Consider the following 57,671-nt stretch of genomic DNA (forward strand, 5'->3'; position numbering starts at 1 on the left):
AGCAGCGTTTCGCTGCCGAGCTCCAACTCCTGAACCGTCATCCGTACTGCTCATACATCCAATACAGTTTTGCAAAACTGTACCGCATTGTCTCTGGCAGAGCCAGTCCGTTCGACGGATACAGACGAAAAAGGAGAATGCTATGGACAAGACGGCAGACGGTTGGATGAGCGGTTTTCTCGGGGTGCTGATCTTCAGCGGATCATTGCCAGCGACCCGCGTCGCAGTGATGGACTTTGATCCGGTGTTTCTGACAGTCGCGCGCGCGGCGATCGCCGGCCTGCTCGGCCTCTTGCTGCTTCTCATCTTCCGCCAGCCGCGACCGGCGAAGGCCGATCTCGTTTCGCTGGCAATCGTCGCCTTCGGCGTCGTGCTCGGCTTTCCGCTGCTAACCGCGCTGGCCTTGCAGCACGTCACCTCGGCGCATCTGATCGTCTTCGTCGGACTTCTGCCATTGGCAACCGCGATCTTCGGCGTGCTTCGTGCCGGCGAGCGGCCGCGCCCAGCCTTCTGGTTCTTTTCCTCGCTCGGCAGCGCCGCGGTCGTCGGTTTCGCGCTGGTGCAGGGCTTTGCCGCATCGCCCGTCGGCGACCTCCTGATGCTCGGCGCCATCATTGTCTGCGGCCTCGGCTATGCCGAAGGCGCCAGCCTTTCGCGCAAGCTTGGCGGCTGGCAGGTGATCTGCTGGGCGCTGGTCCTGTCCTTGCCGATCATGCTGGCGCTGACGCTCTTCACGCTGCCGGCCTCCTTCGCAGCCGTCACCAACGGCGCCTGGGCGGGCCTTGCCTATGTCTCGCTCTTCAGCATGCTCGTCGGCTTTGTCTTCTGGTATCGCGGCCTTGCGCTCGGCGGCGTCGCCGGCGTCGGACAGTTGCAGTTGCTGCAGCCCTTCTTCGGCCTGGCACTCGCTGCAACACTTCTCGGCGAGCCGGTCAGCTGGAGCATGCTGGCCGCGACCGGCGCGATCGTGCTCTGCGTTGCCGGCGCCAAGAAATTCGCGAAATAGGCGGCTTTTCACGGGGCGGCGCAGCCCAAGCCCTTCAGAGGCGGTCGAGCTTCAACCGCGCGCCGAGCAGATCGAGAAAGCGGCGGATCTTTGCAGATGGGGTCCGCCCTTCCAACCACAGCGCATGGATCGGCACCGGGGCCGGCTCGAAGTCTTCAAGCACGGTTTCGACCTTGTCGGCATCGATCAGATGTTTGATCTGCCAGAGCGGCGAAAAGCCAAGGCCGAGGCCCTGCTCCACCGCCGCATAGATCGCATTCATCGAGTTGGTGCGAAACCCGCCGCTCACCTTGACGGCGCGAGCCCGCCCGTCGATGCTGAACATCCAGACGCCGGGTCGCTCGTCGCCCGTGCGCGTGACGCAACGATGCGCAGCGAGTTCCTGCGGATGAGACGGCCGGCCGAAGCTCGCAAAATAGGCGGGCGAGCCGAAGACGACGCGGCGAAGCGCGCCCAGGCGCTTGCCGGTCAGGCCAGAATCCTGCAGATCGCCGATCCGCAAGACCAGATCGAGTCCGCTCGCTGCCAGATCGACGAAGGCATCGGAGAGGTCGAGATCGACCTCGACTTCCGGATATTTCGCCATGTACTCGGCGATCACAGGTATCAGGAACCGCGGCGCAAACAGATTGGGCGCCCCAAGGCGCAGCACGCCTGACGGCTCGGAGCGCCGCTGTGCGGCCTCCTCGCGCGCGTCGTGTATCTCCTCCACCGCAGGCTTGATGCGCAGATAAAAGCTCTCGCCCGCCTCGCTCGGCATTGAGCGGCGGGTCGTGCGATGCACCAGCTCGACACCGACATCGGCTTCGAGCATGGCGAGCGACCGGCTGATGGTCTGGAGCGGTCTGCCCAGGCGTTTCGCCGCGGCCGTCAGGCTCCCCTGCTCGACGATGGCCAGAAAGGCCTCCAGATCTTCGATGCGGCTCATTCGATAATCCCGTTTTGCTGGAGAATAAATCACATTTTGCGTCGATTGTCCGCATTGTTGTGCAGCACTAGCTTGAGATCGTCACATCACGACGGCTCGAAAGGCAGACCCCATGAACCAGCGCTCCAACACGATCCTTGTCGTCGGTGCCACCGGCCGCTTCGCCGGCCTTGTCCTTCCCGAACTGGCGCGGCGCGGCGCCAGGGTCCGTGCCCTCATCCGCGACGAAGCGCAGGGCACGATTGCGAAATCGCTCGGTGCATCGGAGATCGCGATCGGCGATCTGCGCGAGCGCACCAGCCTTGACCGGGCACTTGAGGGCGCTGACGGCGTCTTCCACATCGGCCCGGCCTTTGCGCCGGACGAGGCGGCGATGGGAGTATCGATGGTCGAAGCCGCCGTTCGCGCCAGCGTCCGGAAGTTCGTTTTCTCCTCGGTCATCCAGCCAACCCATGTGCGGCTGAAGAACCATGCAGCCAAGATCCCGGTGGAGGACGCGCTCTATTCCTCGCCGCTCGAATACACCATTTTGCATCCGGCAAACTTCATGCAGAACCTGCGGTCGGCCTGGGCGAGCGTGCTTGCCACCGGCAGCTTCGCCGAGCCGTTTCCGACAGCAACGCGCATCGCCCGTGTCGACTACCGTGATGTCGCCGAAGTCGCGGCCATTGCCCTCACGGAGGACCGGCTCGCCTATGCGACGCTGGAACTTAGCGCCGAGGGCCGGCACAACCGCGAGGAAATCGCCCGAATGATGAGCGCCGCGCTCGGTCGGCCGATCGTTGCGGCAACCATCGGCTTTCACGAATGGGCAAAACCGATCGCCGCGAAATACACCGACCACCAGCTGGAGCTGCTGTCCAAGGTTCACGCCCACTATGCCGAAGTCGGACTTGGCGGAAACAGCCTGACGCTGCGCGCCGCTCTTCAGCGCGAACCGCGCAATCTCGAGAGTTTCATTCGCGAGCTGGCGCAGGCCTAACGGTCGGCGGCCACACCTATTCCCTTACCCCCCGGAGTTCACCTCATGTCAAAAAAGCTTCCGCATCGATACCAGGCCATCGTCATGCCGCTTGTTCTTTCCGTCCTGATGTCGGGCATCGTCTCCTTCGTCTCGACGGCCATCGGCAACGGCATCCATCCCGATATTCTCGCACTATGGATCAAGGCCTGGGCTTTCTCCTGGCTGGTCGCCTTTCCGAGCCTGCTCGTGGTTCTTCCGCTCGTGCGCCGCATCGTGGCGGCGACCGTCGAACAGCCGCGCAGCAACTGACCGATCTCGCGCTATTCACCCCGAGCCGACCTTTCGGGCGCAACCGATATTTTTAGGATATCTAAAAACGATTGACAGGAAATCGGGCCGCGCCCTAGCTTGAGGAGAGACGAGAAGGGGACAGACAGTGACGACGGACCATGCCAGCGGCGCTTCGACCGGCGAGGCAGAAACGCCGCCGCTCGGCGATCGCCTGCGCCAACGGCGAAAGGCCCTGAAGATGACGCTTCAAGAGGTCGCCGACGAGGCCGGTTTTTCCGTCGGCTTCATCTCGCAGATCGAGCGCGGCATCACCGTCCCGTCGCTGACCTCGCTGATCGCTGTCTGCCGGACCTTGAAAGTCGAGGCCGGCAGCTTCCTCAATCCGCCGAAGGTGGCGACGCCATTTACCCGGCGCGAACACCGTCCGGTCTATGGGCTCGGCGGAGAAAGCGGCAAGGCCGTCTCCTATGAGCGGCTCTCCGCCTCCTTTCCCGGCAACGTGCTCAGAAGCACTATTATCCGCGAGCCGCCCGGCCATCGCAGCGAGCCAATGTCGCATGAGGGAGAGGAAATCTTCTTCATCCTGAAGGGAGCGTTGACGCTGGAGGTGGACGGCGAAGCGATGGTTCTCGAAGCGGGCGATTCCGCTCATTTCCCGTCGCTGCGCACCCATACGATGTGGAACCACACCAGTGAGCCGACCACGATCCTGCACACCTGCACCATGGACGTCTTCGGCGACGGAGCGCCCTCAGGAAGCCCCACCGACGGCCTCGCCGTGACCCGGGCCGAGAACCGGCTCGAGGGGATCGCCGAAGGCAAGTGACGGGCGCCACAGCCAGCGCCGCCACGAGTTCTTAGAACATATCGCCCCATCGCTGGCCTTACGGCAGGAGCACCAAGGCGCCTGTCGTCTGGCGTCCTTCGAGCCGGCGATGCGCCTCGGCTGCCTCGGCCAATGGCAGACTCGCGTGCACGCGGATATTGACCGCGCCGCGCGCGACAACGTCGAAGAGATCCTTGCTCATCGCCAGCACGTCCTCGCGTCGCGATAGATGCGCCGGTAACAGCGGCCAGGTGGCATAAAGCGATCCCTTCTGCGCCAGCGTCGTGATGTCGAAGGGAGGGATCGAGCCGGAAGCGGCGCCGAAACTGACGAAATGACCGAAGGGGCGCAGGCTGTCGAGCGAACCTTCGAACGTCGCCTTGCCGATGCTGTCGTAGACGACGTCGACCCCCTCGCCTTCGGTGATTTCGAGCACGCGCGTTGCAAAGTTCTCCTTGCCGTAGTCGATCACGTAGTCCGCACCATTGGCCCGCGCCAGTTCGGCCTTCTCCGGCGAACCGACGGTGCCAATGACCTTTGCCCCAAGATGTTTCGCCCATTGCGTCAGGATCAGGCCGACACCGCCCGCGGCCGCATGAACGAGGAGGGTGTGGCCGGCCTCGACCCGGAAGGTGCGACGCAACAGATATTGCGCCGTCAGCCCTTTCAGCATCATCGCCGCACCCGTCTCGAAGTCGATATCCTCAGGCAGATGCACGAGGACACGGGCCGGCACATTGTGTTCCTCGGCATAGGCTCCGAGCGCCTCGGCATAGGCAACGCGGTCACCCGGCTTGAAGCCCTCGACATCGGGCCCGACAGAGACCACCTCTCCGGCTCCCTCCTTACCTGGGATGAATGGAAGCTGCGGCGGCGGGTAGGCGCCGCTGCGCAAATAGATGTCGACGAAGTTGACGCCGATCGCCCGGTTGCGCACGCGCACTTCCCCCGGGCCGGGTTCGCCGAGTTCGAAATTTTCGTAGGCGAGCATATCGGGCCCGCCGTGCTGATGCACGCGGATAGCTTTCATGGATCTGGTCCTCTGGTTGAGTTGGCTGGTCCTGGCAGCCTCCAGGCGGCGGCCGATGCCGATCTGCCTGATGCTGCCTCGCCTTCCTCGCTGATCACATCTGACAGATAGCCATGCGTGAGTTGCCCGTGTAGACTGATATCAATGACAACAGAGTTCAAACTTCATGATATCTGACCAGATTGGCATCGACCTCCTTCGCAGCTTCGTCGCGGTCTGCCGGCAGGGTAGCCTGAACCGCGTCGCCACCCAGACCGGCCGCACGCAATCGGCGCTGAGCATGCAGATGCGCCGGCTCGAAGATCTGCTCGGCCGACAACTCTTCACCCGCACCGGTCGCGGCGTCGTGCCGACACCCGAAGGCGAATTGTTCCTCGGATACGCCACGCGCATGCTGGCGCTTGGCGACGAAGCGGCGGCGCGGCTGCGGCAGGCTGACCTGAGCGGTGGCGTGCGGGTCGGGCTGGCCGAGGAAGTGGCAACGACGGCGCTGCCCGAAGCGCTCGGTCGACTGCGGCGCGGCTACCAGGAGATCCGGCTCGACGTGGTGGTCGAGCAATGCGTGGCGCTTGGAAAGACCTGGCCTGAAGGCGACCTCGATATCATGGTCGTGCCGACCTCCGTGATCACAGCCGACGCCCTCACCACCTGGAATGTGGAGCTGCAATGGGTCTGCGCGACGGACTACGCCTTCGACGAGACCCGACCGATCGACCTTGTTGCCTTCGCCGCACCCTGCCTCTGGCGCCGACGCATGATCGAGACCTTGGCCGACCAGGGCCGGGAACACCGGATCACTTTTACCAGCCAGAGCATCACGGCGCTGCAGGCCGCGATCGAGAACGGGCTCGGCATTGGTTTGCTTCCGCCGGACGCGATACGCGCGGGCACGATGCGGGCGCTGCCCGCCTCGTCAGCCGTACCGAAGCCGTTTGCCGTCCAGTATGGGCTTTTTGCCAGGGATCGGCGATCGGCCGTCGTCGATTGCGCGATCAGCGTGCTGCTCGAAGGCTTGCCGATCGCTTCAAGGACCTAACGTCCTTCGCGGCTGAGCGCGGCGCTCACCCGCCCCAGGTTGTCTCCAGCACGCGGATCCAGTTGCCGTGGCAGATCTTTACGAGTGCCGCATCGTCATAGCCGCGGGTGCGCAGCAGGTCGACGAGCAGCGGCAGATCGGCCGCGCTGCGCATCGCAGCAGGGATGGCCGTACCGTCGAAGTCAGAGCCGAGCGCCACATGATCGATACCGATACGCTCGACGATATAGTCGATGTGGTCGACAAGGAGCGAGAGCGGCGTATCCGTGTTCCTGGTCCCGTCCGCGCGCAGGAAAAGGACGCCGAAGTTGATGCCGGCCAAACCGCCGGTGTCCCTGATCGCGTCGAGCTGACGGTCCGTCAGGTTGCGGCTATGCGGGCAGAGCGCGTGCACGTTGGAATGGGAGGCGACGAGCGGCGCCTGCGACAGCGCGGCGATGTCCCAGAAGCCCTGCTCGTTCATGTGCGAGAGATCAAGCATGATCTTCAGCTCGTTGCAGGCGCGCACGAGATCCTTGCCGGCCTCGCTGAGGCCTGGACCGATATCGGGTGAAGAGGGAAAGCGGAAGGGAACGCCATAGGCAAAGAGGTTCGGCCGGCTCCAGACGGGGCCGAGCGTGCGCAGACCCGCGGCGTGAAGCACATAGAGCGCGTCGAGATCGGCGCCGACCGCCTCGATACCCTCGATGTGCAGCACCGAGGCAAAGGCACCCTCGTCCATGGCGGCGCGGATATCGGCAGCACTGCGGCAAATCTTCAGCCGGCCCTCCGACTGGCGTTCGATCCGCATCAGCAGGCTCGTCATGCCGAGCGTGGCTTCGAGTGCGCTTTGTTGATCGGGCGTTGCAAACTCGCCGCTGCCATCCTTGGCAAGGCCGGGCGAGGCGACGTAGACGGCGCAGAGGCCGCCGGCAAGGCCACCCGCCGCGGCCTTGTCGAGATCGATATGCCCGGTATCGACGCCATCGAGGAAGCGGCGCTCGGCAGCGCCGCCCGGCGAACGCCAGAGCCGCGACAGCACGTCGTTATGTCCGTCAAAGACCGGGATTTTCGCTTGCGTCGCCAATTCTGGATCGCCTTCTCAACCTGTTGTCCTCAAGTGCGACTCATGGATAGTCGCCGACGGACCATAGACATTGGGTGCGGGAACCGCACCCTTTTTCCCCGCCGGCCTAACGCAATGCAGGCGGGCCGGGCAAATGCAAACCGTGCATAGGCCCTGCCGGAATCGGAATTGGCGGCACGAGGTTCTGTCGTGCTTAGTCGGAGATACGCGTGGGAAACCACTGCGACCAGAATTGGAGAATGGACATGACGAAGCCGGCATCGCTGGATTGGCAAGCCGCCGAAGCGGCTGCGAGGCGCCTGACCGCACAATGGGTGGCAGACGAACCGGGCGGCGCGGTCATCGGCTTCGATGCATCCGGACCGCGCTTCTCGCATGCGGCCGGCGTCGAGAGCCTCGCGACATCCGCCCCGTTCACGCTCGACAGCGTCGTGCGCTATGCGTCCCTCACCAAGCACGTCTTCTCAGCGATGGTGCTCGCCCACGCCGACCTTATCGGTCTCGACGATCCGCTCGGCCAGCATCTTCCGGAACTGCGGTCGCCACTTGCGCGCGTGACGGTCGGGCAGGCGCTCGACATGAGTGGCGGCCTGCCGGATACCCGCGAATGCCTGTCGTTGCTCGGCCTTTCCGTCTACACGGAGACCAGGGCCGGACCGCTGCTGGAGTACCTCTCACGCCTGGAGCGGCTGAACTTTGACGCCGGCACCGAGGTCTCATACTCCAACACCGGCTATCGCCTCATCGAAGCGGCTTTGGAGCGCAAGGGCTTCCGCTTCAACGATTTCGTCCAACGGGAAATCGCGGCCCCGCTTGGCATCGCGCTGAAGGCGCCGGATGTCTGGAACGATCCGGTGAGGGACCTCGTTCCCGGCTACTGGCACTCGGGCGAAACCTGGCAGCTATCTGCCGCTGGCCTGCACATTTCCGCATCGGGCAGCCTCACCGGCAGCGCCGGGGCGCTTGCCACCTGGCTGCAGGCGCTGCTCGGTGGCGAAGGCCGCTTCGCCGGTCTTCTGCAGAAGTTGCAGGCGCCCCGATATCTCGCCGACGGGCGACCAACAGGATACGGGCTCGGCCTGCGCAACTCGTCGCTCGGCGGCCGCGAATTCGTTGGCCATGGCGGTTCACATCCCGGCTACAAGACCTATTTCCTCCTCGATCCCGAAACGGGCGCCGGCTTCGTCGTCGTCTCCAACCGCGAGGACACCAACGGTTACAAGATCGCGCTCGAAAGCATGGCAGCGCTCACCGGCATTCCTCTGCCGACCCCGGCAGCCGATCTCGGCGACGGTCTCTACGTGACGGAGGCCGGTCCCTGGTGGGTCGAGGTCAAGGGCAGCACCTGCACCTATCTCGATGCGGATGAGACGCTCTATGACGACGGCGACGGCTGGGCCTCGTCGCGCTCGGCCTCATCCCCTGTCCGGCTGCGCCGCGACGGCTCCGCCCTTGTCGGCGAGGTCGGCCATGCGGCACAGTGCTTCCTTCCAGCGGCGACGCATGAGCCGCTGCCGGCGTCGCTCTCCGGGGTCTGGCGCTCCGACGAAAGGGCGGAATTCACGGTCGAGAACGGCGCGGTCCTGATGGGCGTCGGCCCCGTTCGTCAGACGATGGCGCTCACTCCGCTCGGCAATGGTCGCTTCCTGTTCACGCTGAGCGATGGCCCCTGGGTCAAGCGCATCTGCCTGCATCTCCTCGGGCCCGATCACCTCGAACTGGTGACGAGCCGAGCCCGGATGATCGAATATCGCCGACGCGCCTGATTTTTCTTGATGACGCGCGGGCGCTGCCACAAAAGAAGCCCGGTCGCCGGCGAATGACGGACCGGACTTCAGGAGTGCATGCCCGTGGAAATCAAATGGCTTGAGGACTTTCTGGCGCTCGCCAGTACGCTGAACTTCTCAAAGGCGGCGGACGAGCGCCATGTCACCCAATCCGCCTTCAGCCGCCGCATCCGGCAGTTGGAGGCCTGGCTCGGCGCCACGCTCGTCGACCGCGCGACCTATCCTTCGCGCCTGACGGAGGCGGGGTCGAAATTCGTGCCGGTGGCGCAGGAGACTCTGAAACAGCTCTACCAGGCAAGGCGCAATCTGCAGCAGGAGGAAGGCTCCGACGCCCGCACCATCAAGCTGACAGCGCTGCACACGCTCTCCTTCACCTTCTTTCCCGCATGGATGACACGGGTCAACGCCCGGAGCGGGCCGCTCTTCTCCCGACTTCGCCCCGATTCCGGCAGCATGGAGGAAAACCTCAATTCGCTTGTCGACGGCGAATGCGACTTCCTGCTGACCTACGCCCATACCCAGGTCCCGCACCTGCTCGACCCGCAGGCCTTCGAACATCGCGTGCTCGGCCACGAACGCATCATCCCCGTTTCGGCGGCGAATGAAGCGGGGGAGCCCCTGCACCGGCTGGAAGGCGGCACGAAACCGTTCCCGCATTTGAGCTACGAAAAATCGTCGTTCTTCGGCCAGCTTCTGGATGATCTGATCGGGCGCGAGCTGCCGCCGGCGCAAAGGGTGCACGAAGGCAGCATGTCGGTGGGGCTGAAAGCCATGGCCGAATCCGGATGGGGCATCGCCTGGGTGCCCGAAAGCCTGATGACGGATGAGCTGGCGAACGGCTCGCTGGTCAGGGCCGCCGACCCACGCTGGGACGTCAGTGTCGAGATCCGGCTCTATCGCGCCAAGGAAAACCGCCGCCCGATCGTCGGCCGCGTCTGGCAGAGCCTGGAAGCTGTCGCCTAAGCGACAGCCCTGGCCCGCACGGGCGAGCTAGATCGCCGTCTGCCGTGCACGTTCCAGATAGAGTTCGCGCAGGCGCTTGACCACCGGGCCCGGTTCACCGCTACCGACAGGCTTGCCGTCGATGCGGGTGATCGGCGCAACGAAGTTCGAAGCGCTGGTGAGGCACGCTTCGCGGGCGTTGAGCGCCTCTTCGAGCGTGAAGGGGCGTTCTTCCAGCGTCATTCCCTGTTCGGCGGCGAGCGCGAGAGCGGCGAGCCGGGTGCAGCCGGGCAGCGTCTTGTGGCTGTTGCCGCGCGTGACGATGCGGTTGTCCGCCGTGACGATGTAGGCGGTGGAGGAAGCACCTTCCGTCACGAACCCGTCCTCGATCATCCACGCCTCATCGCAGCCTTCAGCCTTGGCGATGCGCTTCGCGATCACCTGCGGCAGCAGGCACACGCTCTTGATGTCGCGGCGCGCCCAGCGCTGGTCGGGCACGGTCTTGACCGACAGCCCCTTGGTGGTGGCCGTCACCAGCGTCTTTGCCTGGGTGAAGAGCACCAGCGTCGGCTTGATATCCTCGGAGAACAGAAAGTTCCGGTCCTCGGCGCCCCGGGTGAGCTGCAGATAGACCATGCCTTCGACAAGGCCGTTCTCTTCGATCAGCCGCTTTTCGATCGCGACGATCTCGTCGGTCGATACCGGCAAAGGCACATCGATTTCACGCGCGCAGCGCTCCAGGCGCGCCATATGCGATGCGCTGTCGATCAGCCTGCCCTCAAGCACGGCGGTGACCTCGTAGATGCCATCACCGAAGAGGAAGCCGCGATCGAAGATCGAGAGGCGCGCCTCGTTCTCGGGCAAAAACTCGCCGTTGAGATAGACGGTGCGGATGGACGGCTGGGACATGTAGGCTCCGTAAAAATTGGTTTGGCAGAGGCGCATGGACCGCAACACCGAACGCGATCCAGGGGCACAAATCAGTGTTCGCTGAGCGCGCGAAGCCGTTCGAGCGAGATCGCCTCGACCGTGCTCGGCTTGCCGTTCGCGGCATTGAAACCATGCGTCGTGCGGGCCATGGTCAGCGAATTGAGGATGGCCTCCTCCGTCGCCTCGATGGCCGCTTCGAAGAGCGGCGATATTAGGTCGTTTGGAAGATCGGGATAGTCGGCAATCGCGGCCCGGCGCGCCTTGGTGCGACGAACGGCGGCAGCCGTCGAGAAGGCGAGCGCATAATCGCCGGAACCATTGCTGAGCGCGGCGCCGGTGCGGGCCAGGCCGCCGAAGGCGCGTTCGGCCAGACGCTTGAGGTTGCGGGAAGAGAGCGGCGCATCGGTCGCGATCACGATGACGATCGAACCGTCGCGGTCGTGTGCCGCCGGCGCCTCATAGGCACGACCGCAGACGGTGAGCCGGCCGCCATAATTGGATTGGACGAGCACGCCGAGCGTAAAGACCTCGCCTGCCGCCTTCACAAGTCGCGAGCTCGTACCGATGCCGCCCTTCAGCCCGAAGGCCACCGTGCCGGTTCCGGCACCGACAGCCCCCTCCTCGACGGCACCGGTCTTCGCGGCGGCAAGGGCAGCGCCGATCTCGTCGATCGTCGGGCGACCGGCGCGGATATCGTTGAGGCGGGAGTCGTTAGTCTCGCCGACGACCGCGTTCAGCGACACGACCTTCTCGTTGCCCGGCTGCGCCAGCGTCCAGCGATTGACGACCTCGATGGCGCGTCCCGTCGCCAGCGTGTTGGTGAGAACGACGGGCGTTTCCAGCTCGCCGAGCTCCTCTACCTGGGTGGAGCCCGCAAACTTGCCGAAGCCGTTGAGCACAGCGAAGCCGGCCGGCACCTTGTCCTGAAAGAGGTTGCCGTCATGAGGCAGTATGGCGGTGGCGCCGGTGCGGATGCAGTCGGCCTCGACAACGGTGGCATGGCCCACCGCGACACCCATCACATCGGTGATCGCATTGAGCGGTCCGGGTTCGTAAGCACCCGGGCGGAAACCGATGTCGCGAAGCCGTAAACGCTTGATATTTGTCATTTTTCGCCGTTTTCCTCACCCATCGCCGCGGTCGCGAAGCAGTCATTTCGTCGCAGGCGACCCTACCTGTATCGGCGGCAAAACGGCATCGCAAAAATGGAATAGTTTCATGAGAAGCCTGCAACGCCGCCCTTCGCGGTCGGTCGTGGAGCTATGAGCCGAATGCGACTTTTCCGCATGGGCCCATGGATCAGCGCGGCGACTGATAGTCGAGTGAAATAAAGCAGTTGCAACCATAAGAAACAGTTCATAAGTTCGCCTCGTCTTTGGCAAGGGAGCCTCCCATCCATGACGAAGCCGCTTGATGCAACCTCAGGCAGGTCTCAGCAGACGACGCCCGAAATGGCGACACGGCCGAGCCTCGGCATCTGGGCTTGCTCCGCGCTCGTCGTCGGCAACATCATCGGCTCCGGCTTCTATCTCTCTCCCGCCGCACTCGCGCCCTACGGCGCCGCAGCCCTCGTCGGCTGGGTCTGCATGGCGGTTGCCGCCATGTGCCTCGGCCTTGTGTTTGCGCGGCTCGCAGGCGTCAGGCCCGCGACCGGCGGCCCCTACGCCTACAGTCGCATGGCTTTCGGTCCGTTTGCCGGCTTTCTGGTCGCCTGGGCCTACTGGATCTCGATCTGGGCGTCGCTGCCGGCGATCGCCATGGCCTTCACCGGTTATCTCGGCGTGTTCGTCCCGAACCTTCAGCATATGCCGGGCGGCTTCACGGCGGTTTCGCTCGCCGCCATGTGGCTGGTTGCCGCCATCAACATGTTCGGCGTAAGGAGCGCCGGGCGTTTCCAGATCGTGACCGTCGGATTGAAACTCCTTCCCTTCATCGCGATTGCGCTTCTCGGCCTCTTCTGGATCGAGCCGCAGAACCTGACACCCATCAACCCGAGCGGGCTGTCCATGCTCGGTCTGATCTCCGCGACCGCACCGTTGACGATGTTCGCCTTTCTCGGCATCGAGTCTGCCACCGTTCCGGCCGGCGATGTCGACGATCCGAAACGCACGATCCCGCGGGCGACCGTGCTCGGCACGCTCTGCTGCGGCCTCATCTTCATCCTAGGCACGCTCGTGGTCATGGGCACGGTCCCGCGCGAAACGCTTACGCGTTCCGCCGCTCCCTTCTCCGATGCGGCCTTCATGATGTGGGGCTGGTGGGGGAGCACGCTGGTTGCGGCCGCCGTCGTTCTTTCGTCGATCGGCGCGCTCAACGGCTGGACGCTGCTGATGGCTCAGGTGCCGATGGCAGCGGCCCGCGATGGGCTGTTCCCTCCAGTTTTCGGGCGCCTTTCCAGCCGTGGCGTGCCGCAGTGGGGTATCGTCCTCTCGATGCTGCTTGCTTCGGCCCTTCTCGTTCTGCAGACCTCGGGCGTGTCGGGACTGATGGCCGTCTATAGGTTCGCCGTCGACCTTTCGACCACCGCAGCCATGGTGCCTTACGTCTTCTGCAGCCTCGTCGAGGGCGCGCTGTTCCTGGCACTCACACGTCCGCGCGACGAGGAATGGGGCGGCTTCCGCCTTGGCCCCTACAAGCCCTATGCCCTGGTCGCTTTCATCTTTTCGCTTTGGACGGTCTACGGCAGCGGACCTCAGGCGGGCCTCTGGTGCCTGCTGCTGCTGCTCGTGGCACTGCCCGTCTACCTGTCAGTCGAAAGGAAGGAGCCGTCCACTGGCTGACGTCAAAAAGAATACCCCCACCTGCACCTAGCACCGAACTAGAGAGAGGATTGGATATGAGTACGTTAAACAGGGGTCACCGCCGTCTCGGCATGAAAGCACTCGTTCTTGACGACGAGATCAGCGAGGAAAGTGCGGCCGGCCGCGCCGTCCGGTCGCTGATCGCGGAACTGGAGCGCCGCCAGATCGAGGTGGTGACCGCAGAAAGCGCCGATGACGGTATTGCGGTGATCCGGTCGGACCCCGCTCTCCAATGCGTATTGGTCGACTGGGATCTCGGGTCGGACGGCCACGAACAATCGATCGGCGTCGTCGAGGCGCTGCGCAAGCGCAACGGCACCGTTCCGCTGCTGCTGCTCGCCGACCGCAGCGTCGCCTCGTCGGTTCCGGCCGATATCATGGCGAAGGTCGACGATTTTGTCTGGATGCTCGAAGACACGATGGACTTCGTCGGCGGCCGTATCCAGGCGGCAATCGAGCGCTATCGTTCGACCGTGCTGCCGCCGATGTTCAAGGCGCTCGCCCAGTTCTCCCAGGTGCACGAATACTCCTGGCACACGCCCGGACACACCGGCGGCACGGGTTTCCTGAAGTCGCCGCCCGGCCGCGCCTTCTTCGAGTTCTTCGGCGAACCGCTGCTGCGCTCGGATCTCTCGATCTCGGTCGGTGAACTCGGATCTCTGCTCGACCATTCCGGCCCGATCGGCGCCAGTGAAAAATACGCTGCCCGCGTCTTCGGCTCGCACCGCAGCTACCACGTCACCAACGGCTCCTCGACCTCCAACCGCGTCATTCTGATGGCGAGCGTCAGCCGCGACCAGATCGCGCTGTGCGACCGCAATTGCCATAAGTCGGCCGAACACGCGATGACCATGTCGGGCGCCGTGCCGACCTATATGGTGCCGACCCGGAACCACTACGGCATCATCGGGCCGATCCCGCCGGAACGGCTGACCGCGGTCGCGATCCGCAAGGCGATCGACCAGAACCCGCTTGCCGCGGACCTTTCGGACAAGGAGCCAAAGCACGCCATCATCACCAACTCGACCTATGACGGTCTTTGCTACAACGTAACCCGCGTCGAGGAACTGCTCGGCGCCAGCGTCGACCGCCTGCATTTCGACGAGGCCTGGTACGGCTACGCCCGCTTCAACCCGATCTATCGCGACCGCCACGCAATGCACGGTGATCCGAAGGCGCATACGGCCGACAAGCCGACGGTATTTGCCACCCAGTCGACGCACAAGCTGCTGGCGGCCCTTTCTCAGGCGTCCTTCATTCACGTACGCGACGGCCGCAAGCCGATCCCGCATGGCATTTTCAACGAGACGTTCATGATGCACGCCTCGACCTCGCCGAACTACGCGATCATTGCCTCGAACGACGTCTCGGCGGCGATGATGGACGGGCCCGGCGGCGCGGCGCTCACCAACGAGTCGATCGAGGAAGCCGTGGCGTTCCGCCTGATGATGTCGCGGCTGGCCAACGACGCGGCAGAGCGCGGCGACTGGTTCTTCGATTGCTGGCAACCGGATACGGTGCGCGACCCGAAAACCGGCCGCACAAGCCCCTTCCATGAAGCCTCGCCGGAATCCCTCGCGACCGATCCGTCCTGCTGGGTGCTGAAGCCCGGGGCAGCGTGGCACGGCTTCGGCGAGATCGAGGACGGCTATTGCATGCTCGATCCGATCAAGGTCTCGATCGTCACACCGGGTGTTGCGCCCGGCGGCGGGCTGATGCCGGTCGGCATACCCGCAAGCCTCGTCACCGCCTATCTCGATGCCCGCGGCATCGTTGTCGAGAAGACGACCGACTTCACCATCCTCTTCCTCTTCTCGCTCGGCATCACCAAGGGCAAATGGGGCTCGCTTGTCAGCGCGCTTTGCGACTTCAAGCGCGACTACGACGCCAACCTCACGCTCGAAGTGGCCATCCCGTCGCTGATCGAGGACCACCCGGAACGCTACGCCGGCATGGGTCTCAAGGATCTCGCCGACACAATGTTCCAGGCGATGGACCAACTGAAGACCACCGCCTCCATGGCCGCCGGCTTCTCTGTCCTGCCACATCCGGACCTGAGCCCGGTGCGCGCCTACGAGCGGCTGGTGCGCGGCGAGGTGGAACAGGTGACGCTCGACCATCTGGCCGGCCGCACGGTCGCAACGGGCGTCGTGCCCTATCCGCCCGGCATCCCGCTTCTAATGCCGGGCGAAAACGCTGGGCCCGCCGATGGTCCAGTCCTCGGCTACCTCAAGGCGCTGGAGGCCTATGATCTCCGGTTCCCGGGCTTCACCCATGACACGCACGGGGTGGAGGTCGAGGACGGCCTCTATCGCGTCTATGTGTTGACCCGCTGACCCGGCTTCAGGAGCGAGAACAATGGCTGCTGTCGATACGGCTTCCAAAACCACATCCGCGGGCGTCGCGGAATCCGCCAAGATCGGCCTCGTGCCCGCGACCCTGATGGTCGCGGGCAACATGATGGGCTCGGGCGTCTTCATGCTGCCGGCGAACCTCGCCGCGGTCGGGTCCATCGCCGTCTTCGGATGGCTGATCACCATTGCCGGCGCGATCGCGCTGGCGCTGACCTTCGCCAAGCTCGCGGCGATCGATCCCGCCGCCGGCGGGCCTTACGCCTACACGCGCAAGGCCTTCGGCGACTACATGGGTTACCAGACCAACCTGATCTACTGGCTCGCCAATGTGGTTGGTAACGTCGGCCTTGCGGTCGCCGGTCTCGGCTACCTCACGGCCTTCTTCCCGATGTTGCGCGACCCGCTGGTCTCGGCGCTGGCGCAGGTGGCGCTGATCTGGTTCTTCACCTACGCCAACATCCTCGGCCCGAACGTTGTCGGACGGCTGCAATCCTTCACCACCTCCTTCGCGCTGGTGCCGATCCTCGGCATGGCGATCTTCGGCTGGTTCTGGTTCTCGCCGGCGACCTTCTCCGAAGGCTGGAACGTGTCGGGCAAGGACAGCTGGGCGGCGATCATGGCGACGCTCAACTTCACCCTCTGGGCCTTCATCGGGGTGGAAAGCGCGTCAGTTTCGGCCGGAGTCGTTCGCGACCCGCAGCGCAACGTCCCGATCGCCACCGTCGGCGGCGTCATCCTCGCCGCCGTCGCCTATATCCTGTCTTCGACGGTGATCATGGGCATGATCCCGAACAAGGAGCTGATCGCGTCTTCGGCACCTTTCGCAGACGCCGCGCGGTTGGCGCTCGGCGATACCGCGGGTGCGGTGGTCGCCATCTGCGCAGCACTCGGTTGCCTCGGCTCGCTTGCCGGCTGGACGCTGCTCGTCGGGCAGACCGCGAAAGCTGCGGCCGACGACGGCCTCTTCGGCTCGATCTTCGCCAAGGTCAATTCCAAGGGCGTGCCCTCGGCCGGCCTTGCGATCGTCGCCGTCATCATGACCGTGCAGGTCTTCGCCACGATGTCGCCGACCGCCAGCGAGCAGTTCGGCAAGATCGCCTCGATCGCAGTGATCATGACGCTGCTGCCCTATATCTACTCGGCGATCTCCATCAAGGTGCTCGGCTACAAGAAGATGCCGGCAAGCACCTATAATTGGTACGTCATCATCGGCCTTGCGGCGGCGATCTACAGCCTGGTGGCGCTCATCGGCTCCGACGGCGAGCAGACGCGCTGGTCGCTGATCTTCGTGATCTCGACGATCGTGTTCTATTCGGCCGCGATCACCCGCAAGCGCGAGATCGACGAGAAGCACATCGATCCGGGTGGGCACGCCCCGACCTGGATCCGCTACGTTACCGTCACCGTGACCATTGCCGCGCTCGTCGCGCTCTTCTGGGTCTCGGTCGGCCGTCACCGCGCCGAAACGCTGCGCACCCGCTCGCCGGTTCCGCCTGTCGAAAGCACCGTCCAGCCCGCGGCCGGTTCGCCGGCGGCCGTGCTTCCGGCCGAGAGCCAGCCGGCGCAATAGCCAAAAGGAGGGGTGGTGGATGCAGCCACCGCCCCTTCTTGCATCGATGTCGTCGAGAACGCGCGACCTCGGCCGCGCGTGTTTCAGGTGCCCTCATCGCTGTCGCCGCGGCTTCTTCGACGAACCGCCTGTTGCCTGCCGCGATCCACCAACACAAATATCGGTTTCGGGCGACGAAATACGTCACCTGCCGTATTTTCCAAAGCAGCGTGCGCGACTAGCTTTCGCGCGCCCGCCTTGTGAATTTCCGTTTTTCTTCAATACCCTGCGCCACGGATGCGCCGCGATGCCGGGCATTGGGGAACTGCCTTGCAAAAGAACCGCCGAACCGCCGCTCACATCGCCACGCTCGTCGTGTCGACCGCGCTGTCATCCTCCGGGTTCGCACAGGATGCGGGCGACCCCGGCGATCCGGCAACGTGGCGTACACCAGAGTTCAACGCCCAGTGGGGACTGGCAACTATCCACGCTGAATATGCCTACATGCTGGGCTACGACGGCAGCGGCATCAAGGTCGGCGTGGTCGACAGCGGCCTCGACATTACCCACCCGGAGTTTGCCGGACGCTATGTAGAGGGTATCACCTATGATCCGGAGAAGCCTTGGACGTTCGTAGGGGAGGGTCACGGCACAACGGTCGCCTCGGTCATCGCCGCCAATCGCGATGGGGTCGGCATGCACGGTGTTGCCCCGCGCGTGACCATCGTTCAGGCAGGGGCATCCGACATACCGGGCTACATCAACAATGCTGCCGCCAACTACGGAATCCGTACACTCGTCGACCGCGGCGTGAAGATCATCAACAACAGTTATGGCGACGGCTTCATTACAGAAATGACGGCCGACCGGGCCGAAGCGACGCTCTCAAACAATCTGTCCGCCTATCGCTACGCGGTTTCGCGTGGTGCACTTCTCGTCTTCGCAGCGATGAACGACGGCGCGGCACAGCCGTCCATCGATGCGGGTCTCCCCTATCTTTTCCCGGAGCTGGAACAGGGCTGGCTCGCCGTGGTGGCGACCAGTCCTACACACATGCCCGATTGGTCGAACAGGTGTGGCGTTGCATTAAATTGGTGTCTTGCCGCACCTGGTGGAGACGACGCCACGCGCTGGGACCCGGAAAGAGGCGAATGGGTCTCGGCCAATCCTCAGGACAACATCATGGTCGCCGTCCCCGGTGGAGGATACAGCAGGGAAAACGGCACATCCCTGGCTGCACCGTTCGTGGCCGGAACGGCCGCGCTGGTCGCGCAGGCATTCCCGTACATGACGATGGACCAGGTCCGCCAAGTCCTGTTGGGAACGGCCATCGACTATGGCGACCGGGGCGTCGATCCCGTGTTTGGCTATGGCATGGTCAACGCCGGGCGGGCAGTGCGAGGTCCGGGCAAGTTCGACTGGGGTGATTTCCACGCCGTGATCGAGGACGGCGAAAGCGCATGGTCCAATAACATCACCGGCGCGGGAGGGCTGATCAAGTCGGGCGACGGCATATTGATCTTGGCCGGTGACAGCACCTATCACGGCTCCACACGCGTCGATGGTGGCTTCCTGGCGATTGCCGGCAGCATTGCCTCCGAGACCTTTGCTGACGGAAACGGCATACTCTCCGGCAACGGTACCATCTACGGCAATGTCGACAACAACGGCGCCGTCAATCCGGGCTGGGGCCGCAGGGGCGGCACGCTGACCGTGGCCGGCAACTATCGCCAGTCGGGCGACGGCTGGTTCCTCGTCAATCTCGACGCACCCGATGGCACGAGCCGGCTCGACGTCACCGGCACGGCCGAAATCGCCCGTGCAGTCGACGTCAGGGTCCGGCCCGAAAATTACAAGGGCGACGGCCGCCACACCATTCTCTCCGCGGTCGGCGGCGTGACCGGGCGGTTCGAGGACGACTGCGGCTGCTACGCCTTCCTCGACCTCTCGCTCGCCTACGAGCCGAGCGCGGTCTACCTCGACGTCGCCCGCAACGGCGTTGCCTTCGCGGACTTTGCCGAGACCCGCAACGCCGCCGCGGCTGCCTTTGCCGTCGAGCGGCTCGGTATCGGCGGGACGCTCCACGATCTCGCCGTCACCCTCGACGGACAAACCGCAGCCGACCTCTTCGGACAGCTGCCGGGCGACGTTCACAGCTCGACCGTCACGGGCCTCATCGAAAACAGCCAGCTCATCGGCAACCGGATGAACGACCGGCTGCGTGCAGCCTTTGAAACTGTCGGCGCCACGGCGCGGCCGATCGTTAACACCGACGAGATCACCACGGCATCGATTTCTTCGCCAGAAACCATGGGCGCGTGGGGCTCGGCGTTCGGGTCCTGGGGGGATACCGACGGCGACGGCAATGCAGCCGACCTGTCGCGGTCCATAGGCGGCTTCGTCGCCGGTCTCGATGGCGACATCGGTAGCGACTGGCGGCTCGGCTTCCTCGGCGGCTACAGCCATTCCAGCTTCAAGGTCGACGACCGCCGCTCGCGGGCCTCGAGCGACAACTACCACCTCGGGGTCTATGGCGGTGGGACCTGGGGCGGTTTGTCGTTCCGATCCGGCCTTGCCTACACCTTTAGCGAGATCGACAGCAGCCGGCTCGTCGTTTCGCCAGCGCTCGTCGACAGCCTGACTGCGGATTACCGCGCCGGCACCACGCAGGTGTTTGGCGAACTCGGATATGATTTCAGGGCCGGCGATTTCGCGTTCGAGCCCTTCGCCAACCTCGCCTATGTCAACGTGCACACCAATGGGTTCAAGGAGAAGGGCGGTGCGGCAGCGCTCTCCGTCCATGGCGGTTCCAGCGACATGGCCTTCACCACATCAGGGCTTCGCGCGTCAGCCGATTTCGAACTCGGCGCGGCAAAGGCAACGGCGCGCGGTCTCATCGGCTGGCGGCATGCCTATGGCGACGTTACCCCTGCTCTCGCCCAGGCGTTCTCCGGCAGCGAGGCCTTCTCGGTCGCCGGTGCCCCGATCGCGCGGGATAGCGTCATTCTCGAGGCCGGTATCGATTTCGCGCTGACACCGGCATCGACGCTCGGCGTTTCCTACCAGGGGCAGATCGCCTCGACGGCGCGGGAACACGGGGTCCGGGCCGATCTCAACGTCAAGTTCTGAGGGTTCGCGACCGAAAGCGGATCACGATGCCAGCTGATCCGCTGACATCGTCAGGCTGCGCGAATGGCTTGGCGGCGCGCCCATGATCTTGCGGAAGGCGCGGCTGAACGACGCTTCCGAATCGTAGCCGAGGCGGTTTGCGACATGGGCGACGCGTTTGCCCTCGCGCAGCCACTGATGCGCCTGGTGCATACGCATGCGCGCCACGTAACGGGCCGGCGTCTCGCCGACCGTATCGGCGAACCGCTGGGCGAAACCGGAGCGCGACGCACCCATGAGCTTGGCCAGTTCCGGTACGGTCCAGTCCTTGGTCGGATCGAGGTGAATGGCGGCAAGCACGCGGCCGACCTCCGGGTGACGTACGGCCGCCAGCCAGCCGGTCGACGTGCCGCAGCCATGCTCCACCCAGGCGCGGATGATCGTGGCCGTCAACACGTCGGCAAGCCGTGCCAGGATGCCACCCGCACCGACGCGCTGCATCGCAGCCTCCCGCGTCATGGTATCGAGAAGCGACGGGATCGACGGCTCGCTCTTGGCAAGGTCGCTGGTACGCATGACCGACGGCATCAGCTGCAAGAGCGGATGCAGGCGGTCGACGTTGAATTGCATCACCGCGAAAAACAGAAGGTTCTGGCTGTCCGAGTTTGGGCATTGCACGTCGACGATCCCGTCGCAAAGCTGCCGTTTCGGCAGGTCGCGGATCGAGATCGTCGGCAGGCCGGGCTTGCTCGCAAGCACATGTGCGTCGCCCCGCGGCAACAGCACGGCATCTCCAGGCGTCAACTCCATCCACGACCCGTCAGGCGATTGCAGATGGGCGGAACCGGAGGCGAGAAAATGAAATCGTGCCGGTTCCTGCTCGGGATAGGCGGTCGCCCATGGCGCACAGGGCTGGCAGCGCCCATATTCGACACCGTCGAGCCTGAGGCCGCGCAGGATCTCGGTCAGCGCATCGCTCATCTTACATCTCACCTTTGGACAAACGGCACAGTGTTTTGGATTTTCTAGCATAGAAACTCCAATTGGCCATGCATATTTTCATCACCACATGCAATGGAGATGAAAATTATGGATGGTATTGTCGCCAAGCCCACGGGACAGGCGGATGAACGGGACAAGCCGCTTTGGGCGGCGGTCGTTTCCCTGTCGCTCGGGGTCTTCGGCCTGGTCACGGCAGAGTTTCTGCCGGCAAGCCTGCTGACGCCGATGTCCGCCGATCTCGGCGTCACCGTCGGCGCCGCCGGCCAGTCGGTCACCACGACGGCCGTGGTCGCGGCCATCGCCGGCCCGGCGATCGTCGTTTACACCGGCCGCTTTGACCGGCGGAACGTTCTTCTCACCTTGACCGCCCTTCTCATCGTTTCAAGCCTGATCGCCGGCTTTGCAACCAGCCTGCCGATGCTGCTTGCCGCCCGTTTCCTCCTCGGCATCGGCCTTGGCGGTTTCTGGGCGCTGTCGCTGGCGCTTGCCATGCGGCTGGTTCCTGGCCGGCTGATGCCGCGGGCGATGGCGATCATCATGTCGGGCGTGTCGATCGCCACCGTCTGCGCCGCGCCTGTCGGCGCCTGGATCGGCGCGACGCTCGGGTGGCGCTACGCCTTCCTGCTTGCTGCCGCCGTCGGGATCGTCACCTTCATCGTCCAGGCTTTGACGGTTCCGCGGCTTCCGCCGGTCGGGACGACCGGCCTCGACACGATCCTCAACGTCCTGAAACGCCCGGCCATCCGGCTCGGCCTTGCGACCATCCTCTTGGTCGTCACCGGTCACTTTGCCGGCTTCACCTATGTCCGCCCGTTCCTTGAACAGGTGCCGCAGTTCGGCGTCGAGGCGATAACCGCGATCCTGCTCGCCTTCGGCATCGGTGGCTTCTTCGGTAACATTGCCGGCGGCTTCCTCGCCGAACGCAGCACGCGGCTCTCGATGATGTCGGCGGCCGCCGGCGTCGCTGCCACCACGCTGGTCCTGGCCCTGGCGGGCGCGCTGCCGACCGTCGCCATCGTCGCGACCGCCGCCTGGGGCTTCGCCTTCGGCGCCCTGCCGGTCAGCGTCCAGTCGTTCTTGAGCCGTGCGGCCGGTGATGAGGCCGAAGGTGCTGGAGCGGCGACGCTCACCACTTTCCAGATCGCCATTTCCACCGGGGCGATCCTCGGCGGCCTCCTTGTCGAACTGCAGGGCCCGGCCGGCGTCTTCCTCTTTGCGGCGGTTGCCGCGATGCTCGGCACCTCACTGGTTTCGGTCTATCGCGAGCGGGCTCTTCAACCGGCGGAGTAACAACATCCGCGCCAGCTTGGTGCGAGAGTGGCAACTCGCACTCGCGCCTGCCGGACTCGGAAGAGTCCGGCAGGCAAGAATGTTCTAGGTGCAGCGCGGCGATCCGTGACGTCTGGCAACAGGCGCTGCACGCAGTGGGGCGCTGTTGCGGGATGGGGTTTGGTCAGGACAACGACATGCCCCCATCCGTGTCGGAAGGATCAATTCCCCGGAAGCCGCCGCTCCTTCCAGGCAGCTTTCGGCACTTCGCCACCGATGGCAATGCTGAAGGAGGTCACTTCGGTCGCATCTTCATTGACGACGCAATTGAAGTCGACGTCGTACCAGTTCGATTTGTTCTGGTAGGCCCCACCGCTGGCGTCCATACGGTTTTTGGCGATAAAGCCACCCCGCGGCCCGAAGGGCACGAGTCCTTCGGGCGGGGTATCCGGCCGCTGGCTGCGGATCTGCTCCAGCGCCTCGAGATTGCACAGTTGCAGGATCCGCCTCTTGACCGGCAGGTTGATCAGGGCCTGTTTCACCCGCGGATCGGCAATCGACTTTGCAGAATAAAGTTCTTTTGCTTTCGTCAATTTGCTTGGAACGGGCTTGAGTTCGACCTTTGCCGCAGCATCGGCCGGCTTTGCCTTTGCCGTCCCGTCTTCCGATTTGACCGTCTGCGGCTTGGCGTCAGGCGTTTCTTTTGCTTCAGGCTTGGCTTCTGCCACCGTCGCCGCTGCCTTTTCATCCGCCTTCTGTGTGGCGCTGTCAGTGGCTCTCGCAGGCACGGCAAGCGTTGACGGGGGTTTCGGTTCCTTGACCGGTTCTTTTTTCTCGGTCGAGGACACGGTTGCCGGCTTATCCGCCGGCTTTGCCTTGTCATCCACCGCCTTTGCCGGGTCGGACGCCTCCGTCTTTTTCTCCGTCTCGCGCGCAGCCGGCGGAAGCTCTGCCTCCTTGTTGTCCTGCTTGGTCTTGGCCATGGCCGAGGCGAAGGATTGCGGCAGTTGCTGCGCCGGCTTGGGTTGCGGCTTCGGGTCTGCCTTCGGCTGGGGCTTGGGTTTGGGCTGCGGCTTTGGCTGTTCAGCCTTCTTCTCTTCGCCCTTTTTCGGCCCCGCCTTCTTCTGCTCTGCCTGTTTCTGCTCGGCCTTCTTCGGCTCCTTCGCCTCTGCTGGCGGCGGAACGAGCTCGACGTTGACGGTCTGCTCCTTCGGCGGCGTCGGCAGCTCGAAGGGCAGGTCGTACAAAAGAAAAAGGGCTACGACGAGGTGCAGGGCGACCGACACCGGCGCGCCCCATCCCATCCGTTCCCGCCAATTTCCCGCAAAAAGCTGCATCGCCAAGGAGATAAACCAATCGACGGGCGGAACCTAGGAGCTTCCGCCGATCTCAACAAGAGGCATAGGCCTGCATATGCAGCCGGAGGTTCGCGCTGCAGCTTGCGGGCCATCGATCGTGGGCGAATGAAATTAACGCCTTCGGGGGTCGCCGCCATCAACCGCTGGCTTCTTGTCAAAAACGTTCCCGGCAAAAACGAGGCGGCGAAATCTGTTTCGGGCCACGCGCCAATTTCGCACAAAAATACCTATTATATAATTTCTATAGATTTAATTTTTACGTACGCCCGAACGGCTTCGCCCGGTGGCGCAATGACATTCTTTTGGCTTTGGGGACCCTCATGCAGCAAACTTCCACTCACCGAAAACTTTTCACAAAAGCCTTTGCCGCGACGGCAGCGCTGGCGGCGGGCCTCATCGCCACCTCGGCGCTTGCCGGCGAAACGCTCGACAAGATCAAGGCGCGCGGCGTCATCAAGGTCGGCGTCGGCACCACGCCGGGCTTCTTCTCACCCGACAGCAACGGCCGCTGGCAGGGCTTCTTCGTCGATTTCGGCCGCGCCATCGCCATCACCGTCTTCAACGATGCCGAGAAGGTCGAGTTCACCAACTCGTCGCCGCAGCAGCGTCTGCCGGCGCTGCAATCGGGCGAGTTCGACATCCTGTTGTCCGGCGTCACCCAGACGGTGAGCCGCGCCTTCAAGCTCGGCTTCCATTTCGGCCCCGTCGTCTTCTACGACGGCCAGGGACTGCTGGTGCGCAAGGACCTTGGCGTAGCCAAGGGCGAGGAACTCGACGGCGCGACGATCGGCGTCCAGAGCGGCACGACCGGCGAACTCAACATCGCCGACTTCTTCCGCAAGACCGGCAAGGCTTTCACGCCGGTCACGATCGAGGAAACCGGCGAGTTCCTGAAGGCACTCGACTCGGGCCGCGTCGACGCCCTGACCCAGGACGCGACCGACCTTGCGGCCAAGCGCACGCAGCTTTCCAAGCCCGACGATTACGTGCTTCTGCCCGAGCGCCTGTCGAAGGAGCCCTTGGCGCCGGCGATCCGCGCCGGTGACGACCAGTGGCTCGAAATCGTCAACTGGACCGTTTACGCGACGATCCAGGCCGAAGAGTTTGGCATCACCAAGGAGAACGTCGACACGTTCCTTGCGAGCGAGGATCCGGCGATCAAGCGCTTCCTCGGCGTCGATCCGTCGCTCGGCGAAGCGATCGGCCTCGATCCGAAATTCGCCTACAACATCGTCAAGACCGTCGGCAACTACGGCGAGATCTTCGAGCGCAACGTCGGCAAGGGCACGCCGCTCAACTTCGAGCGCGGCTACAACCAGCCCTGGACGGCCGGCGGCCTGCTCTATTCGCCGCCGTTCCGTTGAGCCGGTTCATGGTCCTTCCCATGACACGCCAACTCCAACCGGGCCCTTCGGGGCCCGGACCCGTCTCGCGCCTCATGTCCTGGATCGGGCCGCTGCCTTTGCAACAAGGCCTGCTCTTTGTCGGCGTGCTGCTGCTCTTTGCCTTTCTCGGCCAGAACACCGCCGAGAGCATGCACCGCATGGGACTGACGCCGGGCTTTGCCTTCCTCTCCCATCAGGCCAATTTCGAGATCGGCGAAAGCGTTCTTCCTTACTCGGCCGGCGACAGCTACGCCCGGGCGCTTGCCGCCGGCATCGCCAATACCGTTAAGGTCGCGCTCGTCGGATGTCTGCTTGCAACCGTGCTCGGTGTCGCACTCGGCATCTTCAGGCTGTCCGGCAATCTGCTGCTAGCGACCTTCGCCCATGGCTATGTCGAGCTTCTGCGCAACACGCCTTTGTTGCTGCAACTGTTTCTCTGGAGTGCGACCATCCGCGCGCTTCCGCCGCCGCGCGGCGCCTATACGTTTCTGGGCAGCGTCTACCTCAGCAATCGCGGCGTCTTTCTGCCCTCGCTTTCGGTCGACGGTCTGCCGGCCTCCGTATGGCTGCCCGCGGTGCTCCTGACCGTCTTCGCGGCACTCGTCATTTCCAGACGCCTGCTGGCGGGCGCGACGTTCTATCTGCCGAAAACCGCCGGCACCGTACTCGGCGCGTTGGCAATCTTCTATTTCGCTCTCGTATCCCTCGGCTTCAGCGCATCGGTCGAAGTGCCTGCCAAGGGCGGCTTCAACATTCGCGGCGGCCTATCGCTGACCCCGGAATTCGCCGCGCTGCTGATCGGCCTCGTCGTCAATGCCTCCGCTTCGATTTCCGAGATCGTGCGCAGCGGCATCCAGTCGGTGGCGTCGGGTCAATGGGAAGCCGCTCGCGCACTCGGGCTGAAGCCCGCGCAGATCATGCGCCTCGTCGTACTGCCGCAGGCGCTTCGGGTGATCACGCCGCTGATGATTTCGAGCTTTCTCGATCTGACCAAGAATTCGAGCCTCGCGGTCGCAATTGGTTACCCCGATCTCGTCAGCGTCGCCAACACGACGGCCAACACCACCGGTCAGGCTCTAGAAGCGATCATCATCATCGGCGCCGTCTACCTGACGATCAGTCTTGCGGTTTCGGCCCTCATGAACCTCTACAACCGGCGCGTCGTTCTGCGCGGAGAAGGAAAACGATGAGCCAGATCGAACTTGCGCCGCCGGTCGCGCCCGACTGGCACCGCTGGCGTGAAGGCCTCTTCAACGGTTGGGCCAATGGCCTCGTCACGCTGGCGACGCTCGCCGCAATCCTCTGGATTGCACTTCCCTTTGTCCGCTGGGCCGTCATCGATGCCGTCTGGACCGGCACCGCGGCCGATTGCGCCACGGAAACGGCGGGCGCCTGCTGGGCGTTTGTCGGCGCCAAGTTTCGTTTCATGCTCTTCGCCTTCTTCCCGCCGCCGCTGCAATGGCGCCCGGCGCTGGTGATCGCTCTCATTGCTGCGCTCCTGACCGTCTCCGCCATTCCCCGTTTCTGGAGCTTCCGCCTGGTGCCGGTCTGGTTGCTGGCGCTCGTCGGCATCTGGCTGCTGATGGCGGGGACGTCGGGCTTGGAACCGGTCTCGACCAATCATTGGGGCGGGCTGCCGATCACGCTCACAGTCTCGATCGCTGGCCTTGCCTTCGCCTTTCCGATCGCGCTGCTGCTGGCGCTTGCCCGCCAGTCGGACATGGGGCTCGTGCGCTCCCTGGCCATTGCCTTCATCGAAGTGCTGCGCGGAGTGCCGATGATCGCCGTGCTCTATGTCGCCATGCTGATCGTGCCGATGGCGCTACCGAGCGGCGCGGCCATCGACAAGCTGCTTCGGGCGCAGATCGGCGTCACCCTGTTCTTCTCGGCCTACCTCGCCGAGATCATCCGCGCCGGATTGCAGGTGATCCCGGCGGGTCAGAAGGAGGCGGCGCTGTCGCTTGGCCTCAGCCGGATCCAAATGCTCCGGCTGGTGGTGCTGCCGCAGGCGCTGCGAGCCGTCATCCCGGCCATCGTCAACCTGTCGATCGGCATCGTGCTCAACACCTCGCTGCTTGCGGTCATCGGCATCTACGATCTGCTCAATGCCGCCAAGACCTCGGCCACCGATCCCGCCTGGCTCGGCTTTTACAGCGAGGCCTATATCTTCGCGGCATTGGTCTATTTCGCCATCTGCTTTTCCGGTTCGCGCTACAGCCTGTGGCTGGAGAAGAAGCTCAACGGCGCCCATCGCCGATAGCGGCATCTGACGGGGGTTGCGTGCCACGCGCCGCCGGGCCAAGAGTGCGCCGAAGCGAAATCTGTGACCGGGCAAAGCGCATGGGACAAAAGAACATCGCCGTCATTGGCGGCGGACCGAGCGGCTTGATGGCCGCCGAGGTGCTGTCCGAGCGCGGCCACGCGGTCACCGTCTATGACAGCATGCCGACGGTCGCGCGCAAATTTCTGCTGGCCGGCAAGTCGGGCCTGAACATCACCCATTCGGAGCCCTATACGGCCTTTGCGGAGCGCTTCGGTAATGCCTCGCCGCGATTGCGTGCGGCGCTGGACGCCTTCACGCCCGATGACATCAGGCAATGGGCGGCAGACCTCGGAACCAGGACCTTCGTCGGCTCCTCGGGCCGTGTCTTCCCGGAGGTGATGAAGGCGTCGCCGCTGCTGCGCGCCTGGCTCAAGTCGCTGGAAAGCCGAGGCGTTCGCATCCTGACGCGGCACCACTGGACTGGGTTTGAAGGCAAAGCACCCGCGTTCGATACCCCGGACGGCAAGACGCTTGTCAGCGCAGATGCGACTCTGCTCGCGCTCGGCGGCGCCAGCTATCCGCGTCTCGGGTCGGATGCCGCCTGGGTTTCCTGGCTGGAACAGAGGGGCGTGTCTGTCGCCAAATTCCAGCCCGCCAATTGCGGCTTCGACGTCGACTGGAGCGAGACCTTCCGCGATCGCTTCGCCGGCGCCGCGCTGAAGGGCGTCACCGCAACGTCGGAAGCCGGCACCGTCCCGGGCGAATTCGTCGTCAGCAGGACCGGCATCGAAGGCAGTCTCGTCTATGCGCACACGAGCGCGCTTCGGGATCGACTGTCCGGCGGGGAACCGGCCGACCTGGTGGTCGACCTCACCCCGGGACGTACCGTCGGGAAATTGGCAAAAGACCTTGGCCGCTTCGACACCAAGACCAGCTTTTCCAACCGCTTGCGCAAGGGGGCCGGGCTCGAAGGGGTGAAAGCGGCGCTGCTGCGTGAGGTTTCGCCTGATGCCGCGCGCTTGCCGCCTCCAGAACTTGCGGCCTTGATCAAGGCGTTGCCAATCCCGCTCATCCGCCCACGCCCGATCGCCGAGGCCATCTCCTCCGCCGGCGGCATCGCCTGGTCCGCGATCGATCACGAATACATGTTAAGAGCGCTGCCCGGCACCTTCGTCGCCGGCGAAATGATCGATTGGGAAGCGCCGACCGGGGGCTATCTGCTGACCGCCTGCTTTGCCACAGGGCGTGCGGCGGCTCGCGGGCTCGATCGTTGGCTTAACCGGCCAGCATAAAAGATCGCCGCGCCTTTGGCAGGCGCGGCGATGGTTTCAGGTGGCGTCAAAGCCTTACTGGTCGTTCAGCACCAACCCCTTGGTCAGCTCCAGCGCCTGGCGCTCGAAGAGACCGCGGTAGATGCCACCGTCGAGGCGGATCAGCGCGTCGTGCGTGCCCTCCTCGGCAATCCGGCCGTGGTCGAAGACCAGCAGCCGGTCGAGCGCCCGCACCGTGGAGAGCCGGTGCGCGATGACGAGCGTCGTGCGCCCAAGCATCAGCCGCTCCATCGCCTGCTGGATCAGCACTTCCGATTCCGAATCGAGGCTCGATGTCGCCTCGTCGAGGATCAGGATCGGCGCGTCCGCGAGGAACGCGCGGGCAATGGCGATGCGCTGGCGCTCGCCGCCCGAGAGCTTGACCCCGCGTTCGCCCACCAGCGTGCCGTAGCCTTTCGGCAGAGCCGTGATGAAGTCGTGGGCGCTCGCAAGCCTTGCCGCCTTCTCGATCTCGCTCTGCGTGGCGTCCGGCCGCGCATAGGCGATGTTCTCCGACAGAGAGCGATGGAACAGGATCGGCTCCTGCTGGACGATCGCGATCTGCTGGCGCAGCGACGTCTGCGTCACCGATGCGATGTCCTGACCATCGATCCGGATCTCGCCGGCCTTCAGGTCATGCAGACGCTGGATCAGCTTGACGAAGGTCGTCTTGCCCGAACCTGAGTGCCCGACAAGACCGACGCGTTCGCCCTCCCGGATCGTCACCGAGAAGCGGTCGTAGAGCGGCTTGCGGTGCGCACCGTAGTGGAACGTCACATCCTTGAACTCGATGCGGCCGTCGGTGATGCGGATCGGCTTGGCATCCGCCTTGTCGTCGATGCCGAGCGACTGGCCATGGATGTCGACAAGCTCTTCCATGTCGTTGATCGAGCGCTGCAGGTTGCGGATGTGCTGCCCGACTTCACGCAGATAACCCTGCAGGATGAAGAACGAGGTAAGCACGAAGGTGATGTCGCCGGCCGTCGCCTGGCCTTTCGACCAGAGGAACAGCGCAAAGCCGATCACCGCCGCGCGCAGGATGAGCAGCATGGCGCCCTGCGACGTGCCGTTGGTCGTGCCGCGGATCCAGGTGCGGCGCGTACGGTCACGCCATTTGGCGAGCACCTTGGCAAGGCGTGCGTCCTCGCGGCTTTCGCCGCCAAAACCCTTGACGACGATGTTGCAGCTCACGGCATCGGCGAGCGCCCCGCCGAGCTTGGTGTCCCACCGGTTGGCAAGGCTTGCCATCGGCGCGACGTAACCAAGCGACAGCACGATCGTCATCAGGATGAAGACGATCGACCCGATCCCGATGATGACGCCCATCATCGGCCAGTAGAACGACATCAGGATTGTCGATCCGACCAGCATCACGACGGACGGAAACAGGGCGACGAGCAAGGTGTCGTTCAAGAGATCGAGCGCCCACATGCCGCGGGTCACCTTGCGAACCGTCGATCCGGCAAAGCTGTTGGCATGCCAGTCGGTCGAGAAGCGCTGGATGCGGTAGAAGGCAGCCGACGCGATGTCGGTCATCATCTTGAGGGTCAGATCGGTGACCCCCAGGAAGGTGAGGTGCCTGAGAATGATCGCGCCGAGCGACAGCGCCATCAGCATCCAGAAGGCGGCAAGCGCCGCATCCCAGGCAAGCTGATCGGTCGCCACACCGGAAACGACGGCATCGACGAGCCGGCCCGAATAGAGCGGCGTCAGGACGTCAGCGAGCGTCGACAAGAGAACCATGCCGAGAATGACGCTGATGCGCAGCGGCTGCGCTTTCCAGTGAGACCAGGTGAATCCAAGAACGCTGCGGAACGCACCGCCGCGCAGGTCAATACGAGTAAAAGCCATAACAATCGCCCGATGCGCGACGCATCGGCCTCAAACAAGATCAGAATGGAATATGCCGTTAAAAGGAACCCAGCTTCCGATGCGGCATCATTGGAGTGACCGAATCCTCCGGAGAGGAAGGGCCAAGGTCAGCGAAACGAAATCCGACCTGGAAACGACGAAAAGGCGAAAATGCCCTTCCCGGCCCAGTTCAAGACTGCACGCCGCCCCGTAGGGAGAAAGAAAAAGCTGGCATCTTTTGAAACCTCCCTGATTGGTTGCCGGAAGACGACCTATAGGCGAATCGCGCGCAACCGCCAAGTGCAGAAATCTTGCCATGGCGCCAATCGTCGCGGCTGCGACCTGTTTGCAACAGTCTCCGACATGCCTCCCGGGGTTTACGGCGGTGGGCTCTTCGTAGCAGAGTACGCCGCGATCGCCGACCGTGCATGCACGAAACGGCGGCATCTTGGGGAGGGTTCGCGGCAACCGGCACCGGCAATGACCGGATGGCGATGCGCGGTGGGAGTGAATTGACAAGGTTCCGGTTCGATATCGTCGCGGCACTGCTGCCGCTGATCACCCTTGGCTTCATGGCGTTTGCAGGGCCCGCGCGTGCTGTCGAGAAGCAGGAACTCGTGGTGGTCACCTCCTACCCGCCCTCCTTCTTCGAGCCCTTTCGCGCCGCTTTCGAACGCGCCAATGCCGACATGCGCGTGACGATCGTGCAGCGCAACACCGCGAGCGCCAGCCGCTTCGTCATTGAGAAGGCGGACGTGCCGGCCGACATCTTCTGGGCCTCGGCGGCCGATGCCTTTGAGCTCTTGAAACGCAACGGAAGCCTGCGCCCGATCGCGCCACGCAACACCGGCGCACCGGATCATGTCTTCGGTTATCCCGTGAACGACCCACAGGGCTACTATCTGGGCTTCGCACTGTCGGGCTACGGCTTCGTCTACAATCCCGCCCATCTCGCCCGGAGCAAACTGCCCGTGCCGGAGGACTGGCAGGATCTGCTGAACCCCGTCTATTCCGGCCAGATCGGCATCACCACGCCCTCCCGCTCGGGCACGACGCACCTGATCGTCGAAGCCTTGCTGCAAACCTACGGCTGGGAGAAAGGCTGGGCGATGCTGTCGCAGCTCGGCGGCAATCTCTCAACGGTTACCGCCCGCAGCTTCGGGGTTGCTTCGGGCGTGGCGCAGCGGCGCTTCAGCATCGGCATCACCATCGATTTCCTCGCCACCTCGCCGGATTTCGCCGGCGCCGGCAATGTCTTCGTCCTGCCGCCCGACACCGTGTTCGTGCCGGCAAGCATCGGCATTCTGTCCCGGGCGCGCAACGTGCCGGGAGCCGAACGCTTCGTCGATTTCGTGCTTTCGGAGGCTGGCCAGAAACTGCTGCTGTCGCCGGCAATCGCCCGTATTCCCGTCAATCCGGCGCTCAACAGCGGCCTGCTGCCGCAGGAAGACGGCGAGCGCCTGCTGAAATCCGGCGGCTTCGACGCCGCCCTGTCGGCGCGCAGATATGGCCTCGTCAATCTGATTTTCGACGACTATATCGTGCGCCGCCGGGCAACCCTTGCCCGCCTGTGGAAGAGGGCCGCGGATCTGGAGGCGATGAACATCGAAGACGCGCAACGGCTGAGCATGCTGGCTCGGGCGCGGCGGCTGTTGGGTCAGCCTCCGCTTTCGGCAAGCGAAGTCGCCAATGTTGCTGAGGCCCTGCAAGGCGAATGGCCCCGCGGCGTCGCCCGCTCCCCTGCCCACGCAGAACTCGCGAGCCGCCTGCGCGCACTGATCGAACAGAACCTCAACGAGGCGGAGCAGCTGCTGTCCTCGGCGGCGCGATCTGGCGGTCCCGTCAATCTCCATCCGTGGCGGCAGTGACGATGGCGGTTCTCGAAACGACCGCACGGCAGCCGCGCTGGCGCTTCGGCATCGGCGCCCGCCTCGTGCTGGCCTTTGTCGCGATCGTCGGGCTCGCTGTCGGCGCCTGCCTGGTCGGTTGGCTTTCCTACGAGCGGCTGTCGGGCGAACTGTCGCGCATGGCGGATGAGCAGATGCCGCAGCTCGCCTTCGCGTCGCGACTCTCCAAGGCCGGGGCCGACATCGGCTCCGTGACGTCGGTACTTGCCGGCGCCGAAAGCCGCGCCGAGTACAACGAGATCCGCGCCGTCTACGCGACGCGCCTCCAGACCCTTCGCGCCCTGCTCGAAGAAAACACGGCGCAGTCGAGCACGGCGGCGCTGCTGCCGCTCGCCGAGGCCATCGGCACCAATCTGAAAAAGATCGACCTTGCCGCGGGCAAGCGCTTCACGCTGCGCGAGGCGATGCGGTCGGACATCGACGAGTTGCGCTGGGTCCAGGCCGATCTTCTGGAAGAAGCCGATCCGTTGGTCGACGACATCCGCTTCAACATCGAAGCGGAGACCCGCAAGGGTCAGGGTGCGGCCGCACTCGCCGAACAGCACAAGAGCGAAGCGCTGCTGACCGTCGTCTCCCAGGCGAACCTTGCGACAGGCCTCATCGGTCGGCTGGTCAACGCCACGACCGAAGAGGAAATGCAGGAGACCAACGCCTTCCTCGGCGATAGCGCCGACGAACTGGCAAGCCGCATCCGCTCGCTCGACAGCTGGCCCGACAGCATAACCGTTCGGCAGCTTGCCGGGCGCATTCTCGACCAGTCCAACGCCTCGACGGGCATACCCAATCGCAAGCGCTCGGAAATGTTGCAGGCCAGCACGCTTGCCGAACTTGCCGGCGAAAACAGCCGGCTCGTCGAGGAGCTTGGCCGCAAGATCGAAACGGAAGTGATCGCGATCGAGGCAAGCGCCGGGGACGCCGCCCGGCGCGCGGCTGCGGCAATCGAGACCGGGCGAAGCCTGCTGGTCGCGATCGCCATTCTCTCGGTGCTCGTCGCAAGCGCGATCGGCTATTTCTACGTCCACCGCAACCTCATTGCCCGTATCCGCCTGCTGGCGACGGCCGCCGGCGCGATCAGCGGGGGCCGGCACTCCACGGCGATCCCGCCGCCCGAGGCCGACGAACTCGGCGACCTCTCGCGTGCGCTCACCCTCTTTCGCCAGACCCGCGACGAGCTGATCCAGTCGGCAAAGCTTGCGGCCCTCGGCCAGATGGCGGCCGGCATCGGCCACGAACTCAATCAGCCTCTAGCCGCCCTTCGCGCCCATATTCACAGCGCCGCCACTCTAATCGGCCGCGGCAAGGGCGAGCAGGCAGTCAACAACCTCGACAAGATGAAGGGGCTGACGGGACGCATGGCAGACCAGATCAGCCATATCCGCCGCTTTGCCCGGCGGCCGGACGCGCAGCTGCGGCCGGTCGATCTCACCGCGGCGGTGCGGGACGCCCTCAGCCTGCTCGAACACCGTTTCGAGGAGGAGAACGTCGCCCTCGATCTTTCGTTGCCGCAGGACAGTTCGGCAATGGTCATGGCCGAACCGGTCCGGCTCGAGCAAGTCGCCGTCAATCTCGTCGGCAACGCGCTCGACGCCGTCGCTGTCCAGTCACTTCGGCGCGTGACCGTCAGCGTTGAAGTCACCGGCGGCGTCGCCCGGCTGATCGTCGGCGATACCGGGCACGGCATCGCCACGGAAAACCTGCCAGCTGTGTTCGATCCCTTCTTTACCACCAAGCCGGTAGGCTCGGGGCTCGGTCTCGGCCTGTCGATCTCCTACAACATCGTCAAGGATTTTGGCGGCGACATCACGATCCTCGACACCGGCCCGGCCGGCACACGATTCCTCGTATCCCTGAAAGGCCCGGAATGAGACCGGAAGTGGACATCATCCTGATAGACGACGACGCCAGCGTGCTTGAGGCCTGCTGCCAGGTGTTGGAACTGGAGGACTTCACAGTCTCCCCGCACGGTTCCGTCGTCGCGGCGCTCGCCGGCCTTCGCGCCGACAGCGACACCGTGATCGTCTCGGATGTGCGCATGCCCGATCATGACGGCTTCGACCTGGTCGCCGCCGTGCGCAAGGTCGATCCCGATATCCCGATCGTGCTGATGTCCGGACATGGCGATATCCCGATGGCGCTGCGTGCGATGCGCGAAGGCGCCTGGGATTTCCTGGAGAAGCCAGCCGATCCGGTACACCTGATCGAAACCGTGCGCCGGGCCCGCGATCACCGTCGCCTGCTGCTGGAAAATCGGCGGCTGCGCCTCTCCGTCGACAAGGACGGCTGGGAGACGCGGTTGATCGGCCATTCGGCGCCGATGGTGGCGCTGCGCGAAAAGCTGCAGCGCATCGCTGCCGCCTCCGCCGACGTGCTGATCATCGGCGATACCGGCACCGGCAAGGAAGTGACCGCAAGGGCGCTGCACGATTTCAGCGGCCGCAAGGGCCGTTTCGTCGCCGTCAACTGCGGCGCCATCCCCGAGACCATGCTCGAATCCGAGCTTTTCGGCCATGAGGCCGGCGCCTTTACCGGCGCGCGCGAAAAGCGCATTGGCAAGATCGAATATGCCGATGGCGGCACGCTGTTTCTCGACGAGATCGAATCGATGCCGATCGCAGCCCAGGTGCGGCTGCTACGCGTCCTGCAGGAGCGCGTCATCGAACGGCTCGGATCGAACGTCGAACTGCCGGTCAACATCTGTGTGGTGGCGGCAACGAAAGCCGACCTGCACGATGCCGCGCGGCGGGGAGAATTCCGCGAAGACCTCGCCTACCGCCTCGACATCGCCCGGGTCGAACTGCCGCCGCTCGCGCGCCGCAAGGGCGATGTCGGCCTCCTGTTCCAGCACTTCCTCAGCCTTGCCGCAAAGCGCCAGGGGCGCACTGCGCCGCCGGTCGGCGTCGATCTGCTGGCCGATCTCAACGCCCGGCCCTGGCCCGGCAACGTGCGTGAACTGCGCAATGTCGCGGAACGCTTCGTGCTCGGGCTCGAAGAGCGCCCGGACAGCGAAGCCACGACCGCAGGCGGCGAGACGTTGGAAGCGCAGATGGACCGGCTGGAGCGGACCATTATCATCAACAGTCTCGCCAGACATGAGGGCCGCGTGGGTGCGACCGCCGATGCGCTCGGCATTTCCCGCAAGACGCTCTATCTGAAGATGCGCAAGTTCGACATCGACGCCCGGGCCGATGGCGACGAGGGGTAATGTTACCCTTTTGACCCCGCCTCGCCCGCCCCGATGTTACCTTTCTTACCCATCCCGACGTGAAACTGGCTGGTTTTGCCGGGTTTTTCGATCTGGCACGGGCCTTGCTCTCAATAGGACAGCCGCCAAGCACTGGCGGTCTATTGGGAGGAGATACCTATGTTGAAAACCATCGCAGCAGCGATGCTGATGTCGGCTGCCTTTATCGTGACGGCCCACGCCCAGGACGGTGGCAAGGTGACGATCGTCACTTCGTTCTCCAAGGACGTGACCGATCCGTTCAAGGCGGGCTTCGAGGCCGCCAATCCCGGCTTTACCCTTGACGTCCAGAACAAGAGCACCAGCTCGGGCGTGAAATACATCGACGAGACCAAGGTCAACAACCAGGTCGACCTGTTCTGGGCGTCGGCGCCTGACGCCTTCGACAGCTTGAAGAGCAAGGAACTCCTGGCCAAGTTCACCCCGTCGGTGACGGGCCTGCCCGAAAAAGTCGGCTCCTATCCGGTCAACGATCCGGACGGCTTCTATTTCGGCTTTGCCGCGTCGGGCTACGGCATCATGTCGAACGACCGCTACCTGGAAGCCAACAACCTGCCGAAGCCGGCCGAATGGGGCGACCTCGCCAAGCCGGAATACTTTGACCACGTCGCCATCGCCGCCCCGTCGCGCTCCGGCACCACCCACCTGACGATCGAGACGATCCTGCAGGGCGAAGGCTGGGACAAGGGCTGGGGCACGCTCAAGGGCATCGGCGGCAACCTGCAGCAGGTGACCGAGCGCTCCTTTGGCGTTCCGGACGCGGTCAACTCCGGCCAGACCGGCATCGGCATCGTCATCGACTTCTTCGCCTTCTCGGCTCAGGCAAGCGGCTTCCCGGTGAGCTTCGCCTATCCTTCGGTCACGACAGTCGTGCCGGCCAATATCGGCATCGTCGCCAATGCCCCGAACCAGGCCGGCGCCGAGGCCTTCGTCAACTACATCCTGTCGGAGAAGGGCCAGGAAGTCCTGCTCGAGCCGGCGATCCGTCGCCTGCCGATCAACCCGGCGCTCTACGCCAAGGCGCCCGAAGGCTTCCCGAACCCCTTCAAGGATCCGCGCTTCCAGTCGATGATCACCTTTGACAGCGACGTTTCGAAGAAGCGCACGGATGTCGTCGACACGCTGTTCGACCAGCTCATCTCCTTCCAGCTCGAAAACCTGAAGGGCGCCACCCAGGCGATCCATGCGGCCGAAAAGGCGCTCGCTGCCAACGAACAGCCGGCGGCCCGCGCGCTTCTTGACGAAGCCAAGGTCCTGGCTGCCGCCATGCCGATCACGGCGGAGGAGGCAGCCAGCAAGGAAACGCGCGACGCCTTTACCGGCGGCGAAGAGAAGACCGCACGCCAGGCGGAACTGGAGCAGAAGTGGGCCGCGTTCGCGACGGAGAAATATGCCGCCGCCAAGGCCAAGGCTGAAGAAGCCCTGAACCTCGTCGACTAACGCGCGACAGCGACCGCCTGCCCAACTGGCGGGCGGTCATGCTCCCAAAACATCATAGCTTCGCCGACCCTGGCGCGCCTTGCGCGCGCCCGGTTGGCCGAACTCATTCCGGAGTCTGCCCCATGGCGCTCGTCGCTTCCGTTCCCATCAGGCCCGCCGCGGCCAAACCAGGCCAGATCCTGGCGGTCTCGGTGATCGCCCTGTTCCTGGCGATCTTCCTGGTCATCCCCGCCGGCACTGTCATCTACACCGCCTTCACCGAGAAGGGCACCGGTGCGCTGACCATCGTCAACTTCATCGACTTCTTCAACACCGTCCTCTTCCGCCGGTCCTTCTTCAATTCGGTCTATGTGTCCGGCATGTCGGTCGTCTGGGCGAGCGCCATTGCGCTGCCGCTCGCGGTGCTCACGACCCGCTTCGACTTCCGCGGCTCGCTCATCATCCAGACGCTCGGCTTCGTGCCCCTGATCATGCCGCCCTTCGTCGGCGCGGTGGCGATGCAGCTTCTCTTCGGTCGCAACGGCACGGTGAACCTGCTCTTGAACGACTGGTTCGGCCTCCGCATCCCCTTCATGGAGGGGCTGAACGGCGTCATCTTCGTGCAGTCGCTGCACTATTTCCCCTTCATCCTGATCAACCTGTCGACCAGCCTGCGCAATATCGACCGGTCGATGGAAGAAGCTGCCCAGAACCTCGGCTCCTCCGGCTTTCGCCTCTTCCGCCGCATCGTCTTTCCGCTTGCCATGCCCGGCTATCTCGCCGGCGCGTCGCTCGTCTTCGTCAAGGTCTTCGACGATCTGGCGACACCGCTGCTCCTCAACGTCAAGGACATGCTGGCGCCGCAGGCCTATCTCCGCGTCACCTCCGTCGGCCTCACCGACCCGATGGGCTACGTCATCTCGGTCATCCTCATCGCGGTCTCGATCTTCGCCATGTGGCTTTCGGCGGTCGCCATGCGCGGCAAGGACTATTCGACCGTGCAGCGTGGCGGCGGCGGCCTTTCCAGGCGCAAGCTCAGCCGCGGCGAAAGCGTCATCGCCTATGGCGTCGTCGCTCTGATCCTTCTCCTGGTGCTCTCGCCACACATCGGCCTGCTGCTGCTGTCCTTCGCAACCGTCTGGTCGTTCAGCCCGCTGCCGGACGCCTATACCGTTGCGCATTACGGCCGCGTCTTCGGCGAAAGCTCGCTCTACATCAAGAACACGCTGATCTACGCCAGCCTTGCCGGCCTGATAGACGTGGTGATCGGCGGCGCCATCGCCTATCTGGTGCTGCGCACCAAGGTCGTCGGCCGTCGCTGGCTCGACTGGGCGGCCACTGCAGCGCTCGCGATCCCCGGCGTCGTGCTCGGCATCGGCTATCTCCGGACCTTCTACGGCATCACGCTGCCCGACGGTACACCGCTTGCAACGCTCTGGGTCATGGTGGTACTGGCGCTTGCCGTCCGCCGCCTGCCCTATGCGCTAAGGGCCTGCTACGCCGCCCTGCAACAGGTGTCGGAATCGCTCGAAGAAGCCGCCGAAAACCTCGGCGCGACCAAGCAGCGGACCATCCGCCGCATCGTCTTGCCGCTGATGACCGGCGGCCTGCTTGCCGGTTTCGTCACCAGCTTCTCGACGGCCGCCGTCGAGCTCTCGGCAACGCTGATGCTGATCCAGAGCAATTCGGACGCGCCGATCGCCTACGGGCTCTACGTCTTCATGCAATCGCCGGCCGGTCGCGGTCCGGGTGCGGCCCTCGGCGTCATCGCCGTGATCATGGTCGCGCTCTGCACGCTCCTGTCCCACTACGTCATCGAGCGCCGCCAGAAGGCGCTCGGGACGGCAAAATAATTCGGGAGGAAACAATGACAGTGAACAACAACAGCGCCGCACTCGCCGCCGGCCCCGCCAAGGCGATCAGCATCAGTGACGTCAATCTCTACTACGGCGCGCTGCACGTCCTGAAGAACATCAATCTCGAAATACAGCCGGGGGAATTCTTCGCCTTTCTCGGCCCGTCCGGCTGCGGCAAGACCACGCTTTTGCGGCTGATCGCCGGCTTCAACAACGCCCGTCAGGGCAAGGTCGTGATCGGCGGACAGGACGTGCTCGACATGCCCGCATGGAAGCGCGACATCGGCATGGTGTTCCAGTCCTACGCGCTCTGGCCGCACATGACCGTCGCCGCCAATGTCGCCTTCGGCCTTGAAGAACGGCGCCTGCCACGCGCCGAGGTCGACCGTCGGGTCAAGGCGGCGCTGGACCTCGTCGGCCTCAAGCACCTCGCTGATCGCCGCCCGTCGCAGCTTTCCGGCGGCCAGCAGCAGCGCGTGGCGCTCGCCCGCACCATCGCCATCGAGCCGAAGGTGCTGTTGCTCGACGAGCCCCTGTCCAACCTCGACGCCAAGATGCGCGTCGAAGTCCGGCGCGAACTGCGCGAGCTGCAGCAGCGGCTGCAGCTGACAACCATCTTCGTCACCCACGACCAGGAAGAGGCCAACACGGTCTGCGACCGGATCGCCGTCTTCAACGAGGGCAGCATCCAGCAGGTGGGAACGCCGATGGGGCTCTATGAGAAGCCAGCCAATCTGTTCGTCGCCAACTTCCTTGGCACCGCCAATATCCTCGACGGCAAGGTGGCAGGCAGCGGTGCCAGCAGGAACTTCGAGGTGGTTGGCGGCGGCTCCATCCCGATCCCGGCGGGCACCGATGTGCCAGCAGGCGCCAAACTCGTCTTCCGGCCGCAATATGCGACGATCGGCAGCCTCGAGCCGGGCGCCGTCGCGCTCGAAGGCATCATTGCGCATCGCGAATTCCTCGGCGCGACCGTGCGCTACGGTGTCAGGATTGGGGCGGCGACGGTGCTGATCGACGCGCCGTTCCATTCCGGCGACGCGCTTCTCGAACCCGGCGCGACGACGACGCTCGGCCTCAAGCCGTCGTCGGCGCAATGGCTCGCCCACTAGAGCATACGACGCGCGTCCGCCGGTCTCGCCGGCGGGCGCGAGCTTCCCCATTTCAAGCAGCGCCAGATCGCTGACACCCGAGTTCCGCATGAAAAGAGATCTTCCAAGCCTCATCCTTATCCGCCACGGCGAAACCCAATGGAACGTCGCCGGCCGCCTGCAGGGCCGCAAGGACACGCCGCTGACCGCCAATGGCGTGCGCCAGGCACTCGCCGTCGGCCTGCGCCTTGCCGAACGGATCGCCGAGGAAGAAAAGAACCTGACCTTCTGGGTGAGCCCGCTCGGCCGCGCCCGCCAGACCGCATCGATCCTCGCCGACACCTGGTCGATCCCCTTCGATCGTTTTGCCGAGGCGGCTGCCCTTGCCGAACGCTCCTATGGCGCCTGGGAGGGGCTGGCCCATGACGAGATCGAGCGCGATCTTGCCGATCAGTACGATGCGCACAGCGCCGACCCGTTCGACTATTCGATGCCGGGCGGCGAAAGCCGGACGGCGCTTTCAGCGCGCCTTCAGGCCTGGCTCGACACGCTCGACCGCGGCCGCCGCCATGTCGTCGTCACCCATAGCGGTTGCCTCAGGGCCCTGCGCGGCATCTACACCGCCGCCTCGCGCGATGAGATTCTTGCCTATCGCGAGCCGCAGACCGCCTCGTTCCTTCTGACCGCAGGTCGCGAGACCATGCTCGACGTGCCCCTCAACATCCTGCGCGCCCTTGGCTGCGATGGCGCAGGAAGGACCGTCTGGATCTGATCGACAAGGCCGCCGCAACCAACCCGAAGAAACGCCGCGCATGAAAACCATGCGCGGCGTTCGATGTTCAGAGCGATGTGTTGCCGCCTCAGAAACTCACCTTCAGCTTGGCGTTGACGCCGTGGTCGGAAACGCCTGAGGCGATCTGGCCGGTGTAGTTGACGCCGAAGGTCGCGGCCGGAGCGATCTTGAAGTCGATGCCCGCTTCGACGAGTGCCGCATCCCGGGCAATCGGCGCACCGCCGACGGTAAAGCCCTGGCCGCCGGCAAAGGCAAGCGTGGAGGTCGGCACGGCATCGCCGAAGGCATGGCGCCAGCCGACGGTGCCGCTCAGAACCGCCGCCGTTTCGCCGAAAGAAACGTCGGTCGAGGTGCGCACGCCAATCGTCGTGAAGGTCGTGTCGTTGTTGTTCGAGCGGCCGGAGAGCGCCGCTGACCCGCCCTTTTCACGGAAACCGTCCGTGTCGAGGTTGAGATAGGCGAGATTGGCGAAGCCTTCGAAATCGAAGCGACCGGCACTCGCGGCATAGCTCGCCTCGCCGAAGATCTGGGCGGTGCGGGCGTCATAGGTCGCCGACAGGCTGTCGTCGAAACCGCCGAAGGACACGCTGCGCGTCGTTTCGATGCGATGCCAGCTATAGGTCGCACCCGCCGTCAGCGACAGCGCGCCAAGCCCGGTCCCGGCATAGGCACCGATGTGGTAGTTGTCGCTGTCCCCGGAGGAATGACGGTCGACCACATCGAAGGACGAGCGGCTGTAGCCGCCGAAGAGACCGGCGCGCCAGTTGTCGCCGACGAGGCCATCGGCGCCCATGAGAAAGCCGCCGACGTTACGCTGGAAGCCCGCCGCATTGCCGTTGCCATCCGTATCGCCCCAGATGCCGAAGGCCTGGCTCCAGAAGGCGAAGCGGTCCGTATCGGCCGCAACGCTTTCGATGCCGCCTTCGCCATAGGCAAGCACTGGCGTCGCCTTGGTGCTGTCATCGCCGAAAGCCGCGCGGATGCGGTTGGTGGCTGCAGCGTTCAGGAGCAGGCCGTCCTGCAGCAGCATACCCTTGGTCGAGGCATGGATTTCACCCGAGAGCTGGTCGAAGGCAAAACGCGCCTGCGCGCGGTCGAGGTTGGTGAGCGCCGAATAGGCTGCATTGGAGAAGCCGAGGCTTTCAGCGGCGATCGCCGTTGCCCGCTGGTTGGCGGTTTCCGCGACATCCGCGAAGCGGATGTCGTTGCGGCTGAGTGTCAGCGTCACGTTGTTGGCGTCGTAGCCGAGCGTCGGATCGAGGAAGACGAGGCTCGATGCGACGTCGGCAAAGGTACCGGTCACGCCGCCGGCCGCCGTCAGGATCGTGTAGTTGGTCTGCGGCGCATAGCTGCCATTGGCTGCGAGCGCCAGGACAGAGCCGCCGTTGAGCGTCGCCTTGCCTGACGCGACGATCTTGTCGCTCTCGCCCTTGTCGTTGGCCTCGACCTCATAGGTCGAGCCCGCTGCAAAATTGATATCTCCGGCAACGTTGAGCGTGCCGATCGAATTGCCGGGGGCAATCACGCCGCCGTCGGCAATCGTGATGCTGCCGAACGTCCCGATGCCGCCGATGGCGCCGTCCTTTTCGATGGTCAGGCCCGATGACGAGGCGATCGACCCTTGCACCGAAAGCAGGCCGGACTTGACCACGGTCGCGCCGGTATAGGTGTTCTGGCCGTTAAGCACGAGTGCGCCGGCGCCGAGCTTGGTGAGACCGCCGCTGCCGCTGATCGCCTTGTTGATGGCAACCACGTTGGCGGCGTCCGCCACGTCGAGCGCGCCACCGGCACCTTCGAGAACGATATCGCGGTTGATCTGATGCATGTCGCGACCGGCGATCCTGAGGGCCCCGCCATCGAGCCTCAGCTTCGCTGCTGCGCTGCCAAGCGCAGCGTCCTCTTCGACCACAACGGTACCTCCGTCGGTCACCAGCGTTTCGCCGATGAACGAATGATCGTCGATGCAATAGTCGCGGATCGCCTGCTGGAAGCGCGGATCGCTGCTCTTGCAATCAAGCAGCGTCTTCTTCTCCTGGTCGGTCAGACCGGCCAGAATTGGCAGGCCGTTCTCGTCGGCGATCTGGCCGAGATAGACGTCGTTGCGCATGTTGTTGCGGCTAAGGTTGAAGACCTTGCCCTTCTCGGCGAAGGTCGATGCCTCATCGCCCCAGACGATCCGGGTCCTGGCCGTCGCTGTCGCCGGATCCGTGTAGTTCTGCAGCACCGGACCGACCCAGCGCACCGTGTGGGCGACCGGCTCGTGGTCCGAAAGCGGCGTCTTCGATCCATCCGGATTGGTCACGTAGCTGACGTCGGTGATGACGCCCGAATAGGGATCCTTCGGATCGTCGGCCAGCGTCCACCACTTGCCGAAGGGACGCGACGCCAAGAAGTGATCGATCTTGACCCGGTGCCAGCTTGCCCAGGTGTTGGTGGCGTCTTCGCCGTGCGACGGCCAGGTGACACTGCCGTCGTTCAAGCCATGCGGCGAGAACTGCTCGCGCTCGTTTGGAAGCTGCAAGATCTGGAACTGCTTCTTCAGGATGTTCATCGTCTGCGGCAGGTTGCCGGCAACCGGATACATCTCGTCGGCAAAGAGGCCAGAGGGAACCGTCGAGGCGTTGATCGCCGAAGCACCCTTGCCCTTCCAATCGGCGATATAGGCGTCCAGCTTCTGCTGGTCTTTTGCATAGTCGCGCAGCAGGCTCATGTAGAAGCTGTTGGTCGGGTTCTTGACGTAGGTTTTCAGCAGCAATTCCTGCTGGCTGACAGAATGCAGGCCGCGCTCCGAGACGTCGCCGGCGTTGAAGTCGCCGGTGAGGATGATGGGCCGCGTCTCGGACTTGGCCCATTGATTGATGCCCTTGGCTTCGTTGATGCGGGTCGTCGGCGGGTCGTAATAGTTGAGGTGCGTGGTGCCGACGACCACCTGCGGCTTGCTGACGGTAGGGTCGACCACCGTGTAGGTCACGATGTCGCCGAGCGTGCTGGCGCCGAAGGTGCCGGGGAGACGCGAGAACACGCCGGTATCGCTGTCCTGGCGCGTCGCGTAGGTGCCAAGGCCCGCATTCTTCAGGATGCCGGGAATGTCGCGTGCGTAGGTGCTGTTGGCGCGGAACTCCTGGAAGGTCAGGATGTCGTAGTTCCCCTTGATGAAGAAGTCCGACATCACGCTCGGGTTGGCCTTGAAGCGGTCCAGCCAGGTGTTGAGCGTCAGGATCTTCATGCTGTCGTCGGCGGCGCGCGCCTCGGCCGCCGAGAGCGTCAGGCTCGTTCCGCACAGAAGGATCGCCGTCGCCAGGCGCAACGGTTGCGTGAGGCGCGCAAAAGCCCGCACCCCGCGGAGGTGATGTCCACGTTGTCTCATATCTTGCTCCAATGTCGCGATGCGAACACGCTCCGTCACAAGACCTTCATGGCGATGGTATTGATGTGCGGAAGAGTTCACTGAAATGTACGATTACGGACATTAAGCGAGTCAAATGTCAGTTTTACAACATTTCATGGGGCGCCATAAAATTTCGCGCGGCCCATAGGTGCTGCGCTGATTTCCTTGGAGATCGGCGTCGGCCCTATGGTAGCAAAGCGTGCTGAGGGGCAATCAGGATGAGGGTGATGGACGATCGGGATATTTCGGATGGGGACAAGAAGACGCGCCGGCAGGCGCAGCTTCTCAGCCACCTCGAGAAGAACCACTATATCTCGATCGAGGAGATCACCGGCCTGTTCGGCGTCACCACCCAGACGGCACGGCGCGATATCATGGCGCTCGAACAGGAGGGCAAGGTGCGGCGCCTGCACGGCGGCGCGACCATTGCGACTCCGGTTGATCCCAACATCTACCGCCAGCGGCGCATCGACAACGCGGAGGTGAAGGAACGCATCGGGCAACTGACCGCCGAGCTTGTTGCCGACGGCGCTGCCGTCTTCCTCGACACCGGCACGACCTGCGAAGCGGTGGCGCGCGGACTGCTCAAGCGCCGCGATCTTCGTGTCGTCACCTACAGTCTGCGCGTCGCAACCACGCTCAGCGAAAGCAGCAGCTTTGCCGTCGCGGTGCCTGGCGGCTTCGTGCGGCAAGTGGATGCCGGCGTGTTTCGCGAGGAGACCGCCGACTATATCCGCAAGTTCAAATTCGACGTCGCCATCATCTCGGTCAGCGGCATCGATCAGGACGGCGATATCGGCGACGACGACCATGCCGAAGTCGCCGCCGTCTCGGCCGCGATGCGCCAGGCCGAGCGGGTGATCCTCGCCGTTGACAGCAGCAAGTTTGGCCGGCGTGCGTTGGTGCGCCTGGCTTCGCTTGCCGATATCGATGCGCTGGTAACCAATGAATTGCCGGAGGAGCGTCTCGTCTCCCTACTGCGCCAACACGGCGTCAGCATTCATTGCTAGTGCAAGGGCCGAAGCGATGGAAGCCCGCGGCGATCTCTTGCCAGGGGCTTGAAACCTTTGGTGCGGCACCACACATAGGCATCAAGAAATTGCCCGTGGAGCCTGACGGACATGATCAACCGAAGGCTCCGGGCGTAGTTCGCGCGCAAACGCTGACCACGGATGTACTGGCAGTGTGACGCAGCGAGCGGGAAAAGGTCGGCATTGCCGGCCTTTTTTGTTTTGAACGCCGGCAAAGGCTCATATGGCCGGCCCTACCAGCGAACCGCCCAGCGGCCGCCCAACGCCCCAAGCACCGTCAGCATGAGGACCGCGATCGTGTACCAGGTCGCGACGAAAAGCGGTGAATCGTCCGGGCAGTGGGCCGCGTAGAAGGTCGCGGCGATGCCGCCGGCCGCGAGCCCTGCCAGGGCGCCGGCAAAGCCGGGGCGCGCCGGCGCACCATGGCGCAGTGCGAGAAGGAACAGCGCCAAGGGCGCAAGGCCGATCAGTGGAATGAAGGTCATGCAGACGAGATAGTTGGTTCCGACGAGTTTCGTCGTCCAGGTATCGGATGGCACCGCAAGAAGCTCGAGCAACACCCCGCCGGCAACGAGCGCCGGCGCGACGGCAAGGTAGGGCACGAGCTTGCGCGGATCCGCATCGGGCCATGCGGCAACGCGCATGGCCGCAAAAGCGGCCGCGGCGAGCGCTATCGTGACCACGAATTTGAACAGGAACCGCACCGTCTCGGCGGCAGCGGCGATATCCGGCCGCGGCCCGAGCAGGATCGAGAACACGACACCGGCAAGGACGAGTGCGCCGATGGCGACGCCGGACCATACGGTGTTCATCGGCAGGCCGGGTCGCCGATTGTCGGCTGCGAGAGCCTTGATGAGGTCGTTCGTGTCCATGGTCAGTTTCGTCCAAATCGGCGGGCGATTGCAGCAAGGCCTCGGTGAAGCGCCACCCGAACCGCCGTTTCATTCATGTCCAGTTTCTGCGCCGTCTCAGCCACCGTGAAACCCTCGATCGAAATCGCGTTGACCACTGAGCGCTGCCCAGGTGCCAGCCCTTCCAGCGCCCGGCCGATTTCCCAATCCCTGGCCTTCTCCGTCTCCACGCTTGCCAGCGTGTCTTCAAGCCCCTCGATGCCGACCGTCGGGCGGCGAGCCTGACGACGCACGGCATCGACGTATTTGTGCCTGGCAATGGCATGCAGCCACGGTATGACCGGCGCATCCTCCCGCCAGGTGTGGCGCTTGACGTGCGCTGCCAGCAGCGCCTCCTGCACGACGTCCTCGGCATCGACGCCTCCGCCGATGGTCCAACGTCGGGCCCAGCCACGGATCGCCTGCGCTGCGTCCCGCAGGAAGTCGGCATAGGCTTTTTCGTCGCCGGCCACGGCCGCGCGGAGAAGTCTTGCGAGATGTTCGTCGTCCGCGCCGCTCACCCGCGCCTTTCCTCCCCATTCGCCGATTCCCGGCGTTTGTTACACGGCTATCTCAAATTCGCGGCCGCTGTCTGCTCAGACCGACCTCGCGAGCCCATCACGAAAGCGTGTTGCCAACGTTATGTAACGCCCGGTGTCGCCGCGGCGAAAGACCCGATGTGCGCCTCAGACAGGACGCACGGGAACAGTTCAACACGGAGATAATATGATGTCCATGAAGTCCACGATCAGCAGCGCAATGCTGGCAAGCGCGGTCGCCGCCGCCCTGTCGTCGCTCGCGGTTGCGAGCCCGCTGACTGAAGCGCAGGTCAAGTCCGCCATGGATGCCGGCAAGGAGAAATGCTTCGGCGTTGCGCTCAAGGGCCAGAACGATTGCGCCGCCGGCCCGGGCACGACGTGCCAGGCAACATCCACCGTCGACTATCAGGGCAATGCCTGGAAATTCGTCGACGGCGGCACCTGCACGACGATGAAGCTGCCCGACGGCCGCATGGGTTCGCCCGAGGCGCTTTCCCGCGACATGCCGTCCTGATTGATCGCAATTCAGGAACGGGACGCGGGGCAATCGCGTCCCGTTCCGCCTCGGTTTTCAAGGGGTAGCGGTCCAGGGACGTTCCCACCCGCCATCCAGGGTCTCAGGATTATGACGGGATTGGCAATGCGCACATCAACGGACGACGGCAGCAGACTTGCCCCGGTAGGTCCTCACCTGCCGAAACACGAAATCGCCGGGCTCGCCGGAACGAGCTTCAAGCATCAGCACCTCCAGGCGATCCTTGCCGATGATGCCTGCGGCGGCTTCTTCGAAATTCATGCGGAGAACTACATGGGTGCCGGCGGACCGCCGCATGCGGCGCTCGCCCGCATTCGCCAGGATTTTCCGGTGTCTCTGCATGGTGTCTGCATGTCGATCGGCGGCCCACAGCCGCTCGACAAGGCGCACCTGGGGCGGTTCAAGGCACTGGTCGACCGCTATGAACCGGCCCTCGTCTCCGAGCATCTCGCCTGGTCGACCCACGAGACCACCTTCTACAACGATCTCTTGCCGCTGCCCTACACCGAGGCCACCGTTGCCCGCGTATCCGATCATATCGACGAGGTCCAGGACGCGATCGGCCGCCGGCTGCTGCTCGAAAACCCGTCGACCTACGTCACCTTCCAGGATTCGACGATGAGCGAAACGGTATTCATCCGAGAACTGGTGAAGCGCACCGGCTGCGGGTTGCTGCTCGACATCAACAATGTCTTCGTTTCCGCCACCAACCAGAACTATTCGGCGCTCGCCTATCTCAGCGACTTTCCGCTGGAACATGTCGGAGAAATCCACCTTGCCGGGCATGCGGAGCAGCAAGACGACGAGGGCGACCTGCTCCTGATAGACAGCCATGACGGGCCGGTTGCCGACGCCGTCTGGAAACTCTACGACATCGTCATCGCCCGCGTCGGCGCCATCCCGACGCTGATCGAGTGGGACAGCGCCATTCCGGATTGGCCGGTCTTGAAACGCGAGGCCACGGCGGCGCAGACGATCCTCGATGCCTACGGGCAGCGGATATCGCGGGAGAAGATCCGTGTCCGCGCCTGACGGGTTGCTCCCCATGCCTCTTAACCGCATCGGCAATTATGCCGCCGGTTTCGTGCCGCCGCTGCTCGCACCTGACCGGCCGACGCCGGCTCTGGTCGCCGGCCCGAACGGCAAGGCGGCGGTGAAGCGCTTCAATGTCTACCGCAACAACGTCACCGTCAGCCTGATCGAAGCGCTGGCGGCGACCTTCCCGGCGACCGAGCGCATTACCGGTGAGGCCTTCTTTCGCGCCATGGCCCGCTTTCACGTGCGCGAAACACCGCCAGTCTCGCCGCTGCTCTTCGAATATGGCCGCGACTTTCCGGGTTTCATTGCCTGCTACGAGTATGCCCAATCCATGCCATGGCTTGCCGATGTAGCAAGGATCGAACGGGCCTGGCTCGACGCCTATCACGCCGCCGACGCCCCGGCGCTTCCGCCTTCTGCACTTTCCCTGATTGCGCCCGAGCAGCTCGGCGGCCTCGTCTTCGATCCGCATCCGGCGACCAGGCTTGTCCGTTCCGATTATCCGGCCGTCACGATCTTTGCCGTCAACCGCGAGAGCGGGCCGGTCGGACGAATCGAAACGGCTGATGCGGAGAGCGCGCTGATCACCCGCCCTGACCTGGAGGTCATCGTTCGCCGCCTCGCGCCCGGCGCCGATCTTCTGCTTTCGCGGCTGCTGGCAGGCATCCCCCTCGCCGCGGCTGCTGCGGATGCTGCCACGCAATGCCCCACGCTTGATCTCGCAGCCGCAATCGCCACCGCGCTCGAAGCGGGGGCCTTTACGGCAACTCATCACGGAGGATGAAACCATGATGTCCGCATCCAGATTTTCGCAAAACGGCCACACAGCCGATCTGTCGCAATGGACCCGTCGGGCGAACCGAGCCGTCGGCGCGCTCGCGCCGCTCTGGCTCTCCCAGCTTGTCCTGCGCTTCGGCCTTGCCGTTCCCTTCTTTCGGTCAGGCATGAGCAAGTGGGACGGGTTCCTGCAATTGAACGACGTGGCGGTCCTGCTGTTCAGCTCGGAATTCCGGCTGCATCTACCCGGCGGCCCCTATCCCTATCCGGCTTCCGCCGTGACGGCCTTTGCCGCCGGTTCGGCGGAAATCACTCTTCCCATCTTGCTTGTCTTTGGCCTGGGAACGCGTTTTGCCGCCCTCGGGCTGCTGGTCATGACAATTGTCGTGCAGCTGACCGTACCGGACGGCTGGCCCATCCACATTACCTGGGCTGCCATGGCGCTCGCGCTGATGGCCTCCGGTCCCGGGAGGCTGTCGCTCGACCACGCATTGTGCGCCTGGCGCAAGGGCGAGCGATAGGCCGCGCGCGATCCCGGCGCCTGCTTTGACCGCAGGCAGCGCCCTTCAATTCGGGCGCAGCCGAACCGGGGTATCGACGATCAGCTTGGTCCAGTCGTCAATGAACCGGGAGCGCTGCAGCCGGTCCTGCGCGGCAAGCAAGGCCGGGCCGATCCGGATCGGCCGGCCGATCCCGGACTCCACCAGTTTTTCGGGTCCGTCGACCTCGGCCGGCAGTGCGCCGCTCCGCGAGAAGAAAAACGCTTTCTCCCGTGCCACGTCCTGTCCTCGTTCGGACAGCAGATAATCGAGGAAGCGACCGGCAAGCTCGGGGTGCTTGGCGCCCGTCGGAACCAGGGCGCCGCGGCTGAGGATCAGCGTGTAGTCGCGCGGCAGCACGATCCTGAGCTTGCCGTTACGTCGCGCCGCGGCATAGGCGTAGGAGCCGAGGATGTTGTAGCCGATATAGACGTTACCGCTGTCGAGTTCAGACAACACCGCATTGTTGCAGCAGCGCAGCACGGCTTCGGCGCGGCTGAGGCTTTCGAGCAGACGGCCGTAGGTCGTCGAGGCTTGCTGGGCATCGAGGAAGGCGAGCAGATAGCCGATGCCGGACTGGCGCAGGTCGTAGGTGCCGATGCGGCCGCGATAATAGTCCGGCTTGAAGCGCAGCAGGTCGGTGAGCTCTCCATGGGTGTGCGGCACATCCTCCGGCGGCACGAAATCCTTGTGGTAGACCATGACGGAGGGCTCGAAGGTAAAGCCGAAGACCTCGTCACGCCAGTTCGCCCAGGCCGGCACGTCGCGGGTTTCCGGCGAGACATGCGCCAGCGCACAGCCGTCGTTTGCAAGCTTCACCAACTGATCGACGGATGAAGACAGCAGGAGATCACCGAAAGGCTGCTTCAATCGGCAGGCGATGTCGGCGTCCCGATAGAGATCGTTGGTCACGTAGTCCGTATAGTCGATGGCGACATCGCGCGCCGTCTCCTGAAAATCGCGGATCAGCGGCTCCATCGCCTCGATGTCGGTCGCGCCGTTGATGACAAGCCGGCCGCGCTCGGCTTCGAGCGCCGGAAAGAACGCCCGCGTGCCCTCGACCGCCCCGGCCGGGCTGGCAAAGCCAAGGACCGCAACAAGTGCGATCGGTCGAAGTTGCCGCCACATCCTCATGTTCCCTCCCGATAAAGGGGAACATCGAGAATGACCGTGAAGTCGCGCGCGCCTTTCTCCAGAAACCGAACTGTGCCGCGATGCGCCACCGCCACCTCCGCCGCGATTGCAAAGCCGAGCCCCATGCTTCCCTCTCCCGTCTTGGAACTGACGAACCGCGTCGTGACCGCCGCCCATTCTGCTGGCGGAATGCCGGGACCGTCGTCGGCGACCTCCACCAGGGCCCGGTCATCCTCGCGCCTCACGCGCACGGCCAGCCGTTGCTCGACACCATGCTGCAGCGCGTTGTCGATGATATTGGCTATCGCCTCACGCAAGCTCACCGCATCGCCGCGCACGAAGACCGGCTCGGCACTGTCCTCGAAGGAAACGACGACGTCCGGGTCGACTGTAATCGGCACCGTCGAGCGGAGAGCCTTCCGGGCGATATCGCCAAGGTCGACGGGCTTGAAGCGCACGGAATCGGACCGGTGGATGACCATGGCATGGCTGAGCAACTGGTTGGTGAGGCGCGCCAGCTGGCTGACGCGGTCCCGCACGCGCCCGAGATGCCGCTTGCGGTTGACGTCGAGGTCGTCGTCTTCGAGCATGTCGACCTGTGCCGAAAGGGCCGTCAGCGGCGTGCGTATCTGATGCGCCGCATCGGCGATGAAGCGCTGAAGCAAGGTGACGCGCTCGTCGAGGCGGCCCATGAAGTGATTGATCGACCCGACGAAAGGCTTGAGCTCCCTGGGCATTTCGGCCTCGACGGGGGTCAGATCCTGCGGATCGCGGGCACGCAGCGTCGCGGCAAGGGCATCGACGGGCAGCAGTGAATAACGGATGGCAAGCACGGTGCCGGCAAGCGCAAGCAGGCTCATGATGCCGACGAGGATCATGGCGCGGGTCGTCAATTCCCCAGCAAGCCCGCGCCGCGCTTCGGTCGTCTGCGCCATGACCACATAGGCCCAGCCAGAAAAGGACGGATCCGAAAGCGCCCGCGAGACCACGGCCACGCGGACCGGCACGTTGCGATATTCCGTCGTCAGGAACACCGGGCCGGCCCGCGCCGCGGTGACGTCGACGCCGGTGTCGAGATCGTCGTAGCCGGTCAAGGTTCGGCCGTCGGGGCCAACCACGCGATAGAAAATGCGGTCGCGCTCGGCAAGGCCAAGCAACTCGAAGGCCGACGACGGAAGCGTTACACCCAGATTGCCCGCATCCACAGTCATGTTCGCGGTGATCTGGATCGCCGCCCCGAGGAGCAGCCGGTCATAGGCATCGTCGGCGGCCGCGCGGGCATAGTACCAGGCGGCGGCGGAAAGCAGCGTCGCACCACCACAAAGCACCAGCGCCACGCGCAGCACGAGCCGCCAGAAGAGCGAGGTTTCACGCCGCTTCATCGGCCACCAGTTGATAGCCGAGACCGCGGATGGTGACGATGCGTACCGACGAGCCCTCGATCTTCTTGCGCAGCCTTCCGACATAGAGTTCGACGGCGTTGGGGTTGACGTTTTCGTCGAAACCGAAGAGCCGATCGAGCAGTTCGTCCTTGCTGAAAACCCGGCCCGGCCGGGCGGCCAGCACTTCGAGAAGCGTGATCTCGCGCCGCTTGAGCTGGACCTCGCGGTTGCCGACCCGCACCGAGCGGCTGTTGCGATCGAGCACCAGATCGCCGCACTCGATGAGGTTGGTCGGGTCGCCCTGGCGGCGGCGCAGGAGCACGCGCGTGCGCGCTTCGAGCTCGCGGAAATCGAACGGCTTGACGAGATAGTCGTCGGCGCCAAGGTCCAGCGCGCCGACCCGGTCCTCGATTTCAGAACGCGCCGTCAGTACCAGCACCGGCGTCGTCTTTTTCCGGGCGCGCAGATGGCGCAGGATCTCAAACCCGTCGAGCCCCGGCAACATGACGTCGAGGATCACGAGATCATAGTCGGTAAATTCGAGTATGTCGGCGGCGGCTTGACCGTCCGTCTGCCAATCGACGGTGTGCCCGACCTTTTCCAGTCGCCGGCTGATTGCCTCCCCGACATCCCTCGTGTCCTCCACCAGAAAGATGCGCATGGGCAAGCAGTGACACGGAAGATTTCACCGATCAACCCGACGGATCTGACCGCTTTCGTGACAGCGTGGTGACAGGTTCGCGGAGGAAAGAGGACTGCCTGATCGCGACAACGGGAGATGCGGCCAGGGTCTGGAGGACAATCATCGCCGAGGCATTTTCAGGCGGCCGCCACGCGGTCCGTCGATGCGGGTCGATGCCGTCCGGATCCTGGATGTCACGGTGGAGGCAGGCGCGCGATAGCGCCTTTGAAAGAAGACCTCATGGATGGGAGAGAGACCATGACCCGAACCTTTGTGAAGACCCTTCTGGCGGCCGGCTTTTTCGCCGCCGTGGCATCGCCCGCCGGTGCGGAGCCGTCGAAGCCCGAGTGCCTGGCCGGCGCCAAGCCCGGCGGCGGCTTCGACCTGACCTGCCGGCTTGCCGCCAATGCGCTGCTCGAAGCCAAGATCATCGGCAAGCCGATGGCCGTTACCTACATGGAAGGCGGCGTCGGTGCGGTTGCCTATAACCACGTCATCGGCAAGCGCGGCGCCGACAGCAACCTGATCACCGCTGCTTCCTCCGGCTCGGCGCTCCTGATCGCCCAGGGCAAGTTCGGGCAATATGACGAAACCGCCGTGCGCTGGCTCGGCGCGCTCGGCGCCGACTACGGCGTGCTCGTGGTCGCCGCGGATTCCCCCTACAAGAGCCTCGGCGAGCTGATCGCCGCCTACAAGGCAAGCCCGACCGACTTCTCGGTCGCCGGCGGCGGCGCTGTCGGCTCGCAGGACTGGATGAAGGGCTCGCTCTTGGCAAAGGCTGCGGGACAGGAGCCGAAGCAGATGCGCTACGTCGCGCTTGAAGGCGGCGGCGCAGTACTGACGGCGCTCGAAGGCGGCCACGTCAAGGTCGGTGCCGGCGATGCGGCGGAAATGTCCAAGCACCATGCGGCCGGCAAGGTCCGCGTGCTCGCGGTCATGGCGCCCGATCGCCTGCCGGGCGAACTCGCCAAAGTGCCGACCGCCAGGGAACAGGGCGTCGACATCGAATGGCCGGTCTGGCGCGGCTACTACGTCGGCAAGGACGTCTCCGACGCCGACTACAAATGGTGGGCCGATGCCTTCACCAAGCTCGCCGCAACGCCGGAATTCGTGAAGGAGCGCGAGGCGCGCGGCCTCTACGAATACACCCAGGTGGGCGACGCCTTCGACCAGCAGGTCAAGGCGGACGTGGCACGCTTCAAGATCATCGCCAAGGAAGCCGGCATGTAAGCCGGACGGTGGAGCGGGACAGTCTCCCGCTCCGCTTGTTTGCCACCACTTTACGGGCTCCCTGCCGATCGTCTCATCCGGCCGGATTGAAGACCCGTTCCCTGGCGTAAACATCTGGAACAGAACCATGTCAGACACCACTTCCTCATCCTCCCGCATCGGCAGGGTCGGCGGGCTCTTGATGCTCGCGCTGGCGATTGCCTATGGCATCGGCGGCAGCCAGATCGAATATGCCTTCGCCTCGGACCCGCTCGGTCCACGCGTCGTGCCGGTGCTGCTCGCCATCACCCTCGCGGTGCTTTGCCTCTTCTACCTGAAAAGCCCCGGAACGACCGAAGCCTTTCCGCAGGGGCGGCTTCTCGTGAAGATCATTGCAGTACCGCTCCTGCTTCTTGCATCGGCACTGCTTCTGGAGCCCGCCGGCTTCGCCGCCTCGATCTTCCTGCTGACCTTCGGCGTCGGCTGGATCTTCGGCGCGCCGCTGCGTCTCGCGCTGATTGGCGGCGTCGGGCAAGCCGCCCTCTGGTGGTTCGTCTTTTCCTACCTGCTCGACGTCTATCTGCCCGCCGGCCGGCTGTTTGGCTGATCCGCCGGTTATGGAGTGATCTCAATGAATCTCGATTATCTCTGGAACGGTTTTACCGTCGCCCTCACCCTGCAGAACCTGCTCATCGGTCTTGCAGGCTGCTTCATCGGCACCCTGGTCGGCGCGCTACCGGCGATCGGGCCGATCAACGGCATCGCGCTGCTGATCCCGATCGCCTATACGATGGGCCTGCCGGCCGAAAGCACCATGATCCTGCTCGCCGCCGTCTATTGCGGGGCCGAATATGGCGGCCGCATTTCCTCGATCCTTCTGAACGTGCCGGGCGATGCCGGCGCGGTCATGACGGCGCTCGACGGCAACCCGATGGCCCGCCAGGGCCGCGCCGGCGAAGCGTTGATGCTCTCCGGCCTCTCCTCCTTCGTCGGCGGGGTCTTCGGCGCCGTCGGGCTGGCGCTGTTCGCACCGCTGCTTGCGGGCCTCGCCATCGGCTTCGGCCCGGCCGAATACTTCGTGCTGATGGTGTTCGCCTTCGCGACCCTCGGTTCCATGGTCGGTAGCCAGCCGGTAAAGACGCTGATCGGCTGCACGCTCGGCCTGATGCTTGCGACCGTCGGGCTCGACGCCACCTCCGGCGCCTATCGCTTCACCTTCAACGAGCCGGAACTCGGCGACGGCATCGAATTCGTCGTGCTGGTCATCGGTCTCTTCTCGGTATCCGAGGCGCTGCTGATCCTCGAACACCAGGCAAGCGGCGTCACGGTCATCCGCGAACTCGGCCGCATGACCGCCCGCCTCGACGATATCCGCAAATCGATCGGTGCCACGCTGCGTGGTTCGGTCATCGGCTTCATCGTTGGCGTGTTGCCGGGCACCGGCGCATCGGTTTCGAGCGCCGTTTCCTACACCACGGAGAAGCGCATCTCCGACAGCGAAGGCACCTTCGGCAAGGGCGACGTACGAGGTCTCACTGCCCCTGAGGCTGCCAACAACGCCACCGCCTGCGGCGCCTTCGTACCGATGCTGACGCTCGGCGTGCCCGGCTCCGGCACGACCGCCGTCATGCTCGGTGCATTGATGCTCTACAACATCCAGCCGGGTCCGATGCTGATTACCGAGCGGCCGGAAGTGGTCGGCGGTCTCGTCGCATCGCTCTTCATCGGCAACGTACTCTTGCTTCTCCTCAACCTGCCGCTCGTCAACATCTTCGCCCGCGTCTTGACGGTACCGAACTGGCTGCTGGTTCCGGGCATCCTCGTGCTGTCGGTTGTCGGCGTCTATTCCACCCACGCCTCGGTTTTCTCGATCCTCCTGATGCTCGGCATCGGCATCATCGGCTGGCTGCTTCGAAAGGCCGGCTTCGACATGGCGCCGATCATCCTCGGTTTCGTGCTCGGCCATGTGATGGAGGTGAACCTGCGCAATGCGCTGGCGATCAGCGGCGGCGATATCTCGATCCTGTTCCAGAGCAAGATCTCGATCATTCTCTGGATCCTGGCGGGCGCCATGGCCGTGATGCCACTCGTCGCCGGCTGGAGGCGGACGAAGGTCGTCAAGACCGCCACCAGCTAGCTGATCCCTCTCTCTGTCGGCTGCTTGGACAGCGGCGCGCGAGCCCATGGCGGCGCGCCGCTGTCGTCGTTTTGAGCGGCATTCAGACTATAAATCTAATATAGACTTTTATGTCTACGCGTGATTTAAGGATTGCTATCGAGGAAGAGGAACGCCGTGACCCCAGAACTCCGCCCCTATTGCCTGGTCTGCGACGCGATCGCCTTGCTGTTCCAGCCCTATGCCGAGGTCGTGCTGCACGATCTGGCGACTGAAACCGTCGTCCATATCGCTGGCAACTTCTCCAAGCGCGAGATCGGTGAAGCTTCGCTGCTGAGCGAAATCGGGTTCAGCCAAGGCGAAGCGATCATCGGCCCCTACGAGAAGGTCAATTGGGACGGACGCTCGATCAAGGCGATCAGCGCCGTGCTGCGAAACGCGGACGGCAAGGCGATCGGCGTGCTCTGCATCAATGCCGATGTCTCCGACTTTCATGCGGCACTCAGGACGCTCAACGCGCTCGTCCGCGTTCCCGTCGACGCGGACAAGCCCGAGAGCCTGTTCAAGGAAGACTGGCACGAGCGCGTCAACGAATATGTCCAGCAATGGACCGTGGCGCGCGGGCTGACAGTCTCGAGCCTGAGCCGCAACGACAAGCAGGCGCTGGTGATCGCCCTTTCTGCTGATGGCGCCTTCGGCGGCAAGAATGCCGCCTCCTACATCTCGCGCATCCTCGGCATGGGCCGGGCGACCGTCTACAAATATCTGAGCCAGGGGAGCGCGCCATGATCGTCATCGATCGAGAAAGGCTGGCCGAGCTGCCGTTGCTGACGCTCGCGGCACCGGCCATCCGCGACGCCTATATCGCCGTCACCGACGGTCGCGCCAATCTGCCGCCGGTCGGCTATCTGCCGCTTCCCGGTCGGAATGCGGATTGCCACATCAAATACGGCTACATCGAAGGCGATCCGATCTTCGTCGTGAAGATCGCCTCCGGCTTCTACGACAATCCGGCCAAGGGACTGCCGTCGAGCACCGGCATGATGGT

At 64.4% G+C, this 57,671-nt stretch carries 48 protein-coding genes (2 of these 48 cut by a window edge); 33 read left to right on the forward strand and 15 right to left on the reverse strand.

From position 1 onward, the window contains the following. Positions 1-41, reverse strand: the 5' portion of a protein-coding gene (locus IB279_RS33495) for a PLP-dependent aminotransferase family protein (protein WP_060519928.1). Its footprint begins 1,375 nt before the window's first position; the window shows 41 of its 1,416 coding nt (coding positions 1-41); it begins with the start codon at positions 39-41; its stop codon lies beyond the left edge, outside the window. A 101-nt stretch (positions 42-142) separates the two neighbouring features. On the opposite strand from IB279_RS33495, the gene IB279_RS33500 reads away from it, so the two are divergent. After that, on the forward strand, positions 143-1,006 hold the full coding sequence (locus tag IB279_RS33500; RefSeq protein WP_034790119.1) for a DMT family transporter: 864 nt from the start codon (positions 143-145) through the stop codon (positions 1,004-1,006). A 34-nt stretch (positions 1,007-1,040) separates the two neighbouring features. Here IB279_RS33500 and IB279_RS33505 read toward each other — a convergent pair whose 3' ends face one another. Continuing rightward, the gene (locus IB279_RS33505) at positions 1,041-1,934 is read right to left on the reverse strand and encodes a LysR family transcriptional regulator (protein WP_034790120.1); all 894 of its coding nucleotides are present in this window, start codon (positions 1,932-1,934) and stop codon (positions 1,041-1,043) included. Positions 1,935-2,046: 112 nt separating this feature from the next. Between IB279_RS33505 and IB279_RS33510 the strand changes: the two genes are divergently transcribed. The 3 genes from IB279_RS33510 (at position 2,047) to IB279_RS33520 (ending at position 4,015) form a co-directional block, all read left to right on the forward strand. Beyond that, the gene (locus tag IB279_RS33510; protein WP_034790122.1) at positions 2,047-2,916 is read left to right on the forward strand and encodes an NmrA family NAD(P)-binding protein; all 870 of its coding nucleotides are present in this window, start codon (positions 2,047-2,049) and stop codon (positions 2,914-2,916) included. 45 nt (positions 2,917-2,961) lie between these two features. Then, the gene (locus IB279_RS33515) at positions 2,962-3,207 is read left to right on the forward strand and encodes a DUF2798 domain-containing protein (RefSeq protein ID WP_034790124.1); all 246 of its coding nucleotides are present in this window, start codon (positions 2,962-2,964) and stop codon (positions 3,205-3,207) included. 127 nt (positions 3,208-3,334) lie between these two features. After that, a complete protein-coding gene (locus IB279_RS33520) occupies positions 3,335-4,015 on the forward strand; it encodes a helix-turn-helix domain-containing protein (protein ID WP_210338758.1) in 681 nt (226 codons plus the stop codon). Positions 4,016-4,073: 58 nt separating this feature from the next. Here the strand turns inward: IB279_RS33520 and IB279_RS33525 are convergent, their stop codons facing one another. Next, the gene (locus IB279_RS33525; RefSeq protein ID WP_090299189.1) at positions 4,074-5,045 is read right to left on the reverse strand and encodes a quinone oxidoreductase; all 972 of its coding nucleotides are present in this window, start codon (positions 5,043-5,045) and stop codon (positions 4,074-4,076) included. 166 nt (positions 5,046-5,211) lie between these two features. On the opposite strand from IB279_RS33525, the gene IB279_RS33530 reads away from it, so the two are divergent. Continuing rightward, entirely contained in the window at positions 5,212-6,081 is an 870-nt protein-coding gene (locus IB279_RS33530; RefSeq protein ID WP_060519931.1) for a LysR substrate-binding domain-containing protein, read from the forward strand. 25 nt (positions 6,082-6,106) lie between these two features. Here IB279_RS33530 and IB279_RS33535 read toward each other — a convergent pair whose 3' ends face one another. After that, on the reverse strand, positions 6,107-7,147 hold the full coding sequence (locus tag IB279_RS33535) for a dipeptidase (RefSeq protein WP_090299186.1): 1,041 nt from the start codon (positions 7,145-7,147) through the stop codon (positions 6,107-6,109). A 245-nt stretch (positions 7,148-7,392) separates the two neighbouring features. Between IB279_RS33535 and IB279_RS33540 the strand changes: the two genes are divergently transcribed. Together IB279_RS33540 and IB279_RS33545 are read left to right on the forward strand one after the other, a co-directional pair. Beyond that, entirely contained in the window at positions 7,393-8,913 is a 1,521-nt protein-coding gene (locus IB279_RS33540; protein ID WP_090299183.1) for a serine hydrolase, read from the forward strand. A gap of 84 nt (positions 8,914-8,997) precedes the next feature. Next, a complete protein-coding gene (locus tag IB279_RS33545) occupies positions 8,998-9,897 on the forward strand; it encodes a LysR substrate-binding domain-containing protein (protein ID WP_034790308.1) in 900 nt (299 codons plus the stop codon). 27 nt (positions 9,898-9,924) lie between these two features. Here IB279_RS33545 and IB279_RS33550 read toward each other — a convergent pair whose 3' ends face one another. After that, complete coding sequence (locus IB279_RS33550) at positions 9,925-10,785, reverse strand: D-amino-acid transaminase (protein WP_090299175.1); 861 nt, start codon at positions 10,783-10,785, stop codon at positions 9,925-9,927. Positions 10,786-10,856: 71 nt separating this feature from the next. Continuing rightward, positions 10,857-11,915 (reverse strand): P1 family peptidase, encoded by a 1,059-nt coding sequence (locus tag IB279_RS33555; RefSeq protein WP_060585760.1) that lies wholly within the window; start codon positions 11,913-11,915, stop codon positions 10,857-10,859. Between the two features lie 288 nt (positions 11,916-12,203). On the opposite strand from IB279_RS33555, the gene IB279_RS33560 reads away from it, so the two are divergent. From IB279_RS33560 to IB279_RS33575, 4 genes are all read left to right on the forward strand, one after another. Further along, positions 12,204-13,586 carry an amino acid permease gene (locus tag IB279_RS33560; protein WP_234824512.1) on the forward strand — a complete coding sequence of 461 codons (1,383 nt, stop codon included), beginning with the start codon at positions 12,204-12,206 and terminating at the stop codon, positions 13,584-13,586. Positions 13,587-13,642: 56 nt separating this feature from the next. Continuing rightward, positions 13,643-15,943: an Orn/Lys/Arg decarboxylase N-terminal domain-containing protein gene (locus IB279_RS33565; RefSeq protein ID WP_090299172.1), complete on the forward strand. Its 2,301-nt coding sequence runs from the start codon at positions 13,643-13,645 to the stop codon at positions 15,941-15,943. 22 nt (positions 15,944-15,965) lie between these two features. Continuing rightward, positions 15,966-17,531, forward strand: coding sequence for an arginine/agmatine antiporter (gene adiC, locus IB279_RS33570; protein WP_060519942.1), 1,566 nt, complete (start codon positions 15,966-15,968; stop codon positions 17,529-17,531). Between the two features lie 309 nt (positions 17,532-17,840). After that, positions 17,841-20,639 (forward strand): autotransporter domain-containing protein, encoded by a 2,799-nt coding sequence (locus IB279_RS33575; RefSeq protein ID WP_192340635.1) that lies wholly within the window; start codon positions 17,841-17,843, stop codon positions 20,637-20,639. Positions 20,640-20,660: 21 nt separating this feature from the next. On the opposite strand, the gene IB279_RS33580 is transcribed toward IB279_RS33575, so the two are convergent. Beyond that, positions 20,661-21,599 carry an AraC family transcriptional regulator gene (locus IB279_RS33580; protein ID WP_060585756.1) on the reverse strand — a complete coding sequence of 313 codons (939 nt, stop codon included), beginning with the start codon at positions 21,597-21,599 and terminating at the stop codon, positions 20,661-20,663. Between the two features lie 108 nt (positions 21,600-21,707). Between IB279_RS33580 and IB279_RS33585 the strand changes: the two genes are divergently transcribed. Further along, the gene (locus IB279_RS33585; protein ID WP_112983751.1) at positions 21,708-22,910 is read left to right on the forward strand and encodes an MFS transporter; all 1,203 of its coding nucleotides are present in this window, start codon (positions 21,708-21,710) and stop codon (positions 22,908-22,910) included. Between the two features lie 200 nt (positions 22,911-23,110). Here IB279_RS33585 and IB279_RS33590 read toward each other — a convergent pair whose 3' ends face one another. After that, positions 23,111-24,175 carry a DUF930 domain-containing protein gene (locus tag IB279_RS33590; protein WP_192340637.1) on the reverse strand — a complete coding sequence of 355 codons (1,065 nt, stop codon included), beginning with the start codon at positions 24,173-24,175 and terminating at the stop codon, positions 23,111-23,113. A gap of 392 nt (positions 24,176-24,567) precedes the next feature. Here IB279_RS33590 and IB279_RS33595 point away from each other — a divergent pair, with 392 nt between their 5' ends. The 4 genes from IB279_RS33595 to IB279_RS33610 all read left to right on the forward strand — a co-directional run bounded on the left by IB279_RS33595 (position 24,568) and on the right by IB279_RS33610 (position 29,187). After that, a complete protein-coding gene (locus IB279_RS33595) occupies positions 24,568-25,611 on the forward strand; it encodes an amino acid ABC transporter substrate-binding protein (RefSeq protein ID WP_113189443.1) in 1,044 nt (347 codons plus the stop codon). Positions 25,612-25,685: 74 nt separating this feature from the next. Continuing rightward, positions 25,686-26,822, forward strand: coding sequence for an amino acid ABC transporter permease (locus IB279_RS33600; protein WP_246802222.1), 1,137 nt, complete (start codon positions 25,686-25,688; stop codon positions 26,820-26,822). After that, positions 26,819-27,892, forward strand: a complete 1,074-nt coding sequence (locus IB279_RS33605; RefSeq protein ID WP_034790167.1) for an amino acid ABC transporter permease — start codon at positions 26,819-26,821, stop codon at positions 27,890-27,892. The genes IB279_RS33600 and IB279_RS33605 overlap by 4 nt, the downstream gene beginning before the upstream one ends. 80 nt (positions 27,893-27,972) lie before the next feature. After that, positions 27,973-29,187 carry a TIGR03862 family flavoprotein gene (locus tag IB279_RS33610; protein WP_113189445.1) on the forward strand — a complete coding sequence of 405 codons (1,215 nt, stop codon included), beginning with the start codon at positions 27,973-27,975 and terminating at the stop codon, positions 29,185-29,187. Between the two features lie 54 nt (positions 29,188-29,241). Here IB279_RS33610 and IB279_RS33615 read toward each other — a convergent pair whose 3' ends face one another. Then, positions 29,242-31,056, reverse strand: a complete 1,815-nt coding sequence (locus IB279_RS33615) for an ABC transporter ATP-binding protein (protein WP_060519951.1) — start codon at positions 31,054-31,056, stop codon at positions 29,242-29,244. A 512-nt stretch (positions 31,057-31,568) separates the two neighbouring features. Between IB279_RS33615 and IB279_RS33620 the strand changes: the two genes are divergently transcribed. The 7 genes from IB279_RS33620 (at position 31,569) to IB279_RS33650 (ending at position 41,342) form a co-directional block, all read left to right on the forward strand. Beyond that, a complete protein-coding gene (locus IB279_RS33620; RefSeq protein WP_162250982.1) occupies positions 31,569-32,924 on the forward strand; it encodes an ABC transporter substrate-binding protein in 1,356 nt (451 codons plus the stop codon). A gap of 2 nt (positions 32,925-32,926) precedes the next feature. Beyond that, positions 32,927-34,828 (forward strand): ATP-binding protein, encoded by a 1,902-nt coding sequence (locus IB279_RS33625; protein WP_112983756.1) that lies wholly within the window; start codon positions 32,927-32,929, stop codon positions 34,826-34,828. After that, a complete protein-coding gene (locus IB279_RS33630) occupies positions 34,825-36,165 on the forward strand; it encodes a sigma-54 dependent transcriptional regulator (protein WP_112983757.1) in 1,341 nt (446 codons plus the stop codon). Before IB279_RS33625 ends, IB279_RS33630 begins: the two co-directional genes overlap by 4 nt. Before the next feature lie 159 nt (positions 36,166-36,324). Next, a complete protein-coding gene (locus IB279_RS33635) occupies positions 36,325-37,644 on the forward strand; it encodes an ABC transporter substrate-binding protein (protein WP_060519960.1) in 1,320 nt (439 codons plus the stop codon). Between the two features lie 122 nt (positions 37,645-37,766). After that, entirely contained in the window at positions 37,767-39,476 is a 1,710-nt protein-coding gene (locus IB279_RS33640) for an iron ABC transporter permease (protein WP_192340639.1), read from the forward strand. 14 nt (positions 39,477-39,490) lie between these two features. Further along, the gene (locus IB279_RS33645; RefSeq protein WP_113504339.1) at positions 39,491-40,591 is read left to right on the forward strand and encodes an ABC transporter ATP-binding protein; all 1,101 of its coding nucleotides are present in this window, start codon (positions 39,491-39,493) and stop codon (positions 40,589-40,591) included. Between the two features lie 88 nt (positions 40,592-40,679). Further along, complete coding sequence (locus IB279_RS33650; protein ID WP_034790208.1) at positions 40,680-41,342, forward strand: histidine phosphatase family protein; 663 nt, start codon at positions 40,680-40,682, stop codon at positions 41,340-41,342. A gap of 88 nt (positions 41,343-41,430) precedes the next feature. Here the strand turns inward: IB279_RS33650 and IB279_RS33655 are convergent, their stop codons facing one another. Continuing rightward, complete coding sequence (locus IB279_RS33655; RefSeq protein WP_192340640.1) at positions 41,431-44,730, reverse strand: autotransporter domain-containing protein; 3,300 nt, start codon at positions 44,728-44,730, stop codon at positions 41,431-41,433. 248 nt (positions 44,731-44,978) lie between these two features. Here IB279_RS33655 and IB279_RS33660 point away from each other — a divergent pair, with 248 nt between their 5' ends. Then, entirely contained in the window at positions 44,979-45,761 is a 783-nt protein-coding gene (locus IB279_RS33660) for a DeoR/GlpR family DNA-binding transcription regulator (RefSeq protein ID WP_371814280.1), read from the forward strand. Positions 45,762-46,015: 254 nt separating this feature from the next. Here IB279_RS33660 and IB279_RS33665 read toward each other — a convergent pair whose 3' ends face one another. After that, positions 46,016-46,654: an NrsF family protein gene (locus IB279_RS33665; protein ID WP_113504342.1), complete on the reverse strand. Its 639-nt coding sequence runs from the start codon at positions 46,652-46,654 to the stop codon at positions 46,016-46,018. A gap of 2 nt (positions 46,655-46,656) precedes the next feature. Further along, positions 46,657-47,193: a sigma-70 family RNA polymerase sigma factor gene (locus IB279_RS33670; RefSeq protein WP_060519968.1), complete on the reverse strand. Its 537-nt coding sequence runs from the start codon at positions 47,191-47,193 to the stop codon at positions 46,657-46,659. 208 nt (positions 47,194-47,401) lie between these two features. Here IB279_RS33670 and IB279_RS33675 point away from each other — a divergent pair, with 208 nt between their 5' ends. From IB279_RS33675 to IB279_RS33690, 4 genes are all read left to right on the forward strand, one after another. Next, complete coding sequence (locus IB279_RS33675) at positions 47,402-47,725, forward strand: DUF2282 domain-containing protein (RefSeq protein ID WP_034790329.1); 324 nt, start codon at positions 47,402-47,404, stop codon at positions 47,723-47,725. A 126-nt stretch (positions 47,726-47,851) separates the two neighbouring features. Beyond that, on the forward strand, positions 47,852-48,778 hold the full coding sequence (locus IB279_RS33680) for a DUF692 domain-containing protein (RefSeq protein ID WP_113504343.1): 927 nt from the start codon (positions 47,852-47,854) through the stop codon (positions 48,776-48,778). Between the two features lie 13 nt (positions 48,779-48,791). After that, on the forward strand, positions 48,792-49,568 hold the full coding sequence (locus IB279_RS33685) for a DNA-binding domain-containing protein (protein WP_113504344.1): 777 nt from the start codon (positions 48,792-48,794) through the stop codon (positions 49,566-49,568). A 4-nt stretch (positions 49,569-49,572) separates the two neighbouring features. Further along, positions 49,573-50,082, forward strand: coding sequence for a DoxX family protein (locus IB279_RS33690; RefSeq protein WP_375292971.1), 510 nt, complete (start codon positions 49,573-49,575; stop codon positions 50,080-50,082). Positions 50,083-50,127: 45 nt separating this feature from the next. On the opposite strand, the gene IB279_RS33695 is transcribed toward IB279_RS33690, so the two are convergent. From IB279_RS33695 to IB279_RS33705, 3 genes are read right to left on the reverse strand one after another with little or no spacing between them, the layout of a single operon-like run. After that, on the reverse strand, positions 50,128-51,228 hold the full coding sequence (locus tag IB279_RS33695; protein ID WP_113504345.1) for an ABC transporter substrate-binding protein: 1,101 nt from the start codon (positions 51,226-51,228) through the stop codon (positions 50,128-50,130). A 2-nt stretch (positions 51,229-51,230) separates the two neighbouring features. After that, a complete protein-coding gene (locus IB279_RS33700; RefSeq protein ID WP_113504346.1) occupies positions 51,231-52,616 on the reverse strand; it encodes a sensor histidine kinase in 1,386 nt (461 codons plus the stop codon). Next, complete coding sequence (locus IB279_RS33705; protein ID WP_034790222.1) at positions 52,603-53,277, reverse strand: response regulator transcription factor; 675 nt, start codon at positions 53,275-53,277, stop codon at positions 52,603-52,605. Before IB279_RS33705 ends, IB279_RS33700 begins: the two co-directional genes overlap by 14 nt. A gap of 279 nt (positions 53,278-53,556) precedes the next feature. Between IB279_RS33705 and IB279_RS33710 the strand changes: the two genes are divergently transcribed. From IB279_RS33710 to IB279_RS33730, 5 genes are all read left to right on the forward strand, one after another. Next, positions 53,557-54,528, forward strand: a complete 972-nt coding sequence (locus IB279_RS33710) for a tripartite tricarboxylate transporter substrate binding protein (protein ID WP_113504347.1) — start codon at positions 53,557-53,559, stop codon at positions 54,526-54,528. A 127-nt stretch (positions 54,529-54,655) separates the two neighbouring features. Beyond that, on the forward strand, positions 54,656-55,114 hold the full coding sequence (locus IB279_RS33715) for a tripartite tricarboxylate transporter TctB family protein (protein WP_034790226.1): 459 nt from the start codon (positions 54,656-54,658) through the stop codon (positions 55,112-55,114). A gap of 24 nt (positions 55,115-55,138) precedes the next feature. Further along, positions 55,139-56,644 (forward strand): tripartite tricarboxylate transporter permease, encoded by a 1,506-nt coding sequence (locus tag IB279_RS33720; RefSeq protein ID WP_060529152.1) that lies wholly within the window; start codon positions 55,139-55,141, stop codon positions 56,642-56,644. A 156-nt stretch (positions 56,645-56,800) separates the two neighbouring features. Then, positions 56,801-57,412, forward strand: a complete 612-nt coding sequence (locus IB279_RS33725; RefSeq protein ID WP_083523682.1) for a transcriptional regulator — start codon at positions 56,801-56,803, stop codon at positions 57,410-57,412. Further along, on the forward strand, positions 57,409-57,671 hold the 5' portion of the coding sequence (locus tag IB279_RS33730) for an ornithine cyclodeaminase family protein (RefSeq protein WP_060606183.1). Its footprint extends 715 nt past the window's final position; only the first 263 of its 978 coding nucleotides appear in the window; its start codon is at positions 57,409-57,411; its stop codon lies beyond the right edge, outside the window. The genes IB279_RS33725 and IB279_RS33730 overlap by 4 nt, the downstream gene beginning before the upstream one ends.

It is taken from the genome of Ensifer sp. ENS06 (assembly GCF_014852205.1).
GTDB classification, from domain to species: Bacteria; Pseudomonadota; Alphaproteobacteria; order Rhizobiales; family Rhizobiaceae; genus Ensifer; species Ensifer adhaerens.

Excerpts from the sequence above, each read along its gene's own strand:
- IB279_RS33500 (WP_034790119.1), top strand. The coding sequence starts at position 143 with ATGGACAAGACGGCAGACGGTTGGATGAGCGGTTTTCTCGGGGTGCTG.
- IB279_RS33505 (WP_034790120.1), bottom strand. The coding sequence starts at position 1,934 with ATGAGCCGCATCGAAGATCTGGAGGCCTTTCTGGCCATCGTCGAGCAG.
- IB279_RS33510 (WP_034790122.1), top strand. The coding sequence starts at position 2,047 with ATGAACCAGCGCTCCAACACGATCCTTGTCGTCGGTGCCACCGGCCGC.
- IB279_RS33515 (WP_034790124.1), top strand. The coding sequence starts at position 2,962 with ATGTCAAAAAAGCTTCCGCATCGATACCAGGCCATCGTCATGCCGCTT.
- IB279_RS33525 (WP_090299189.1), bottom strand. The coding sequence starts at position 5,045 with ATGAAAGCTATCCGCGTGCATCAGCACGGCGGGCCCGATATGCTCGCC.
- IB279_RS33530 (WP_060519931.1), top strand. The coding sequence starts at position 5,212 with ATGATATCTGACCAGATTGGCATCGACCTCCTTCGCAGCTTCGTCGCG.
- IB279_RS33540 (WP_090299183.1), top strand. The coding sequence starts at position 7,393 with ATGACGAAGCCGGCATCGCTGGATTGGCAAGCCGCCGAAGCGGCTGCG.
- IB279_RS33550 (WP_090299175.1), bottom strand. The coding sequence starts at position 10,785 with ATGTCCCAGCCGTCCATCCGCACCGTCTATCTCAACGGCGAGTTTTTG.
- IB279_RS33555 (WP_060585760.1), bottom strand. The coding sequence starts at position 11,915 with ATGACAAATATCAAGCGTTTACGGCTTCGCGACATCGGTTTCCGCCCG.
- IB279_RS33560 (WP_234824512.1), top strand. The coding sequence starts at position 12,204 with ATGACGAAGCCGCTTGATGCAACCTCAGGCAGGTCTCAGCAGACGACG.
- IB279_RS33565 (WP_090299172.1), top strand. The coding sequence starts at position 13,643 with ATGAGTACGTTAAACAGGGGTCACCGCCGTCTCGGCATGAAAGCACTC.
- adiC (WP_060519942.1), top strand. The coding sequence starts at position 15,966 with ATGGCTGCTGTCGATACGGCTTCCAAAACCACATCCGCGGGCGTCGCG.
- IB279_RS33580 (WP_060585756.1), bottom strand. The coding sequence starts at position 21,599 with ATGAGCGATGCGCTGACCGAGATCCTGCGCGGCCTCAGGCTCGACGGT.
- IB279_RS33585 (WP_112983751.1), top strand. The coding sequence starts at position 21,708 with ATGGATGGTATTGTCGCCAAGCCCACGGGACAGGCGGATGAACGGGAC.
- IB279_RS33595 (WP_113189443.1), top strand. The coding sequence starts at position 24,568 with ATGCAGCAAACTTCCACTCACCGAAAACTTTTCACAAAAGCCTTTGCC.
- IB279_RS33600 (WP_246802222.1), top strand. The coding sequence starts at position 25,686 with ATGTCCTGGATCGGGCCGCTGCCTTTGCAACAAGGCCTGCTCTTTGTC.
- IB279_RS33605 (WP_034790167.1), top strand. The coding sequence starts at position 26,819 with ATGAGCCAGATCGAACTTGCGCCGCCGGTCGCGCCCGACTGGCACCGC.
- IB279_RS33610 (WP_113189445.1), top strand. The coding sequence starts at position 27,973 with ATGGGACAAAAGAACATCGCCGTCATTGGCGGCGGACCGAGCGGCTTG.
- IB279_RS33615 (WP_060519951.1), bottom strand. The coding sequence starts at position 31,056 with ATGGCTTTTACTCGTATTGACCTGCGCGGCGGTGCGTTCCGCAGCGTT.
- IB279_RS33625 (WP_112983756.1), top strand. The coding sequence starts at position 32,927 with ATGGCGGTTCTCGAAACGACCGCACGGCAGCCGCGCTGGCGCTTCGGC.
- IB279_RS33630 (WP_112983757.1), top strand. The coding sequence starts at position 34,825 with ATGAGACCGGAAGTGGACATCATCCTGATAGACGACGACGCCAGCGTG.
- IB279_RS33635 (WP_060519960.1), top strand. The coding sequence starts at position 36,325 with ATGTTGAAAACCATCGCAGCAGCGATGCTGATGTCGGCTGCCTTTATC.
- IB279_RS33640 (WP_192340639.1), top strand. The coding sequence starts at position 37,767 with ATGGCGCTCGTCGCTTCCGTTCCCATCAGGCCCGCCGCGGCCAAACCA.
- IB279_RS33645 (WP_113504339.1), top strand. The coding sequence starts at position 39,491 with ATGACAGTGAACAACAACAGCGCCGCACTCGCCGCCGGCCCCGCCAAG.
- IB279_RS33650 (WP_034790208.1), top strand. The coding sequence starts at position 40,680 with ATGAAAAGAGATCTTCCAAGCCTCATCCTTATCCGCCACGGCGAAACC.
- IB279_RS33655 (WP_192340640.1), bottom strand. The coding sequence starts at position 44,730 with ATGAGACAACGTGGACATCACCTCCGCGGGGTGCGGGCTTTTGCGCGC.
- IB279_RS33660 (WP_371814280.1), top strand. The coding sequence starts at position 44,979 with ATGGACGATCGGGATATTTCGGATGGGGACAAGAAGACGCGCCGGCAG.
- IB279_RS33665 (WP_113504342.1), bottom strand. The coding sequence starts at position 46,654 with ATGGACACGAACGACCTCATCAAGGCTCTCGCAGCCGACAATCGGCGA.
- IB279_RS33675 (WP_034790329.1), top strand. The coding sequence starts at position 47,402 with ATGTCCATGAAGTCCACGATCAGCAGCGCAATGCTGGCAAGCGCGGTC.
- IB279_RS33680 (WP_113504343.1), top strand. The coding sequence starts at position 47,852 with ATGCGCACATCAACGGACGACGGCAGCAGACTTGCCCCGGTAGGTCCT.
- IB279_RS33685 (WP_113504344.1), top strand. The coding sequence starts at position 48,792 with ATGCCTCTTAACCGCATCGGCAATTATGCCGCCGGTTTCGTGCCGCCG.
- IB279_RS33690 (WP_375292971.1), top strand. The coding sequence starts at position 49,573 with ATGATGTCCGCATCCAGATTTTCGCAAAACGGCCACACAGCCGATCTG.
- IB279_RS33695 (WP_113504345.1), bottom strand. The coding sequence starts at position 51,228 with ATGTGGCGGCAACTTCGACCGATCGCACTTGTTGCGGTCCTTGGCTTT.
- IB279_RS33700 (WP_113504346.1), bottom strand. The coding sequence starts at position 52,616 with ATGAAGCGGCGTGAAACCTCGCTCTTCTGGCGGCTCGTGCTGCGCGTG.
- IB279_RS33705 (WP_034790222.1), bottom strand. The coding sequence starts at position 53,277 with ATGCGCATCTTTCTGGTGGAGGACACGAGGGATGTCGGGGAGGCAATC.
- IB279_RS33710 (WP_113504347.1), top strand. The coding sequence starts at position 53,557 with ATGACCCGAACCTTTGTGAAGACCCTTCTGGCGGCCGGCTTTTTCGCC.
- IB279_RS33715 (WP_034790226.1), top strand. The coding sequence starts at position 54,656 with ATGTCAGACACCACTTCCTCATCCTCCCGCATCGGCAGGGTCGGCGGG.
- IB279_RS33720 (WP_060529152.1), top strand. The coding sequence starts at position 55,139 with ATGAATCTCGATTATCTCTGGAACGGTTTTACCGTCGCCCTCACCCTG.